The 55,121-nt window shown below is 68.3% G+C and carries 51 protein-coding genes, 1 tRNA gene and 1 pseudogene (1 of these 53 cut by a window edge); 28 read left to right on the top strand and 25 right to left on the bottom strand.

Annotated elements, in window-relative coordinates:
• The first annotated feature begins 84 nt into the window (after positions 1 to 84).
• The 3 genes from BM140_RS15530 (at position 85) to BM140_RS15520 (ending at position 2,681) form a co-directional block, all read left to right on the top strand.
• A protein-coding gene (locus tag BM140_RS15530; RefSeq protein ID WP_091948107.1) for an IS630 family transposase occupies positions 85 to 1,042 on the top strand; the annotation gives its coding sequence in 2 pieces (ribosomal slippage) (positions 85 to 435 and positions 437 to 1,042; 957 coding nt in all).
• Positions 1,043 to 1,216: 174 nt separating this feature from the next.
• Positions 1,217 to 2,074 carry a manganese catalase family protein gene (locus BM140_RS15525; RefSeq protein WP_091948104.1) on the top strand — a complete coding sequence of 286 codons (858 nt, stop codon included), beginning with the start codon at positions 1,217 to 1,219 and terminating at the stop codon, positions 2,072 to 2,074.
• A gap of 97 nt (positions 2,075 to 2,171) precedes the next feature.
• Positions 2,172 to 2,681, top strand: a complete 510-nt coding sequence (locus BM140_RS15520) for a ferritin-like domain-containing protein (protein ID WP_091948101.1) — start codon at positions 2,172 to 2,174, stop codon at positions 2,679 to 2,681.
• Positions 2,682 to 2,780: 99 nt separating this feature from the next.
• On the opposite strand, the gene lpdA is transcribed toward BM140_RS15520, so the two are convergent.
• From lpdA to eno, 9 genes are all read right to left on the bottom strand, one after another.
• A complete protein-coding gene (lpdA, locus tag BM140_RS15515) occupies positions 2,781 to 4,220 on the bottom strand; it encodes a dihydrolipoyl dehydrogenase (protein ID WP_091948098.1) in 1,440 nt (479 codons plus the stop codon).
• 41 nt (positions 4,221 to 4,261) lie between these two features.
• A complete protein-coding gene (locus BM140_RS15510; RefSeq protein WP_091948097.1) occupies positions 4,262 to 4,858 on the bottom strand; it encodes a hypothetical protein in 597 nt (198 codons plus the stop codon).
• Positions 4,859 to 4,867: 9 nt separating this feature from the next.
• Complete coding sequence (locus BM140_RS15505; RefSeq protein ID WP_091948095.1) at positions 4,868 to 6,271, bottom strand: pyruvate dehydrogenase complex dihydrolipoamide acetyltransferase; 1,404 nt, start codon at positions 6,269 to 6,271, stop codon at positions 4,868 to 4,870.
• Positions 6,272 to 6,274: 3 nt separating this feature from the next.
• Positions 6,275 to 6,850, bottom strand: a complete 576-nt coding sequence (locus tag BM140_RS15500; protein WP_091948093.1) for a Uma2 family endonuclease — start codon at positions 6,848 to 6,850, stop codon at positions 6,275 to 6,277.
• Between the two features lie 81 nt (positions 6,851 to 6,931).
• Positions 6,932 to 7,210, bottom strand: a complete 279-nt coding sequence (locus BM140_RS15495) for a DUF5076 domain-containing protein (RefSeq protein WP_091948090.1) — start codon at positions 7,208 to 7,210, stop codon at positions 6,932 to 6,934.
• On the bottom strand, positions 7,211 to 8,659 hold the full coding sequence (locus tag BM140_RS15490; RefSeq protein ID WP_091948087.1) for a pyruvate dehydrogenase complex E1 component subunit beta: 1,449 nt from the start codon (positions 8,657 to 8,659) through the stop codon (positions 7,211 to 7,213). It lies immediately after the preceding gene.
• Positions 8,660 to 8,785: 126 nt separating this feature from the next.
• A complete protein-coding gene (pdhA, locus tag BM140_RS15485) occupies positions 8,786 to 9,835 on the bottom strand; it encodes a pyruvate dehydrogenase (acetyl-transferring) E1 component subunit alpha (RefSeq protein ID WP_091948084.1) in 1,050 nt (349 codons plus the stop codon).
• 479 nt (positions 9,836 to 10,314) lie between these two features.
• Positions 10,315 to 10,626: an FtsB family cell division protein gene (locus tag BM140_RS15480; RefSeq protein ID WP_091948081.1), complete on the bottom strand. Its 312-nt coding sequence runs from the start codon at positions 10,624 to 10,626 to the stop codon at positions 10,315 to 10,317.
• A 119-nt stretch (positions 10,627 to 10,745) separates the two neighbouring features.
• On the bottom strand, positions 10,746 to 12,035 hold the full coding sequence (eno, locus tag BM140_RS15475) for a phosphopyruvate hydratase (protein WP_091948078.1): 1,290 nt from the start codon (positions 12,033 to 12,035) through the stop codon (positions 10,746 to 10,748).
• Between the two features lie 238 nt (positions 12,036 to 12,273).
• On the opposite strand from eno, the gene queF reads away from it, so the two are divergent.
• On the top strand, positions 12,274 to 12,735 hold the full coding sequence (gene queF / locus BM140_RS15470) for a preQ(1) synthase (protein WP_091948075.1): 462 nt from the start codon (positions 12,274 to 12,276) through the stop codon (positions 12,733 to 12,735).
• Between the two features lie 11 nt (positions 12,736 to 12,746).
• Here the strand turns inward: queF and BM140_RS15465 are convergent, their stop codons facing one another.
• From BM140_RS15465 to BM140_RS15445, 5 genes are all read right to left on the bottom strand, one after another.
• On the bottom strand, positions 12,747 to 13,232 hold the full coding sequence (locus BM140_RS15465; RefSeq protein WP_091948073.1) for a hypothetical protein: 486 nt from the start codon (positions 13,230 to 13,232) through the stop codon (positions 12,747 to 12,749).
• A 177-nt stretch (positions 13,233 to 13,409) separates the two neighbouring features.
• Entirely contained in the window at positions 13,410 to 13,736 is a 327-nt protein-coding gene (locus BM140_RS15460; RefSeq protein WP_091948070.1) for a hypothetical protein, read from the bottom strand.
• A 274-nt stretch (positions 13,737 to 14,010) separates the two neighbouring features.
• Positions 14,011 to 14,871, bottom strand: coding sequence for a 3-deoxy-8-phosphooctulonate synthase (gene kdsA, locus BM140_RS15455; RefSeq protein ID WP_091948067.1), 861 nt, complete (start codon positions 14,869 to 14,871; stop codon positions 14,011 to 14,013).
• A 9-nt stretch (positions 14,872 to 14,880) separates the two neighbouring features.
• Positions 14,881 to 15,408, bottom strand: a complete 528-nt coding sequence (locus BM140_RS15450) for a hypothetical protein (RefSeq protein ID WP_091948064.1) — start codon at positions 15,406 to 15,408, stop codon at positions 14,881 to 14,883.
• A 45-nt stretch (positions 15,409 to 15,453) separates the two neighbouring features.
• Positions 15,454 to 17,286, bottom strand: coding sequence for a chloride channel protein (locus BM140_RS15445; RefSeq protein WP_091948061.1), 1,833 nt, complete (start codon positions 17,284 to 17,286; stop codon positions 15,454 to 15,456).
• A gap of 129 nt (positions 17,287 to 17,415) precedes the next feature.
• Here BM140_RS15445 and BM140_RS15440 point away from each other — a divergent pair.
• From BM140_RS15440 to BM140_RS15420, 4 genes and pseudogenes are all read left to right on the top strand, one after another.
• Positions 17,416 to 17,492 (top strand) — tRNA-His (locus BM140_RS15440).
• A gap of 313 nt (positions 17,493 to 17,805) precedes the next feature.
• A pseudogene (locus BM140_RS15435) lies at positions 17,806 to 18,128 on the top strand (transposase); the annotation flags it as partial.
• Positions 18,129 to 18,719: 591 nt separating this feature from the next.
• A complete protein-coding gene (locus tag BM140_RS15425) occupies positions 18,720 to 19,016 on the top strand; it encodes a hypothetical protein (protein ID WP_091948059.1) in 297 nt (98 codons plus the stop codon).
• A gap of 315 nt (positions 19,017 to 19,331) precedes the next feature.
• Positions 19,332 to 20,291 (top strand): glycosyltransferase family 2 protein, encoded by a 960-nt coding sequence (locus tag BM140_RS15420; RefSeq protein WP_165616474.1) that lies wholly within the window; start codon positions 19,332 to 19,334, stop codon positions 20,289 to 20,291.
• A 180-nt stretch (positions 20,292 to 20,471) separates the two neighbouring features.
• Here the strand turns inward: BM140_RS15420 and BM140_RS15415 are convergent, their stop codons facing one another.
• Complete coding sequence (locus BM140_RS15415; protein WP_091948053.1) at positions 20,472 to 21,833, bottom strand: RsmB/NOP family class I SAM-dependent RNA methyltransferase; 1,362 nt, start codon at positions 21,831 to 21,833, stop codon at positions 20,472 to 20,474.
• 95 nt (positions 21,834 to 21,928) lie between these two features.
• Between BM140_RS15415 and BM140_RS15410 the strand changes: the two genes are divergently transcribed.
• The 3 genes from BM140_RS15410 (at position 21,929) to BM140_RS15400 (ending at position 24,923) form a co-directional block, all read left to right on the top strand.
• Positions 21,929 to 22,144 carry a DUF1674 domain-containing protein gene (locus BM140_RS15410; protein WP_091948049.1) on the top strand — a complete coding sequence of 72 codons (216 nt, stop codon included), beginning with the start codon at positions 21,929 to 21,931 and terminating at the stop codon, positions 22,142 to 22,144.
• A 92-nt stretch (positions 22,145 to 22,236) separates the two neighbouring features.
• A complete protein-coding gene (locus BM140_RS15405) occupies positions 22,237 to 23,865 on the top strand; it encodes an inorganic phosphate transporter (RefSeq protein WP_091948046.1) in 1,629 nt (542 codons plus the stop codon).
• 14 nt (positions 23,866 to 23,879) lie between these two features.
• A complete protein-coding gene (locus tag BM140_RS15400; RefSeq protein WP_244535448.1) occupies positions 23,880 to 24,923 on the top strand; it encodes a CorA family divalent cation transporter in 1,044 nt (347 codons plus the stop codon).
• A gap of 173 nt (positions 24,924 to 25,096) precedes the next feature.
• Here BM140_RS15400 and groL read toward each other — a convergent pair whose 3' ends face one another.
• Entirely contained in the window at positions 25,097 to 26,740 is a 1,644-nt protein-coding gene (gene groL, locus BM140_RS15395; RefSeq protein ID WP_091948043.1) for a chaperonin GroEL, read from the bottom strand.
• 81 nt (positions 26,741 to 26,821) lie between these two features.
• Positions 26,822 to 27,112, bottom strand: a complete 291-nt coding sequence (groES, locus tag BM140_RS15390) for a co-chaperone GroES (protein WP_091948041.1) — start codon at positions 27,110 to 27,112, stop codon at positions 26,822 to 26,824.
• Positions 27,113 to 27,324: 212 nt separating this feature from the next.
• Here groES and BM140_RS15385 point away from each other — a divergent pair, with 212 nt between their 5' ends.
• The 9 genes from BM140_RS15385 (at position 27,325) to glpD (ending at position 36,804) form a co-directional block, all read left to right on the top strand.
• Positions 27,325 to 28,329: a magnesium transporter CorA family protein gene (locus BM140_RS15385; RefSeq protein ID WP_091948038.1), complete on the top strand. Its 1,005-nt coding sequence runs from the start codon at positions 27,325 to 27,327 to the stop codon at positions 28,327 to 28,329.
• A gap of 244 nt (positions 28,330 to 28,573) precedes the next feature.
• Positions 28,574 to 29,842 carry a glycosyltransferase family 4 protein gene (locus tag BM140_RS15380; protein ID WP_091948035.1) on the top strand — a complete coding sequence of 423 codons (1,269 nt, stop codon included), beginning with the start codon at positions 28,574 to 28,576 and terminating at the stop codon, positions 29,840 to 29,842.
• 54 nt (positions 29,843 to 29,896) lie between these two features.
• On the top strand, positions 29,897 to 31,333 hold the full coding sequence (locus BM140_RS15375) for a lipopolysaccharide biosynthesis protein (RefSeq protein ID WP_091948032.1): 1,437 nt from the start codon (positions 29,897 to 29,899) through the stop codon (positions 31,331 to 31,333).
• Positions 31,334 to 31,750: 417 nt separating this feature from the next.
• Positions 31,751 to 33,133, top strand: coding sequence for a Hint domain-containing protein (locus BM140_RS15370; RefSeq protein ID WP_091948029.1), 1,383 nt, complete (start codon positions 31,751 to 31,753; stop codon positions 33,131 to 33,133).
• A 103-nt stretch (positions 33,134 to 33,236) separates the two neighbouring features.
• Positions 33,237 to 34,424, top strand: a complete 1,188-nt coding sequence (gene glcE, locus BM140_RS15365) for a glycolate oxidase subunit GlcE (RefSeq protein ID WP_091948125.1) — start codon at positions 33,237 to 33,239, stop codon at positions 34,422 to 34,424.
• Positions 34,425 to 34,439: 15 nt separating this feature from the next.
• A complete protein-coding gene (locus tag BM140_RS15360; RefSeq protein WP_091948025.1) occupies positions 34,440 to 34,667 on the top strand; it encodes a hypothetical protein in 228 nt (75 codons plus the stop codon).
• Positions 34,668 to 34,812: 145 nt separating this feature from the next.
• Positions 34,813 to 34,998 (top strand): hypothetical protein, encoded by a 186-nt coding sequence (locus BM140_RS15355; protein WP_091948022.1) that lies wholly within the window; start codon positions 34,813 to 34,815, stop codon positions 34,996 to 34,998.
• A gap of 8 nt (positions 34,999 to 35,006) precedes the next feature.
• Complete coding sequence (locus tag BM140_RS15350; protein ID WP_091948019.1) at positions 35,007 to 35,303, top strand: hypothetical protein; 297 nt, start codon at positions 35,007 to 35,009, stop codon at positions 35,301 to 35,303.
• Positions 35,304 to 35,307: 4 nt separating this feature from the next.
• Entirely contained in the window at positions 35,308 to 36,804 is a 1,497-nt protein-coding gene (gene glpD / locus BM140_RS15345) for a glycerol-3-phosphate dehydrogenase (RefSeq protein WP_091948016.1), read from the top strand.
• Between the two features lie 3 nt (positions 36,805 to 36,807).
• On the opposite strand, the gene BM140_RS15340 is transcribed toward glpD, so the two are convergent.
• The 3 genes from BM140_RS15340 to BM140_RS15330 all read right to left on the bottom strand — a co-directional run bounded on the left by BM140_RS15340 (position 36,808) and on the right by BM140_RS15330 (position 41,325).
• Positions 36,808 to 38,235, bottom strand: a complete 1,428-nt coding sequence (locus tag BM140_RS15340) for a mannose-1-phosphate guanylyltransferase/mannose-6-phosphate isomerase (protein ID WP_091948013.1) — start codon at positions 38,233 to 38,235, stop codon at positions 36,808 to 36,810.
• Positions 38,236 to 38,586: 351 nt separating this feature from the next.
• Positions 38,587 to 40,752, bottom strand: coding sequence for a methylmalonyl-CoA mutase (gene scpA, locus BM140_RS15335; RefSeq protein ID WP_091948010.1), 2,166 nt, complete (start codon positions 40,750 to 40,752; stop codon positions 38,587 to 38,589).
• A gap of 90 nt (positions 40,753 to 40,842) precedes the next feature.
• A complete protein-coding gene (locus BM140_RS15330) occupies positions 40,843 to 41,325 on the bottom strand; it encodes a hypothetical protein (protein WP_244535447.1) in 483 nt (160 codons plus the stop codon).
• A 143-nt stretch (positions 41,326 to 41,468) separates the two neighbouring features.
• On the opposite strand from BM140_RS15330, the gene BM140_RS15325 reads away from it, so the two are divergent.
• On the top strand, positions 41,469 to 42,392 hold the full coding sequence (locus tag BM140_RS15325) for a DUF817 domain-containing protein (RefSeq protein ID WP_091948119.1): 924 nt from the start codon (positions 41,469 to 41,471) through the stop codon (positions 42,390 to 42,392).
• Here BM140_RS15325 and BM140_RS15320 read toward each other — a convergent pair.
• A complete protein-coding gene (locus BM140_RS15320; RefSeq protein WP_091948007.1) occupies positions 42,385 to 42,600 on the bottom strand; it encodes a hypothetical protein in 216 nt (71 codons plus the stop codon). The genes BM140_RS15325 and BM140_RS15320 overlap by 8 nt on opposite strands.
• Before the next feature lie 447 nt (positions 42,601 to 43,047).
• On the opposite strand from BM140_RS15320, the gene BM140_RS15315 reads away from it, so the two are divergent.
• From BM140_RS15315 to BM140_RS15310, 3 genes are read left to right on the top strand one after another with little or no spacing between them, the layout of a single operon-like run.
• On the top strand, positions 43,048 to 44,217 hold the full coding sequence (locus BM140_RS15315) for a S1C family serine protease (protein ID WP_091948004.1): 1,170 nt from the start codon (positions 43,048 to 43,050) through the stop codon (positions 44,215 to 44,217).
• Positions 44,218 to 44,271: 54 nt separating this feature from the next.
• Positions 44,272 to 44,682, top strand: a complete 411-nt coding sequence (locus BM140_RS25440; protein WP_131803845.1) for a hypothetical protein — start codon at positions 44,272 to 44,274, stop codon at positions 44,680 to 44,682.
• 7 nt (positions 44,683 to 44,689) lie between these two features.
• Positions 44,690 to 45,385 carry a J domain-containing protein gene (locus tag BM140_RS15310; protein WP_091948000.1) on the top strand — a complete coding sequence of 232 codons (696 nt, stop codon included), beginning with the start codon at positions 44,690 to 44,692 and terminating at the stop codon, positions 45,383 to 45,385.
• Between the two features lie 252 nt (positions 45,386 to 45,637).
• On the opposite strand, the gene BM140_RS15305 is transcribed toward BM140_RS15310, so the two are convergent.
• Complete coding sequence (locus tag BM140_RS15305; RefSeq protein ID WP_091947997.1) at positions 45,638 to 47,122, bottom strand: serine hydrolase; 1,485 nt, start codon at positions 47,120 to 47,122, stop codon at positions 45,638 to 45,640.
• Positions 47,123 to 47,657: 535 nt separating this feature from the next.
• Here BM140_RS15305 and clpS point away from each other — a divergent pair.
• The 4 genes from clpS (at position 47,658) to BM140_RS25905 (ending at position 52,808) form a co-directional block, all read left to right on the top strand.
• Complete coding sequence (clpS, locus tag BM140_RS15300) at positions 47,658 to 48,056, top strand: ATP-dependent Clp protease adapter ClpS (protein WP_056249844.1); 399 nt, start codon at positions 47,658 to 47,660, stop codon at positions 48,054 to 48,056.
• Positions 48,057 to 48,078: 22 nt separating this feature from the next.
• Positions 48,079 to 50,586 carry an ATP-dependent Clp protease ATP-binding subunit ClpA gene (gene clpA / locus BM140_RS15295; RefSeq protein WP_091947993.1) on the top strand — a complete coding sequence of 836 codons (2,508 nt, stop codon included), beginning with the start codon at positions 48,079 to 48,081 and terminating at the stop codon, positions 50,584 to 50,586.
• A gap of 181 nt (positions 50,587 to 50,767) precedes the next feature.
• Positions 50,768 to 51,040 (top strand): hypothetical protein, encoded by a 273-nt coding sequence (locus BM140_RS15290; RefSeq protein ID WP_091947989.1) that lies wholly within the window; start codon positions 50,768 to 50,770, stop codon positions 51,038 to 51,040.
• Between the two features lie 463 nt (positions 51,041 to 51,503).
• The gene (locus tag BM140_RS25905; RefSeq protein WP_165616472.1) at positions 51,504 to 52,808 is read left to right on the top strand and encodes a calcium-binding protein; all 1,305 of its coding nucleotides are present in this window, start codon (positions 51,504 to 51,506) and stop codon (positions 52,806 to 52,808) included.
• Between the two features lie 52 nt (positions 52,809 to 52,860).
• Here the strand turns inward: BM140_RS25905 and hemA are convergent, their stop codons facing one another.
• The 3 genes in view from hemA to acsF are tightly spaced (at most 50 nt apart) and all read right to left on the bottom strand, a layout consistent with a single transcriptional unit that may run on beyond the window.
• The gene (gene hemA, locus BM140_RS15280; RefSeq protein WP_091947983.1) at positions 52,861 to 54,078 is read right to left on the bottom strand and encodes a 5-aminolevulinate synthase; all 1,218 of its coding nucleotides are present in this window, start codon (positions 54,076 to 54,078) and stop codon (positions 52,861 to 52,863) included.
• Between the two features lie 50 nt (positions 54,079 to 54,128).
• Positions 54,129 to 54,935 (bottom strand): putative photosynthetic complex assembly protein PuhE, encoded by an 807-nt coding sequence (gene puhE / locus BM140_RS15275; protein ID WP_091947977.1) that lies wholly within the window; start codon positions 54,933 to 54,935, stop codon positions 54,129 to 54,131.
• Between the two features lies 1 nt (position 54,936).
• On the bottom strand, positions 54,937 to 55,121 hold the final stretch of the coding sequence (gene acsF / locus BM140_RS15270; RefSeq protein WP_091947974.1) for a magnesium-protoporphyrin IX monomethyl ester (oxidative) cyclase. The gene runs 904 nt beyond the window's last position; 185 of the gene's 1,089 nt are visible here — the last part of the coding sequence; the start codon falls outside the window, past its right edge; its stop codon occupies positions 54,937 to 54,939.

Here is a 55,121-nt window from a genome sequence, read left to right as displayed (position 1 = left end):
AAACCTAGAGCGTCGTGTCTGAAATTGGAATCGCGGGTTGCAGAGGCGGGCATGGCCTGATTCCCTCCAGCTTGGAGGTGGATCATGGGCGAATGCTACTCGCTGGACCTTCGTGAGCGGATCACCCGATTTGTTGAGGAAGGCCACTCACGGCGCGAGGCAGGGCGCCGGTTTGCCGTCAGCGCCAGTTGCGCGGTCAAGCTGGCGCAGCGCCAAGCGCGAACCGGGTCGGTGGCGCCCGCCCGTCAGGGGCGACCCAAGGGCGGCGGCAAATTAGCTCCGGTGGCCGATTTCCTGATCGCAGCGGTCGAGGCCACGCCCGACATCACCCTGCCGGAACTGGCCGAGACCCTGCGGAGCGAGCGCGGCGTAACGGTCACGCCGGGCGCGCTGTCGCGCTTCCTCTGCCAGCGCGGCTTCACGTATAAAAAAAGCCCTGATGGCCGCCGAGCGCGGACGCGCACCGATCCCTGAGGATCGCCACGAGTGGCGCATCAAGCGCCAGCCGCTGATGCGGGCGGCCTGTCATCGCCTCGTCTTCCTCGACGAGACCGCCGTCACCACCAAGATGACCCGCCTGCGCGGGCGCAGCCGCAAAGGCACCCGGCTGCACGCCAAGGCGCCGTTCGGCCATTGGGGCACGCAGACCTTCATCGCCGGTCTACGCTGCGACCGGCTGAGTGCGCCTTGGGTGATCGACAAGGCGATGAACCGAGCGGCCTTCGAGACCTACGTCGAGACCCAGCTCGCCCCGACCCTGAACAAGGGCGACGTCGTCATCCTTGACAATCTCTCCGTCCACAAGAGCTCCAAGGCTGCCGCCTGTCTGAAGCAGCGCGGCGCCTGGTTCCTGTTCCTGCCGCCCTACTCGCCCGACCTCAATCCGATCGAAGAGGCCTTCGCCAAGCTCAAGGCCCACCTGCGCAAGGCCAAGGCACGCACCTTCGATGCACTCTGGCGTGCCATCGGCGACATCTGCGGCTTGTTCGAGCCCCAGGAGTGCCGCAACTTCCTCAAGGCCAAGGGATATGCGTCCGATTAAAGGTTCGATGCTCTAGGTTAAGGCGTTCGCCATCCAGATAAACATATGTTCTGCGGTCTCGCCGTCATAGGCTTATTCTGAACAATCCGCGATCCGGGTGATTTCCCCGCCATCGAAGACGCCGCCCCGGCCGGCCGCTTCGCATGGTTGACCCGATAAGAGGGATCGCGCCCGATGTATTATCACGACAAGCGTCTGCAATATCCGGTTCGGGTCGATAGCCCGGACCCGATCTACGCCCGCATGCTGCAACAGGCGATCGGCGGGGTCGAAGGCGAGATCCGCGTCTGCATGCAGTACTTCTTCCAGGCCTGGGGCAACCGCGCGCCCAATACCAAGTACCGCGACATGCTCCTCCACACCGCGACGGAGGAGATCGGCCATATCGAGATGCTGGCGACTGCGGTCGCGATGAACCTCGAGAACGCCCCGACCAAGGTGCAGGAAGCCGGCGCGGCGGACGCCATCGTCGGCGCCGTGATGGGCGGCGAGAACCCGCGTCACATCGCGGAAGGCATGCTGCACAAGCACCTGCTCTCGTCCGGGATGGCGGCGTTTCCGGGCAATTCCGACGGCGTGCCGTTCGACATGAACCACATCTATGCCAGCGGCAACATCGCGGCGGACATGTATTGCAACGTCGCCGCCGAGGCGACCGGGCGGACCCTGGCGGTGCGCCTGTCGAACGCCACCAACGATCCCGGCATGAAGGACATGTGGTCCTTCCTCATCGCCCGCGACACCATGCACCAGCAGCAATGGTTGGCCGTGGTCGAGGAACTGGGCGGCACCGAGGGGGCGCTTCCGATCCCCAACAGCTTCCCGCAATCCGAAGAGAACCAGACGTACAATTACAGCTTCTTCGCCACGAGCCGCGACGGCACCCCGCCGCCCGAGGGCCGCTGGACCAAGGGCCGCTCGATCGACGGCAAGGGCGAGTTCAACGTCTACCAGGCCGAGCCGATGGGCCAGGAGCCCGTGCTCGGCCCGGCACGCCCCGATAGCGGCGCCGAGACCCAGCAGATCGCGTAACCGATTTTTCGTGACCATCCGGCCGCTTTCGGGTTCCCGCCCGAGAGCGGCCGGAGGCGTCGCCGCTGCACCACATCGAAGATCCGGAGAAACCGCCATGGCCATCGAAGCCCGCGACATCTACGTCACCGCCCTTAAGAACACCCACGCTCTCGAGATGCAGGCGCTTCAGATCATGGAGCGGCAGGTCGAGCGGCTGAAGAACTATCCGGAGATGGAAGAGGCGCTCCGCCGCCACATCGAGGAGACCCACGGCCAGCGCACCCGCCTGGAGGAGGCGCTGCAATCGCTGGGCGACAGCCCGTCGGCGATCAAGGAGGGCTTTCTGGGCTTCGTCGGCAACATGATGGCGCTGGGCCATACGCCGGCTCAGGACGAGATCCTGAAGAACACCTACGCCAACCACGCCTTCGAGAATTTCGAGATCGCGGCCTACCAGTCGCTGCTGACCATCGGCGACGCCGCCGGCCAGGGCGGGAGCCTCACCGGCTTTCGCCAGTCGTTGCAGGAAGAGGAGGCGATGGCCCAGCGCGTGCGCGCGCTGATCGAGCCGACGAGCCGTCGCTACGTCGAGCTGACGCTGGCCGGCGAGCGCGCCGACCGCTGAACCCGTCTCGATCGTCGCGCGTGAATGGGGAAGGGGGCCGGACGCTCGTCCGGTCTCCTCCCCGATGCGCCGAGGGCGCGGTTCCGGGCTGACCGGCGATCAGGTGTGGATCACCCGGCCATACGCGTCGAGCACGCTCTCGTGCATCATCTCGGAGAGCGTCGGGTGCGGGAAGACCGTGTGCATCAGCTCTTCCTCGGTGGTCTCTAGCGTCATCGCCACGACGTAGCCCTGGATCAGCTCGGTCACCTCGGCGCCGACCATGTGGGCGCCGAGCAGCTGGCCGGTCTTGGCGTCGAAGATCGTCTTGACCAGGCCGTCCGGCTCGCCGAGCGCGATCGCCTTGCCGTTGCCCGCGAAGGGGAAGCGGCCGACCTTGATCTGGAAGCCGAGATCCTTCGCTTTCGCCTCGGTGAGGCCGACGCTGGCGATCTGCGGATGGCAATAGGTGCAGCCGGGGATCTTGCCCTTGTCCATCGGGTGGGTGTGCAGGCCCTTGATGGTCTCGATGCAGATCACGCCCTCGTGCTCGGCCTTGTGCGCCAGCATCGGCGGGCCGGCGACATCGCCGATGGCGTAGACGCCCGGCACGTTGGTGCGCCCGAGCCCGTCGGTGACGACGATGCCGCGCTCGATCTTCACCCCGAGCTTTTCAAGGCCCAGATTCTCGATATTGCCGACGACGCCGACCGCCGAGATCAGCTTGTCCGCCGTCAGCTGTTGCGTCTTGCCCTTGTCGTCCTCGACGGTGGCGGTCACCGAGTTGGCGCCCTTCTCGACCTTCGTCACCTTGGCACCGGTGAGGATCTTGATGCCCTGTTTCTCGAAGCGCTTGCGGGCGAGACCGGCGATCTCGGCATCCTCGACGGGCAGGATCTGCGGCAGCAGCTCGATCACCGTCACCTCGGCGCCCATCGTGCGGTAGAACGAGGCGAATTCGATGCCGATGGCGCCCGACCCCATCACCAAGAGGCTCTTGGGCATGCTCTCGGGCACCATCGCCTCGTAATAGGTCCAGATCAGCTTCTTGTCGGGCTCGATGCCGGGCAGCACGCGCGGCCGCGCCCCGGTGGCCACGATGATGTGCTTCGCCTGATAGCTGCCCGCGCCCTTGGCGCCCTTCGGGGCCTCCGAGCGTCGGGTCTCCTTCACGGCGACGGTGCCGGGCGTGTTGCCCTTCGGCGCGGCCTCGATGGTGCCTTCGCCCCAGATCACGTCGACCTTGTTCTTCTTGAGCAGCATGCCGACGCCGCCGTTGAGCCGGCCCGACACGCCGCGCGAACGCTTGACGATGGCGGCGGCATCGAAGCCGACGTTATCGGCCTTCAGCCCGTAATCGGCGGCGTGCTGCATGTAGTGGTAGATCTCGGCCGAGCGCAGCAGCGCTTTGGTCGGGATGCAGCCCCAGTTGAGGCAGATGCCGCCGAGATGCTCGCGATCGACCACCGCGGTCTTGAAGCCGAGCTGCGCCGCGCGGATCGCGGTGACGTAGCCGCCGGGCCCGGCGCCGATGATGAGGACGTCGTAGGTTTCGGCCATGATGCGCTCCGTCTCACTCGACGCCGCAGCGCCGGTCCATCTCAAAGGGCGCCGGCCCGCTTGCGCAGGTCGGTCAGGGTGGTGCGCTCCGGCGGCAGCACGAAGGGCACCTCGGTTTTGCGGCTGAGGCCGAACACGTCGCCGTCAGCCCTCTCCAGGCTCATGGTCGCGAGCGCCGCACCCGGCACGCATCGCGTTCCGCCGCGCTTCCCGTCGAACGCGTTCACGCTCCCCGGTCCGTAGGTGAAGCAGACGCTGGTTTCGCTGACAGGCCGACCGGCATAGGGGCGATACGCGCCGGTCTCCTCGAACGTCCAAGTCCCGCGCAGCACGACCGGATTGCCTGGAAACCACAAATAGACCGATCCGTCGGCCGCCATGTAGCTGACCTGAACCCCGCGGTCGGCCGCATTGACGAGCCGCGTCTTGCCGACGAACGACGTTTCGGCCTCCGCCCGCGATAGGGGCTTCACCAGCGGCTCGCGCATGCCAGCGGCTTGGCGCGCTTCGGCGACCTTCGCCTCGTTCGTCGCCCGATCCTCCGCCGACATGCAAGCCGACAGGAGGCTGAGCAAAATCACGGCCAGCCCGCGGCACGGAATGGCCGCCGCGGACGCTCTTGCGCGATCGATCGGCATGGCCCGGTACTAGACCAGCATCCCCATCGGGTTCTCGATCAGGCCCTTGAACGCCGAGATCAGTTCGGCGCCCAGCGCGCCGTCGAGGACGCGGTGGTCGCAGGAGAGGGTGCAGGTCATGGCCTGCACCACCGCCGGGGCGCCGTCCTTGACGACGACGCGCTTCTCGCCCGCGCCGACCGCCAGGATGGTCGATTGCGGCGGGTTGATCACCGCGGTGAAGTGCTTGATCCCGAACATGCCGAGGTTCGACACCGAGGTGACGCCGCCCTGGTACTCCTCGGGCTTCAACTTCTTGGCCCGGGCGCGGGCGGCGAAATCCTTCATCTCGCCGGAGATCGCCGAGAGCGTCTTCTGGTCGGCCTTGCGGATGACGGGGGTGAACAGCCCGCCGTCGATGGCCACCGCCACGCCGACCTCGGCGTGCTTGAAGCGCAGGATGCGGTCCTCGGCCCACACGGCGTTGGCCGCCGGCACGCGGGTGAGCGCGACGCCCATCGCCTTGATGACGAAGTCGTTGACCGAGAGCTTGAACAGCGGCTTGCCGTCCTTGTCCTTGCCGGCCGAGGCGTTCAGCGTCTCACGCAGCTTCATCAGCGCGTCGAGTTCGCAATCGACCGTGAGGTAGAAATGCGGGGCCACCTGCATCGCCTCGGTGAGGCGCTTGGCGATGGTCTTGCGCATGCCGTCGAGGGGCACTTCCTCGTAGGCGCCCTTTTCGTAGAAGCCCTTGACCTGCTCGAGGCTGAGACCGGCCGGAGCCCCGCCCGCCTGCGTCGGCTTCGGGGCGGGCGCGGGCGCCTTCACGGCGGGAGCCTCGGCGGCCTTGGCGGGTGCGGCGGCGCCGGCCTTGGCGGTGCCGCCTTCGATGGCCGCCTGCACGTCCTTGGCGATGACCCGGCCGCGCGGACCGGAGCCCGTGATGCCGGCGATGTCGATATCGCCTTGCTTGGCGATGCGGCGGGCGAGCGGCGAGGAGAACACGCGGCTGCCGGCCTCGGCCGGATGCGCCGTGCCGCCGGGCTTGGCGCCCTCCGGGGCGGTGTCGACGCGGGCGTAGGAGGCATGCGCCCCGTCCGGCGCGGCGTTCTCGTCGGGCGTGCCCTTCGGCTCGACCGGGGCGGTCTTCGCGGCCCCGCCGGTGGCGGCCTGGACGCTGCCCGGATCCTCGCCCTCCTCGGCGATGAGCGCGATCAGCTCGTTGACCGGCACGTCGGCCGTGCCTTCGGCGACGAGGATCTTGGCGAGCACGCCCTCATCGACCGCCTCGACCTCCATGGTGGCCTTGTCGGTCTCGATCTCGGCGATCACGTCGCCGGACTTGATCGCGTCGCCCTCCTTCTTCAGCCACTTGGCGAGGTTGCCCTTCTCCATGGTCGGCGAGAGGGCGGGCATCAGGACGTTGATCGGCATGTCTCAGGCCTCGGGCGAAGCGAAGGGGAAAAGGTCGTCGAGCGGGAAGGGAACCGCGTCGAAGGGTGGGGCGGCCACAGACTCGCCGCGCGCCGCCGTGCCGGTCAGGAGCCACTGCCCGGCGGTGAGGGTAAAGCTTTCGAGGACGCCGCCCGCGAGATCGAGCAGCCAGAGATAAGGAATCCCGGCCTCGGCGTAGATCCGACGCTTTGGTCCCCGGTCGAGCCCGGCCGTGGAGGGCGAGAGGATTTCGCAGACCCAATCCGGCGGCGTCTCGATATAGGCGGTCTCCGGCTCGGTCCGCATCCGCTCGATGCGCCAGCCGGCGACGTCTGGCGCCACGACATGGGGACCGAGATGAAGTTCGGGCTCGGTCATGAAAATCCAGCCGCCCGGTCCACCGCGGCCAAGTCCGAACGGGGGCTCCAGTTCACCGGATAGACGCGAGGCCGCCGCCACATGCCTCGGACGCGGCCGCGGATGCGTTTCCAGCACCCCATCCACGATCTCGGCCACGAGATGTTCGGGCACGGCTTCGAGGTCGGCGTAGGTAGCGCGGCGGGGGGCGGCTTCGGCCATGGTCACGGCCTCCGCTGGACCGGCACGAGGGAGGGGCGAATTGAGGCGTCGGGGCGTTCCATCGCGTCGCCGGGCCCGTGGCTAGTTGAGGGTGTTGCCGGGCTCGAGGCTTTCGGCCTCCCAGCCGACGCGGATGCGCTCGAAGGCCTCCTCCTCGGACATCTCCGATTCCAGCGCGTAGGCGCGGGCGGCCTGGCGCGCGAGATCGATGAAGAGGCGGCCCCACGTCTCCGGATCGTCGAAGGCGCGCCGGAGCGCCACGCTCACCGCGCCGTCGACGATGGAGGCCCGCACGATCTCGATCCCGCCCTGTTCCAGGGCGTCGGGCGGGATCTCCAGTTCTTCGAACTTCTCGGACATTTACTTGTAACAGACCGCTTTGGCCGCCTCGATCACCTCGGCGACGTTCGGCAGGGCGAGCTTTTCGAGGTTCGCCGCGTAGGGCATCGGCACGTCCTTGCCGGTGACCCGCAGGACCGGGGCGTCGAGATAGTCGAAGGCATCGACCATCAGGCGCGCGGCGATCTCGGCGCCGACGCCGGATTGCGGGAAGCCCTCCTCGACGGTGACGCAGCGGCCGGTCTTCTTCACCGACTCGACAATCGTTTCGGAATCCATCGGGCGGATGGTGCGAAGGTCGATCACCTCGGCCTCGATGCCCTGCTCGGCCAGCGCCTGCGCGGCCTTGAGGGCGTAGGTCATGCCGATGGAGAAGGAGACGATGGTGACATCCGTGCCGGGGCGGTGGATGCGCGCCTTGCCGATCGGCAGGACGAGATCGTCGATCTTCGGCACCGGGAAGGACTGGCCGTAGAGGATCTCGTTCTCGAGGAAGATCACCGGATTCGGATCGCGGATCGCGGCCTTGAGCAGGCCCTTGGCGTCGGCGGCCGTGTAGGGCGCGATCACCTTGAGGCCGGGCACGTTCGAGTACCACGCGGCATAGTCGTGGCTGTGCTGGGCACCGACGCGGGCGGCGGCGCCGTTGGGGCCGCGGAACACGATCGGGCAGCCGAGCTGGCCGCCGGACATGTAGAGCGTCTTGGCCGCCGAGTTGATGATGTGGTCGATCGCCTGCATGGCGAAGTTGAAGGTCATGAATTCGACGATGGGCTTCAGGCCCATGAACGCCGCGCCGACGCCGATGCCGGCGAAGCCGTGCTCGGTGATCGGGGTGTCGACCACGCGGCGCGCCCCGAATTCCTGCAGCAGGCCCTGCGTGATCTTGTAGGCGCCCTGGTACTCGGCGACCTCCTCGCCCATGACGAACACCTTGTCGTCACGGCGCATCTCTTCGGCCATGGCGTCGCGCAGGGCCTCGCGCACGCTCTGCGTCTCCAGCGGCGAATCCGGCGGGAACTCGTCCATCACGGGCGCGGCGGCCGTGTTCTTGATGATCGCCGGGGCGGCCGGGGCGCGGGGGGCGTCGTCGCCGGTCTTGGCGGTGGGGGCGGACTTGTCCGCCATGCCCTCGGCCTGCATGTCCGGCGTCGGCGCGGGGGCACCGCCCTCGGTTGCGGCGGGCTTGGACTGGCCGCCGCTGGCAGCGGCGGCCGCCACATCCTCGCCCTCGGCGGCGATGATGGCGATGGGGGTGTTGACCGCCACGTTCTCGGTGCCGTCCGGCACGAGGATCTTGGCGAGCACGCCCTCGTCGATCGCCTCGACCTCCATGGTCGCCTTGTCGGTTTCGATCTCGGCGAGCACGTCGCCGGATTTGACCGAATCGCCCTCCTTCTTGAGCCACTTGGCGAGCTTCCCCTCCTCCATGGTCGGAGAGAGGGCGGGCATCAGGATGTCGGTCGCCATTGCGCTGCTCTATCGATCCTTCGTCCGAGACGCAGGAGGCCGGTTTCGCGATGCCGCGGCATACTCACCGCCGGAGCGAAATCGGCCCGTGCGCCCTCAGTGTCCTGCCAGGAGGGTGGTCGCGCCTCAGGCGCGGGCTTCGAGCAAAATGTCGGTCCAGAGCTCGGAAGCGTCGGGCTCGGGATCGTGGGTTGCGAAGTCGGCGGATTCGTTGACGATCTCGCGGACCTTGGCGTCGATGCCCTTGAGGTCGGCCTCCGGCACGCCGTGCGCCTCGATCAGGCGCTTGCGCACCATCTCGATCGGATCGTGCTCGTCGCGCATCTTCGAGACCTCGTCCTTCGACCGATACTTGGCCGGATCGGACATCGAGTGGCCGCGATAGCGGTAGGTCTGCATCTCGAGGATGTAAGGGCCCTGGCCCGAGCGGGCGTGGTTGATGGCGCGGGAGGCCGCCTCGCGGACGGTGCGCACGTCCATGCCGTCCACCTGCTCGCCGGGGATGCCGAAGGAGAGGCCGCGCTTGGAGAAATCGGTCTGCGCCGAGGCGCGGGCGACCGAGGTGCCCATGGCGTAGCGGTTGTTCTCGATCACGTAGACGACCGGCAGCTTCCACAGGGCCGCCATGTTGAAGCTCTCGTAGACCTGCCCCTGGTTGGCCGCGCCGTCGCCCATATAGGTGAAGCTGACCTTGCCGTTCTGCAGGTAGGCGTCGGCGAAGGCGAGGCCCGTGCCCAGCGAGACCTGGGCGCCGACGATGCCGTGGCCGCCGAAGAACTGCTTTTCGCGGCTGAACATGTGCATCGAGCCGCCCTTGCCGCGGGAATAGCCGCCGCGGCGCCCGGTCAGCTCGGCCATCACGCCCTTGGCCTCCATGCCGCAGGCCAGCATGTGGCCGTGGTCGCGGTAGCCGGTGATGTTCTGGTCGCCATCCTCGCCGGCCATCTGCATGCCGACGACGACCGCCTCCTGACCAATGTACAAGTGACAGAAGCCGCCGATCAGGCCCATACCGTAGAGCTGGCCGGCCTTTTCCTCGAAGCGGCGGATGAGGAGCATCTCACGATAGGCGTGAAGATCCTCGTCCTTGGTGAATTGCGGAATATTCGGTGCGGGCCGGTGCTGCGGCGCGTCCGCGCTCGCGGCGGGCTTCCCCGCCTCGTTGCCTGCATCCATCGGCGATCTCCCGAATTCGATCCGTTGGCTCGGGTTCTAGGCCAGCCATTTTCGGAAAGCGAGAGCAGGACTGACAGCGGAAGGGGCTTGTCACCGTGACGCTTGAACCCACGCCGACTAAGCAAGGATAAGATCAGGAAACGTCGTTTTTCGACAAGACAAGATCGGCGGCCCGATCAGGATTTGCCTGTGCCGCTCGCCCACGGCTCTGCCGTGAGCCGATTTCAGGCGTGCGCGGCCGTGCATTCCGGGAAGAACACTTATTCCGGCCGACCGCATTCGAAGCGAGAGCGTCGTCAGGCGTCGCGGTTCGGCGGTCACCCAACCGTCATCGCTGCGGCACGCCCGGATGTTCCCGGCGCGGCGTCCGGAAATCTTAGAGCATCGGCCCGAAAGGTGGGAACCGGCTTTCGGAAAAAAGCCGATGCGGCACAATAACGGAGAGCATTGTCCTGGATCTGATATCCAGGACGATGCTCTTAGGGATCGATGATGACGAGGTCGTTGGCGTGGACGCGGCCGAGTACCACGCGGGCGCGTTCCTCCAGCAGGTCGCGATCGATCTGCTCGCTGCGCAGCAGGGAGACGCGGTGTTCCCAGGTCGCCCGCTCGGCCTTGGCGGCGTTGAGTTCCTGGGTCAGCCCGTAGGCCTCGATCTTGAGGGCCCGCTTGGCTTCCAGGCCGCGGCTACCGCTCTCGGCCTGATGCACGAAGTAGCCCACGACGAGCGCGGAGACCGTCCAGAGGACGGCGGGGACGACGATGGCGCGGACGCGGCGACGGATGACCATGGCGTCGGCAGCTTCACCCGAACACGGTGAAGAAAGCGTTTCCGCCGCCGTCACCGGAGGCTTCGAACACGAACGGCGCGGCGGGCCCCGAACAGGACCCGCCGCGCCGCGAGAAAAGCTCAGCGGCCGGCGAGCTGGCGGATCGCGCCGCGGCCGGCGTAGAGCGCCTGGGCGCCCAGGCCCTCCTCGATGCGGATGAGCTGGTTGTACTTGGCCAGTCTGTCCGAGCGGGCGAGCGAGCCGGTCTTGATCTGCCCGCAATTGGTCGCGACCGCGAGGTCGGCGATGGTCGAATCCTCGGTCTCGCCGGAGCGGTGTGACATCACCGCGGTGTAGCCGGCGCGCTGGGCCATATCGACGGCGGCGAGCGTCTCGGTGAGCGAGCCGATCTGGTTGACCTTGACCAGGATCGAGTTGCCGGTGCCGGTCGAAATACCGCGCGACAGGCGCTCGACGTTGGTGACGAACAGGTCGTCGCCGACGAGCTGGACCCGGTTGCCGATCCGGTCGGTGAGGAGCTTCCAGCCCTCCCAATCGTCCTCGGACATGCCGTCCTCGATCGACAGGATCGGGTAGGCCTCGCTCAGCTTGGCGAGGTAATCGACCTGCTGCTCGATCGAGCGGGTCTGGCCCTCGCCCTCGTAATGGTAGGCGCCGTTCTTGAAGAACTCGGTCGCGGCGCAGTCGAGCGCCAGGACGATGTCGGCGCCGGGCTTGAAGCCGGCGGCCTGGACCGACTCCATCACGAAGTCGAGCGCGGCCTCGGCCGACGGCAGGTTCGGGGCGAAGCCGCCCTCGTCACCCACGTTGGTGTTGTGGCCGGCCTTCTTCAGGGCGCTCTTGAGGGTGTGGAAGATCTCCGCGCCCATCCGCACCGCCTCGGACAGCGAGGAGGCGCCGACCGGCATCACCATGAATTCCTGGAAGTCGATCGGGTTGTCGGCATGGGCGCCGCCATTGACGATGTTCATCATCGGCACGGGCAGGACGCGGCCCTGGACGCCGCCGACGTAGCGGTAGAGCGGCAGGCCCGCGGTCTCGGCCGCGGCCTTGGCGACGGCCAGCGACACGCCGAGGATGGCGTTGGCGCCGAGGCGGGCCTTGTTCGGCGTGCCGTCGAGGGCGATCATCGCCTCGTCGACCGCGACCTGATCCTCGGCATCCATGCCGCCGATGGCGTCGAGGATCTCGGCCTGCACCGCCTCGACCGCCTTGAGCACGCCCTTGCCGTTGTAGCGACCCTTGTCGCCGTCGCGCAGCTCCACCGCCTCGTGCGCGCCGGTCGAGGCGCCCGAGGGCACGGCCGCGCGGCCGAAGGAGCCGTCCTCCAAGAGGACATCGACCTCGACGGTGGGGTTGCCCCGGCTGTCGAGAATCTCGCGGGCGGCGATGTTGGTGATCGCGGTCATGGGCGCTCCTTCGGTTGCGTCGCGGCGCGCCGTCCGCACGGGCTCCCGGCCCGACGCAGCGGCGACGCTCTCCGAGGGCGGCTTATCCGTCAACGCAACGGCGCGGGCAAGCGCCCGCAAGCGGTTAGCCGTGCCATCGCATCGGTTGCAGCCGGCTCCTCGGCCAACAGGATTCCGGGAGGTGGGCATTCACCTCCGGTGCTAGGCAACAGGAGACGCGCGCGCGTATAGCCTCCGCATGACCAACATCGAAGACCACGCCAAGCAGCTCGGCAAGCAGACGCCGCTGCCCGATTCGCCGGACGCGGCACAGCTCGACCGCGTGCCGAACCCGCATGCCGACACCGATTACCTGGCACGCTTCACCGCGCCGGAATTCACCTCGCTCTGCCCGGTGACCGGACAGCCGGACTTCGCCACGCTGGTGATCGACTACGTGCCGGATCGCTGGCTGGTCGAATCGAAGTCGCTGAAGCTCTACCTCGGCGCGTTCCGCAATCACGGCGCTTTCCACGAGGATTGCACCGTCGGCATCGGACGGCGGCTGGTGAGCCTGCTCGAACCGCGCTGGCTACGGATCGGCGGCTACTGGTATCCCCGCGGCGGCATCCCGATCGACGTGTTCTGGCAATCCGGCCCGCCCTTGCCGAACGTCTGGCTGCCGGACCAGGGCGTCGCACCCTATCGCGGCCGGGGCTGAAGCCTCTCGCCTCAATGCTCCTCGGCCAGGACGCGTACGGTCCGGCTGATGAGACGCTGTTGCGCCTCGGTCGGTCCCTGATGGACGAGCGCGACGGTCTCCATCATCCGTTCGAGATCGTTGCGCTCGGAGGCGTCGAGCTTCTCGCGCAGCAGGGGGGCGAGGTGATCGAGCGCCACATCGGCGCTCTCGGCCTGGGCGGCGGCGTGCCGAATGTAGGCGAAGCGCACGGACAGATCCTCGCCGGGCGGGGTGATCTTCCCCATCTCGGCCTCCATGGCGGCTTCCTGCTCCGGTGTCGGCGTGCCGCGTGCCAGGGCCACCAGCCGCATCAGCACGCCCGCGGCATCGGCCGGATCCTTGATGGCGCGCAGGGGCGCCGATCGGAAGCGCGCCTCGCTCTGCGCCCGTAGCCGCGCATTGCGGCGGTCGCTGAGCGTGCGGTCCAGGGCTGCCATGCCGTTGCCGTAAAGAAACCAGTACAGCAAGCCGGTCATGACGGCTCCGACGATGGCTGCGATGACCGGCCTGAGCGCTCCCGTGCTGTTTCGACGGGCCGCAAACTGACGAAACGCCGTACCGAGGGCAACCGCTGTTTGCAGGCCGCCGGCGCGACGCGCACGAAAAAGGGCGGCCGATCGCTCGGCCGCCCTCTCCTTTAGAACGCGTGCGGCTCAGTAGCCGTCGTAGCCATAGGCCGGACGGCCGTAGCCATAGCCGTAGGGACGACGGTAGCCGTCGCGGTAATAGGCGTCACGGGCTGCGCCGGCCGCAATGGCGCCGGCCGCGAGACCAGCGATGCCGAGACCGACGGCCGCGCCGGTGCCGATGCCACGACGGCGACCACCGTAATAGGCGCCACGGCCGTAGCCGCCGCCGTAATAGCCGCCGCCGTGGTGGTGGTGGCCCCAGCCGCGGCCGGGACGCGCGTCGGCCGAAGTCGTCGCCGTCAGCGTGCCGACGGACAGAAGGGCGGCGGTGACGAGTGCGAGCTTGCGCATGGGATCCTTTCGATCTGCGGACGGATTGACCGGCATAACATTCAGCTTGGCTGAAAGTTCCGATTCATCCCGGGGGCCTTCCGGCCTGCCCGGTCCGTCGCTCCGATGAATTGATCTCACGAATCTATCTGGGCGACCTGAACCGAACCTGAAACCGACGATTGTCGGATCGCAGCTTAACGCGCCGAAGACTCGGAGTGCCTCACAAAACGCCCGTTCGCAGCCGGTGTCCTCTTCGGGCGCGACGGCGCGGCGGGCGTTTGATGAGGGACGCTCAGAGCGGATCGCCTGCACCCTTGGCGAGCCGATCGAACGCCATCAAAGTCTCGATCAATTGCGGCAACTGGCGCAGCGGCACCATGTTCGGCCCGTCGGACGGCGCCCGGTCGGGATCGGGATGGGTCTCGATGAACACGCCGGCCACGCCGACCGCCACCGCCGCGCGGGCCAGCACGCTGACGAATTCCCGCTGGCCGCCCGAAGTCGCCCCCTGGCCGCCGGGTTGCTGCACCGAGTGGGTCGCATCGAACACCACGGGGGCGCCGCCCGTCACCTGCGCCATGATCGGCAGCGCCCGCATGTCGGAGACGAGTGTGTTGTAGCCGAAGGAGGCGCCGCGCTCGGTGACGATCACGTTCGGGTTGCCAGCCGCCGTCACCTTGGCGGCGACGTGCTTCATGTCCCAGGGAGCGAGGAACTGCCCCTTCTTGACGTTGACGACCCGTCCCGTCGCGGCGGCGGCGAGCAGCAGGTCGGTCTGGCGGCAGAGAAAGGCCGGGATCTGGAGGATATCGACGGCTTCCGCCGCGCGGGCGCATTGCTCGGCCTCGTGCACGTCGGTGAGCACGGGCAGGCCGAGGCTCTCGCGGATCTCGGCGAAGACCGGCAAGGCCTCGTCGAGGCCGACGCCGCGGGCGGTGGCGCCCGAGGTGCGGTTCGCCTTGTCGAAGGAGGACTTGAACACGAGGCCGATACCGAGGCGCCCGGCCATCTCCTTCAACGCGGCGGCGACCTCGAGGGCATGGCTGCGCCCCTCGAGCTGACAGGGCCCGGCGATCAGCGCCAGCGGCAGGTGATTGGCGAAGGCTACAGAACCGGCGCGGACGACGGGGCCGGTAGAAGCGAGATCGGTCATGGACGCGGTCTAACCCGCGCGAGGGGCGGCGGGAAGGCCGGCCTTGTGGTGCAGGGGGCTGCGGCGAGGCCCGCGCCCCGGTCGGTCGGCGGCGACGCGGCAGAGCGTACCGATCCCGAATCCGTCCGGGCGGTCGCCGGGATCGCAGCGGATCACCGCGCCGCCGACGCGGCCGAGTTGGGCCGATCCGGTGAGCAGGCTGTCTTGGTGCAGTTGTCGGGTCAAGGTCTCGACCGCCGCCGCCGGCGCGCCGGTGAGCGCGTGAGCGGCCTCGCCGATCAGCACGAAATAGGCTCCCTGCGGCTCGCGCCGCTCGGAGCGGAACAGCAGCCGGCGGGGATCTTGGCAGTCGAGGCGGAAGCGCTCGGCGTCGGCGGCGCGGAACACCACGAGCGCGCCGGTGCGGCCGACCAGCGAGGCCCCCGTGGCGCGGATCAGCCGGACGGTCAGGCGATCGCAGGAATCGGCTTGCGCCGGGGCGGCGAGGCAGACGGCAAGGCCAAGGGAAAGGCCGGCGGCGAGGGCACGCAAGGACATAATCTTAGTCCTATCACGGGCGACGAGCCGAATCGAAAACGTAGGTCACGCCGCCTCGCCCAGCACGGCGCGGCGCTGCCGGTCGAGTTCGTCGCTGTAGCGCTTGAGCGTGTAGCGCTCGGTCAGGAGGCCGATCACCCGGCGGCTGTCGGATCCGTCGAGCACCGCCAGCGCCTCGCTCTCGGCCGCATCGAACGCTTCCGCCGCCTGCCTCGCGCTCATGTCGGCGAGCAGGAACGCGTCGGCGTAGCGGGCGATGTCGGCGAGGTGCGCCTCCTTCTCGGCCGCCGCCTGGGCATGGGCCTCGGGCACCAGCACGATGCCGGCATAGCGGTCGGAGCCGTCCACCACCACGACCCGCGAGGGCGAGCCGAGGGGATGGGCCCGCAGGAAGGTCGCCATCGGCGTCTCGAGGGGGACGGGCCGGATGTCCCGGCGCATCATCCGCCCGACCGTGAGGCTGCGGATCCAGCCGATGTCGTGGGCGCTGCGGATCGATTCGCCGCGCAGATGGAAGCGCCAGGTGGCGAAGGAATAGCCGAAGGTCTTTCGCACCGTGAGGGACGAGGCGATCACCGCCACCAGCACCAGGGCGGTCACCGGAAAACTCCCGGTCATTTCCAGCGCCAGGAAGGTCATGGTGAGCGGCCCGCCGACGATGGCGGCGGCAAAGGCGCTCATGCCGACCACCGCGTAACCGACGGGCGCAAGGCCGAAGGCTGAAAAATCCGGCCACAGCATCGGGGCGACCTGCGCGAAGAACCGCCCGACCAGGGCCCCGAGGAACAGCGAGGCGAAGAACAGGCCGCCGCGAAAGCCGGAGCCGATCGACACCGCCGAGGCCACGGCCTTGGCCAGGATCAGGCCGGCCAGCCCCCCCGCGGTCAGGGCCATGTCGGGATCGAGATGGAGATGGAGCGCACCGTGGCCACCCGAGAGCACCTGCGGCGTGGTGGCCAGCGCCAGCCCCCCGACGCAGAGGCCGCCGAACGTCAGGCGCAGCAGCCCCGGGATCCGCGTCGCGCGAAACAGCCGCTCCACCCATGCGACGCCGCGCATGAGGCCGACGGCCAGGCCCGCGCAGACGAGACCGAGCAGAAAGCAGGGCAGCGTGTCCCCCGCGCCCAGCGGGCCGCCCCGGCTCAAGGCCAGAGTGCCGACATCGATCAGGGCCGGCGTCGAGGCCAGCGACCGGGCGACGAGGCTGCCGCACAGGGCCGCGACCACGACGGGGGCGAGCGTCGCGATGGTGTAGGTGCCGATCACCAGTTCGTAGGCGTAGAACGCGCCCGTGAGCGGCGAACCGAAAGCCGCCGCGATCGCCGCGGCCGAGCCGCATCCGACGAGGGTGCGCAGATCCGAGCGGCGCATCTCGAAGGCGATGCCGAGCCGTGAAGCGATGCCGGCGGCGACCTGCGTGTAGCCCGCCTCCAGCCCGACCGAGGCCCCGCTCCCGTTCGAGACGACGTTCTGGACCGCGACCTCGGCGGAATCGCGCAGCGACATCCGCCCGCCATGGAGCGCGTTGGCCTCGATCGGATCGATGGCGGCCCTCCGCTGCCGGCCGCGCCCGAGGACGAGGATCAGCAGCCCGAGCACGAGGCCGCCGAGGGCCGGCCCGAGGAAGGAGAAGCCCAGCAGTCCCTCCGGCGGCAGCGCGGCGAGCCCGCTCAGCCGTTCCCCGGCGGGCAGGCGGTACAGGGTCTCGCGCAGAATCTGCGCGACACCGCTCATCCCGGCCACGGTGAGGCCGCCGACGCAGCCGGTCACGGCGGCGAGCAGGACCAATGCGATCTCGCTGCCCCGCACCCATGCCCGAAGCCGCGCCGGTACCGGCACGCGCCGGCCCGCGCCGGGCGACGGATCCGACAGGCTCATGGGCGGTGGAAGGGGAAGGCTGTCATGCACGGACGGTCTAGCATCCCCGCGAAGTGGGCGCGATCCGTGGAGAAGCGGGGACGAGACGCTTGAAATGCCGCGAGCGTCGCGATAAGTCCCCCCTCGCGTGCCGCCGTAGCTCAGTTGGTTAGAGCACTAGATTGTGGATCTAGGGGTCCCCCGTTCGAGCCGGGGCGGTGGTACCATAAGCTTCAGTGATTTCGCCGGGGTCCAACCGATGGGTTGGACCCCGGTTTTCGTTTTGGTTTCCATCTACTTGTGCAGCGGTGGCCTTCCAGCTTCGAGATGGCGCTGCGCGCGAGCATCCGGGTACGAGCGCGAAACCGGTCGAGAATCTTCTAAGCGTGTGCCTGCGAGTGAACCGCGATGGTCACGATCTCGGCCGTGGTGCGGTCTTCAGTGCGGTGCAAGGCAGTTCGTGGAAATGCAGATCGTTGCTGATTCGCGCCCTGGCGAACGTCCTTAACCTATTGTTAAGAAAATGGCGTTTTGCCCACACCCGGCGTCGAACGCAACGATGATCGACAGGTCGTCTCGGGTATCGTCCTCGTGGTGAAAACGGGCTGCCGCTGGAGCGATTGCCCGCCAGTAAGACGGTCCGCCCACGACGATCTACGACTGCTTCAACCGTTGGTCCCAGCGTGGGTTCTGGAAGGCGATGCTGGACGCGCTCGCCAAGGCCGGCTGAACCGGTGAGGCCAGCGTCATTGACGTCAAGGCGCGAGGTATCGGTCGCTCAGGGGAAGCAGACCACCAAGATCCGTGCGCGCGTCGACGTCGAGAGCCGCCCGCCGGCCCTGCTTCTGACAGCGGGAACGGCATTCTCGTAAACGCATCCCTCCTGATGCGCGAGGCCGGCCTTGTCAGAGCCAGCCATCGGCGTTGCGCTTCGTCATCACGCGCAGGAATCAAAAGGTGCGGCCGGCCGCCCGACCTCGTCGACCGCAACTTCGTGGCCGATTGCGCCGACTAATCTGTCTGATGCTCAGCCGGCGCGGCCCCGACCCTCAATAATAAGGATTATAGTAAGGGCGGGGACGCGCATAGTAGTAAGGACTATAGAAAGGCCGAGGACGGGCATAGTAGTAGGGGGGAGCATAATAGGGCCTCGGCCCGTAGCCATAGAGGGTCCGCCGATCCGGCATACAACCTCCGTAGCCATAGTGACGATGAAAGCCGGGGCCGCATCCGTCGAAGAAGCCTACTTTTTCAATAGCTGCTCCGTCAACAAACTGACCGGCAGCAGCCATGCTAAGAGGCAATGCGTTTACCGACGAAATCGGCCCGCCGACTTCGACAAGACCAATGAATAGGACAAAGAGTGCTGACCGCTTCATGAATTTTATTTCCTGCCAAGCCTGCCTCGTCGAGGCAGGGCGAACGTAGGATCGCAAAGCTGAACTGAAACTGAGGTGGACCAGCTCGAACAAGCAGAACTCATTTTATTCCGCGTCATCGCCTTCACATTTTCGAGAGACGCCGCCTCGTGCCGAGGCACTGGCGCTTACCCGCATCTGCTCTTCGGCTTCCGCCATCAGCCTCTGGCCGTCGACGCTGCCGGGATCGCCGTGGCGCTCATGGCATACGCCACTCGCCGCAGCACGCCTCCGAATGTCCGGGTCGCGATGGTCATTGACGGCGGAGTAATCGGGCTGCTCGTCACGTTTCCGATGCTCTCCGACCGAAGTCAGCACCGAATAGGGGCCTAACGCGAAGCCATGCTCCGTTGGCTCCGGATGCGAGCCGACATCGTCATTGACACCTGCGACCGCCGTCATTTTTCTTAAAGCGAGCGACCGTTTCCGATCTCGCTTGCTGAACATAGCGAACGGGGCGAAATACGCCGGCCCGCCCAGACCTCACCGGCGGCCCGGTTCACAGAAGACGGATAGATCGATAGGATGAAATGGCCTTTCCGCCGTATCGAAAGGTTCCTTCGCAAAGCTTGGTCAAAACGCTTCCCGGCCCATCCGGTCCCGGTCAGTGAGCCGACTAGGCCGCGCGAGCCTGGTCCGACGCGGATCGTGGCCGTCACCCGCGTCCTCGACGAGGCAGACATCATCGAGGCGTTCGTCAGGCACACGGCAGTCTATGCCGGCCATCATGTGATCCTCGACAACGGCAGCCGTGACGGCACGCTGGAGATCCTCCGCTCTCTCAAGACGGAGGGGCTCGGCCTGACGATCCTTCAGAACATCACCGCTTCATTCTATCAGAAGGAGCTGAACACCTATCTCTACCGGTACGCCGCCCGAACCTGCCGAGCCGACTGGGTGCTGTGCTTGGACGCAGACGAGTTCATCGATGATCGCGCGCTCGAAGGGGAACTAACGACGACGCTTGAGCGGCTCGCGGCTGACGGCATCCTCTGCGCCACCGTTCCGCTCACAAATTTCGAACGGGCCGCCGACGACCCGGACGAAGCGATCGTCCCATTGCGGATGCGGCGGCACGGCCCGGTCCTGCCGGTCAAGAAAGTCTTCGTCCAGGGGCGCATCGCCGCCACGACCGATATCGCGAACGGCAACCATTCCGCCACGTATGACGGCGTCCGCCTCGATGAACACCTCATCCCCGGCCTGACGCTTGCGCATTACTCGCACCGTTCGCCGTACCAACGGGTGGTGAAGTGCGTGCGCGGCTGGAGCAAGGTCACGGCAGCAGGCTCCGCCGAGGTCGCCAACAGGACCAGCTACCACTACCGCGGCCTGTTCGAGATCATTCGCGACCGGCCGCAGCATTTCTTCCGGCGGGCCAGGTTCATGAGTCCACCGGCGCACGACGAACTCCCCGTCGATCCGATCCATTACCGGGGCGGCCCGCTGCGCTACAGCACGGCGACCGACGAGCCGATGCGGGCGATCCGCTGCATGGTCGGCCATCTCGAGACCTTGGCTGAGCGCCACGGGAGGCTGCTGGAGGAGATACCGGAGGCCCGCGCCCGCACCCAGGCCTGGAACGACGAGATTCGAGAAATCACTTGACGTCACCTACGCCAGTTTCGAACCATGGACACAACGGCTCATTCGATGGACGCCCGCAGTCACGCAGGCACCCGGACTAATTAGAGCCCGTCCCGAAAGGTGGTTTCCAGCTTTCGGGAAAAAGCCGATGCGGCTCAGTAAACTAAAGAATCGTCCTGGATCTCATATCCAAGCCGATCCTCAGGCGTTCACCCGTCGCAGCAGGCTTGCGAAAAACCCGTCGAGCCCCCCTCCCCGGCCCGATCCGCCGCCGAGATGGCTCGGCAGGGTGCGAAGGTCGCCGTTGCCGTCGATCAGCTCCGCGTGGCCCCCGACCCGCTCGGGGTCGAGCGGCACGCGCTCGAACGCGCCGTTGCGGGCGAGTAAGTCGGCGATCTGGGCCGGGCCTTCCTCCGGCTCCAGCGAGCAGGTGCAGTAGACGAGCCGCCCCCCGGGCGCCGTCAGCCGGGCCGCCTTGTCGAGGAGGCGGCGCTGCAGACCGGCGAGGCGCAGGATGTCGCCCTCGCTCTTGGTCCAGGCGACGTCCGGGTGGCGGCGGATCGTCCCGGTGGCCGAGCACGGCGCGTCGAGGAGCACCGCGTCGAAGGGATTGTCCTCCGGCAGGGCGAGGGCATCGGCGGTGACGACCTCCGCGGACAGCTTCAGCCGCTCCAGGTTGCGCTGCAGCCGCTCCAGCCGGGTGGCAGAGCGGTCGACGGCGGTGACGTGGGCGCCCGCGGCGGCAACCTGAGCGGTCTTCCCGCCCGGCGCGGCGCAGAGGTCGGCGACGCGCTCGCCCGGTCGCGGCGCCAGCAGGCGTACCGGCAGCGCCGCGGCGGCGTCCTGCACCCACCACGCGCCCTCGTCGTAGCCCGGCAGCCCGGACACCGCCTCGCGGCCTTCGAGGCGCAGCGAGCCGAGGGCGAGTCGCCGCCCGCCGAGCTTATCCGCCCAAGCCTCGGCGTCCTCCCGCACCGTCACGTCGAGGGCGGCGCCTTCGAGATGGGCGGCGGCGATGCCTCGGGCGGTCTCCTCGCCGTAGGTGGCGACCCAGCGCCGCGCCAGCCAGTCCGGCGTGTTGCGGCCGAGCGGGTCGTCCTCGCCCGCGCGGATGGCGTCGCGCTCGCGTGCCACCCGGCGCAACACCGCGTTGACCAGGGGTGCGAGGTGCTGGAGCTGGGGGTCGGCCTTGGCGAGGCGCACCGAGAGATCGACGGCGGCGTGGTCCGCCACCGCGAGGTCGAGGATCTGGGCCGAGCCGGTGACCAGAAGGGCCAGAAGATCCGGCTTCTGCGGCAGCCCGTCGCGCAGGCGCTCGGCGAGCGCCGCCGTGAGGAAGCCGAGGCGGCGGAAGCTCGCGGTGGCGATGGCGCGGGCGAGCGCCGCGTCGCCCAGCTCAAGATGAAGGCCGCGGCCGGCCTGGGCCAGCGCATCCTCCAAAGCCAGCCCGCGGGCCGGGCCGAGCAGGGTCGCGACGGCGCTCTGCGCCACGTGCCGCGCCGCGAGGCCGGGAACCGAAGGATCGATCGGGGGCGGGTTGCGATGGGTCGGTCTCGGTGCCACGCTCTCGGCCGTTCTCAATTCAGGAAATGATCGGCGGGGCTCGCCCCGGACCCGACGCACTCCCATCTGAGAGCGACGGATGCAAGGAGCGAGGCATGAGCGACGAGGCGAGCCAGGGCGGCGAGACGCGGGAGACCCGTGAACTCAGCCCGGCGGCACAGCGGGCGCTGGCCGAGGCCGCGGAGCGCCGCGCCGCCATCGACGCCCGCGCCGCCGAGATCGCGAAACGACCGGAGCGGAAGGGCCGCGGCGGCCTGGAGCCCGTGCGCTACACCGATTGGGAGGTGAAGGGCCTCGCCTCCGACTTCTGAACGGTCACGACCGTCATCAGAGTGTCGTAGGGCGCAGGTGAGGCTGCCCACGTGCGGGGATCGACCGTTAATCCGCACGGGGAGAGATCGGCATGGCGGGATCGTCGGTGCAGGGGTTCGGCGTCGCCGCCCCCTCCGCGGAGCGGCGCGGGCGGCCGGACCTCGAAAAGGGCCATCCCCTCCCCCTCCTGATCGCCATCGTCGCGGCCCTGCTCGCCGCCCTCGTCTACGTCGCCCTCAGTATCCACGAGGATGTCGCGGCGACCGGCACCCGCATCACCACCTACCTGCCCTATGCCCTTCTGCTGGTGGCGCTTACCATCGCCCTCGGCTTCGAGTTCGTGAACGGCTTCCACGACACCGCCAACGCCGTGGCCACCGTGATCTACACCCATGCGATGCCGCCGGGCGTCGCCGTGATCTGGTCGGGCTTCTTCAATTTCCTCGGCGTGCTGCTCTCTTCGGGCGCGGTCGCCTTCGGCATCGTCAGCCTTCTACCGGTGGAGTTGATCCTTCAGGTCGGCTCGGGGGCGGGCTTCGCCATGGTGTTCGCGCTGCTGATCGCCGCGATCCTGTGGAACCTCGGCACCTGGGCGCTCGGCCTGCCGGCCTCCTCTTCGCACACGCTGATCGGCTCGATCATCGGGGTCGGCGTCGCCAACGCGCTGATGCACGGCCGCTCCGGCACGTCGGGCGTCGATTGGTCGAAGGCGACCGAGATCGGCTGGTCTCTGCTGCTGTCGCCCCTCGTCGGCTTCGTCGCGGCCGGCGCGCTGCTGCTGACCCTGCGCAAGCTCGTGCGCAACCCCGCCCTCTACGCCGAGCCCGACGCCAAGGCGCCGCCGCCCCTGTGGATCCGCGGCCTGCTGATCGCGACCTGCACCGGCGTGTCCTTCGCCCACGGCTCCAACGACGGGCAGAAGGGCATGGGGCTGATCATGCTCATCCTGATCGGCACGGTGCCGACCGCCTACGCCCTCAACCGGGCGCTGCCGGACTCCTCGGTCGCGCAGTTCCGCCAGACTTCGGACGCCGCGTCCAAGGTGGTGGCCGCCAAGGCCGCGGGCTACGACATCGTCGGCGATCCGCGCCCCGCCGTCACCGCCTACGTCGCGGCCCAGACGGTCGATGCCGGCACCTACCCGTCGCTCTCGGTGCTCATCCGCCGGATCGGCGACTCGGTCGAGCGTTACGGCAGCTTCGCGCAGGTGCCCGCGGAAGCCGTCGGCAACACCCGCAACGACATGTACCTCGCCTCGGAGGCGATCCGCTTCCTGATGAAGGACAAGGCGAGCGAACTGTCGCAGGCGGAAATCGGCACGCTCAAGGCCTACAAGGGCAGCCTCGACGAGGCGACCCGCTTCATCCCGACCTGGGTCAAGGTCGCGGTCGCCGTGGCGCTGGGGCTCGGCACGATGGTCGGCTGGAAGCGCATCGTCGTCACCGTCGGCGAGCGGATCGGCAAGACCCATCTCACCTACGCGCAGGGCGCGTCCGCCGAACTTGTGGCCGCCTCGACCATCGCGGCGGCCGACCTCTACGGCCTGCCGGTCTCGACCACGCACGTCCTGTCCTCCGGCGTGGCCGGCACCATGGCGGCCAACCGCTCAGGGCTTCAACTCGGCACCCTGAGGGCGCTGGCCCTGGCATGGCTGCTGACGCTGCCCGTCGCGATGCTGCTGGCCGGCACTCTCTACGTCCTGTTCTCCAAGCTGTTCTGAGCGCGTTTCAAAACATGCAGGACACACGCGGCATCCTCGCGCCGCTTCTGTGCGAGCCGTCCCTGCCGGGACTGCTCTGGGCGATGCAGTTCGACGCGGCCGGCCGCGGGCGCCCGCTGGCGCCGGGCGAGCCGGTGCCGGAGCGCCCCGTCCACGGCTTCCTCTGGCTCCATCTCAACCTCGTCGATGCGCGCCTTGGCGCCCTCGTCGCGGAGGGCCGGTTCGGGCCGCCGGCGCTGGTGGCGGCGGCCTTCGCCGCCGACCCGCACCAGCGCGTGGCGATCGAGGACGCGCAGGTCGGCGGGGTGGTCGCCGACCTCGTCCGCGCCGGCGCCGAGGACCGGCAGCGGCCCGGCCCCGACGCCGCCGGGCGCCTGCATTTCGTGATGGCCGAAACGCTCATCGTCACGGGTCGCCGCCATCCGATCCAGGGCCCCGACACCGCCCACGACGCGGCGACCGCCGGACGGCTGTTCCCGGCCCCGGCAGCCCTCCTTGAGCACATCGTCGGCGGGGTGGTGGCCGAGGCGGTGCGGAATGTGGCGCTTCGCGGCGACGAACTCGACGAAATCGAGGATCACATCCTCGACGATCAGGTCCGCGACGAGACCCGCCGGCTCGGCCCGATCCGCCGCGAGGCGGTGCGCCTGCGCCGCCATCTGCTGGGCCTGGCTTCCGTGTTCCACCGGCTCGAAGAGGAGGAGGACGAGGGCCTGCCCGAGCCCGTCCTCTCGACGGCGGCGCGGATGGCGCAGCGCGTCGATGCCCTCGACCGCGACATGCAGGCGCTCGCCGAGCGCAGCCGCCTGCTTCAGGACGAGCTGGCGGCCCAGCTCGCCCGCGCCTCGAACCGCCAACTCCACACGCTCTCGATCCTCACCGCCCTGTTCCTGCCGCCGACGCTCGTGACCGGCCTGTTCGGCATGAACACCAAGGGGTTGCCGTTCTCCGAGATGGAGGACGGCTCGACGCTGGCGATGATTCTGGCCGTGGTGTCGGCGGTGGCGGTGTTCTTGTTGATCCGCCGGATGGGGATCGGGCCGTCTCGGGACCGATAGCGCGTTCCGCCACCTCTGGAGTTGCGCCGAGGCGAACGCGCATCCCCTCGCCCCGCACGCAGGGAGAGGGGGAAGCGGCGGCACTCGACAGCCTTGAACGGCACGCTTCAGACAAAAAGAAAAGGGGCCGCCTTTCGGCGACCCCCTTCCCGACTTCTGCGGATGGCGTGGACTTAGAAGTCCATGCCGCCCATGCCGCCGCCGCCCGGCATCGCCGGGGCGCCGCTGTCCTTCTTCGGCGCGTCGGCGACCATGGCTTCCGTGGTCACCAGCAGGCCGGCCACCGAGGCGGCGTCCTGAAGGGCGGTGCGCACGACCTTGGCCGGGTCGACGATGCCGGCCTGGATCATGTCGACGTACTCTTCGGTCTGGGCGTTGAAGCCGAAGGTCTCGGAGTCGGTCTTGTCGGTGATCTTGCCGACCACGATCGAACCCTCGACGCCCGCGTTCTGGGCGATCTGGCGGATCGGGGCCTCAAGCGCCTTGAGGACGATCTTGATGCCGGCCTGGACGTCCGGGATGTCGGACTTCAGCGCGGCGACCGCCTTCTTGGCCCGCAGCAGCGCGGTGCCGCCGCCGGGAACGATGCCCTCTTCCACCGCAGCGCGGGTGGCGTTGAGCGCGTCGTCCACGCGGTCCTTCTTCTCCTTGACCTCGACCTCGGTCGCGCCGCCGACGCGGATCACCGCGACGCCGCCCGCGAGCTTGGCCAGACGCTCCTGGAGCTTCTCACGGTCGTAATCCGAGGTGGTCTCCTCGATCTGCGCCTTGATCTGGCCGACGCGGGCCTCGATGTCGGCCTTCTCGCCGAGACCGTCGATGATCGTGGTGTTCTCCTTCTCGATGCGCACGCGCTTGGCGCGGCCGAGCATGGGGAGCGTCACGTTCTCGAGCTTGATGCCGAGGTCCTCGGCGATCATCTGGCCCTTGGTCAGGATCGCGATGTCCTCGAGCATCGCCTTGCGGCGGTCACCGAAGCCCGGAGCCTTCACGGCCGCGACCTTGAGGCCGCCGCGGAGCTTGTTGACGACGAGGGTGGCGAGCGCCTCGCCCTCGATGTCCTCGGCGATGATGACGAGCGGCTTGCCGGTCTGCACCACGGCCTCGAGCACCGGCAGCATGGCCTGGAGCGACGAGAGCTTCTTCTCGTGGATGAGGATGTAGGGGTCCTCGAGTTCGGCGACCATCTTCTCGGCGTTGGTCACGAAGTACGGCGAGAGGTAGCCGCGGTCGAACTGCATGCCCTCGACGACGTCGAGCTCGGTCTCGGCGGTCTTGGCCTCCTCGACGGTGATGACGCCCTCGTTGCCCACCTTCTGCATGGCGTGGGCGATCATCTCGCCGATCTCCTTGTCGCCGTTGGCGGAGATCGTGCCGACCTGGGCGACCTCGTCGGACGAGGCGACCTTCTTGGCGCGGTTGGTGATGTCCTTCACGGCGGCCTGGGTGGCGAGGTCGATGCCGCGCTTCAGGTCCATCGGGTTGATGCCGGCGGCCACGTACTTGGCGCCCTCGCGGACGATGGCCTGGGCCAGGACGGTCGCAGTGGTGGTGCCGTCACCGGCGATGTCGTTGGTCTTCGAGGCCACTTCGCGCACCATCTGGGCGCCCATGTTCTCGAACTTGTCGGCGAGCTCGATCTCCTTGGCGACGGTGACGCCGTCCTTGGTGATGCGCGGGGCGCCGAAGCTCTTCTCGATCACGACGTTGCGGCCCTTCGGGCCCAGCGTCACCTTCACCGCGTCGGCGAGGATGTCGACGCCGCGCAGCATCTTGTCGCGAGCGTCGGCGGAGAAACGAACGTCTTTCGCTGCCATGTGAGTTGACCTCAGAATTCTGGAAGGGGAGCCCCGAGACCAGCCGCGGCGATCTCGAAGGGCGGTGAAACGGGTCGGGCTTTAGGCAGCCACCACACCCATGATGTCGGATTCCTTCATGATGAGGAGATCCTGGCCGTCGATCTTGACCTCGGTGCCCGACCACTTGCCGAACAGGACGCGGTCGCCGACCTTGACGTCGAGGGCGTTGACACGGCCCTGCTCGTCACGGGCGCCCGAACCGACGGCGACGATCTCGCCCTCCTGCGGCTTCTCCTTGGCGGTATCCGGGATGATGATGCCGCCCTTCGTCTTCTCTTCGCTCTCGATGCGACGGACGACGACGCGGTCGTGCAGCGGACGGAACTTCATGAGCTGCCCTCTTGCTTCGGAATAGCGGTTGGTCTTGATGCGGCCGGTGGCGACCGCGCCTACCCTGGCTGTTAGCACTCTCCGAACGCGAGTGCTAACGACGGTGGCGAGATAGGCGGGCGCCTGTTGCGAGTCAAGACGCCGCATCTCCGCGGCGCGGCCCCCGCACGAGAATTTTCCCCCTCCCTCCCATTTCGCGGACATCCCTTTCGATGATGAGCCTCCACGGGCCGCAAGGGGCGGTCGATGCGGGCAGCGTGCGCGCCGCCGCCGCTCTCCCCGATCACGCCGTCTGGATCGATCTGAACGATCCGACCGCCGAGGAGGCGGCCTGCGTCGAGACGAAGACCGGCATCCGGGTGCCTTCGCGGGCCGCGCTGAGCGAGGTCGAGCTGTCGAGCCGGCTTCGGCGCAACCGCGACGGCCTCTCGCTCTCGACCCCGATGGTGACCTTCGACCGGTCCGACTTCAGTCTGAAGCCGCTCGGCTTCCTCCTGAACAAGACCCACTTGGTCACCGTGCGCTACCACGACATGCGGGCCTTCGCGGCGGTGCGCAAACGGGTCGACGAGGAGGGCGGCGACGGCAGCACCGGCGCCCGGATGTTCCTGCTGGTGGTCGAGGAACTGGTCGACAACCTCGCCGACCTGTTGGAGGAGATGTCGGCGGATCTCGACAACCTCTCGACCCGCATCTTCGACTTCGACGCCAGTGCCCGCCCCGGCGCCCGAAAAGGGGACGCCACCGCCCCGAAGCGTCGAGACCTGGCGCTGCGCCGCCTGCTCCGCACGGTCGGGCGCCACGGCAAGTCGCTGTCCAAGGTCCGCGCCAGCCTGCTGGGACTGGAGCGCATCGTCGCCTTCGCCAAGGGCGAGTGCGGCCAGCACCTCGACGAAGCGGATGCCCCCCGCTTCGAGACGGTGGCCCGCGACATCGCCTCGTTGGACGAGTTCGAGACCCGCCTCTCCGAGACGATTCAATTCCTGCTCGACGCGACGCTGGGGCTCATCAACGTCGAGCAGAACAACGCCTTCCGCATCCTCACCGTCGTCTCGGTGGTGGGCGTGCCGCCGACGCTGGTGGCCTCGATGTACGGCATGAACTTCAAGCACATGCCGGAGCTCGACTGGGTCTACGGCTACCCCTACGGGCTGGCGCTGATCGCCATCTCGGCGATCGTGCCGCTGGTCTATTTCAAGTCCAAGGGGTGGCTGTGATCGGCCGCCCCGGCCCGGCCCGTTTAAGGTCTTGGACAGCATCCGACGCGAGGACGGTGCGCCCGCGCCGGCCCGGCGACCCCGCTTAATCGATTCGAAATCGCCCCCCCGACATCGTCGGGCTCGGCCTGCGCCCTCCCTTCGGACCGCGTGGCACGAGGGGGGTGGCCCGATGAACCGACGCCGTTTCGAGACCGCGCGACCCGCCGCCCTTCCCGCCCCCAAGCGCTGAGGCCGCCCGACCATGCCGATCATCGTCGTGGCGGATCACGCCCATATCAACGGCGGCCAGGCCAAGGTCGCCATCGACAGCGCCCTCGGCCTCGCGGCGCGGGGCCATGCCGTGACCTTCTTCGCCGCCGTCGGCCCGGCCGATCCGCGGCTCGAGGCGGCCGGCATCGAGACGATCCTGCTCGATCAGGTGGACGTGACCACGACGTCCTCGCTCGCCCGGTTCGGCGTGCAGTGGCTGTGGAATCAGAAGGCCGCCGCGGCTCTGGGCGAAGTGCTCGCCCGCCACGATCCGGACGACACGATCGTCCACGTCCATGCCTGGGCCAAGGCGCTCTCGCCCTCGATCGGGCCGGTGCTGGCGGGCAGCCGCGCACCGGTCGTGTTCACGATGCACGAGTATTACCTCGCCTGCCCCAATGGCGGCTTCTACGACTACCCCGTCTCGGCGGCCTGCCAACGGGCCCCGGTCTCGCTAGGCTGCATCGCGCATAACTGCGATTCCCGCGGCTATGCCCGCAAGCTGATGCGGGTGGGCCGCCACGTACTGATGCGCAACACCGGCATGATCGACAACCTCGCCGCCGTCATCACCATCAGCCGGCTTCAGCGCGCGGTGCTCGAACCCCACCTGCCCGCCGACACCCGGTGGTACGATGTCGGCAACCCGATCGACGCCGAGCCCCTCGGTCACAAGGATCAGAACGCCCCCGGCGGCTTCGTGTTCGTCGGCCGGCTCTCGGCCGAGAAGGGCGCCGGTTTGTTCGCCGAGGCGGCAAGGCTTTCGGGCCAGCGGGCGATCTTCGTCGGCGACGGCCCGCAGCGGGCGGAACTGGAAGCTGCCTATCCGGAGGCCGAATTCCTCGGCTGGCACGATCCGGCCGGCGTGAAGCGGCGCCTGCGCGCGGCTCGCACCCTGGTCTTCCCCTCCGTCTGGTACGAGGGCCAGCCCCTGACCGTGCTGGAATCGCTGGCGCTCGGCACCCCGGTGATCGTCAGCGACATCTGCGCCGGCCGCGAGGCGGTCGAGGACGGCGTCAGCGGCCTGTGGTTCCGCTCCGGCGATCCCGCCTCCCTGGCGCAGGCGATGACACGCTTGTCCGACGACGCCACCGCTCAGCGTATGAGCCGGGCCGCCTATGACGGCTTCTGGGCCGATCCGCTGACGCTGGACCGGCATCTCGACCGGCTGGAGCGGATCTACCGCGAGGTGGCGCTGCGCCCGGCGCAGGTGACGGCCGGCCGCCCGGCCGCGTCCTTGCGTAGCGCGCCGCTGACGTAAATCCGTCCCAACCCTCCGGCACACGCAAGCCGCGCTCACGAAACACCGAACGCCATGGCGGTCATCGCAGCCTACATCGTCAACGCGGTCCTGAACCTCGCCCTCGGCCTGCTGCTCGCGCAGATCCTCGGGCCGGCGGATTTCGGCCGCTTCGCCCTCGGCATGGCCGGATCGGTGGTACTCACCACCCTGTTCTTCGAGTGGCTGCGGCTCTCGGCGACGCGCTTTTATTCCGAGCGCGTCCGGGGCGAGGAGCCGTGGATCCGTGCCGTCCTCGACCGGGCCTACGCGACGACGGCGATCTGCCTCGTCGCGGCGGCCCTGCTCTGCCTCGCCGGTCGCCCTCTGGCGGGACCACCCGCGACCCTCGCCGCCGCCGCGGTGGCGAGTTCGGTCGGGATCGGCCTGTTCGACTACCAGACGACGCTGGCCCGGGCCCGCTTCATCGGCGGGCTCTATCTCAAGCTCGTCCTGGTCAAGAGCGGGTTCGCCCTCGTCTTCACCGTCGGCACCGCCTGGGCGACGGGCGACGCCACCGCCGTGATCGCCGCCGCGGGCGCGAGCCAGTTCCTCGCCGCGGTCCTGATCCATCGCGGCCTGACCGATCCGCGCCACCGCCCCGATGCCGCGCGCGGGCGGACGATGCTTCGGATCTTCATCACCTACGGCCTTCCGATCATCGCGGCCAACGTCGTCTACCAGCTCCTTCCGTTCGCCAACCGCAGCGCTATCGCGGCCGTCGGCGGCTTTTCCGAATCGGGATACTTCTCGCTGGCCTCCGATATTGGCACCCGCATCTTCGGCACGCTGGGCGCTGCGCTGGACGTGCTGCTGTTCCAGATCGCGGTGCGCGCCGAGGAAGAGGGCGGGCGCGGCGCGGGCGAAGCCCAGGTGGCGCGCAACTTCGCCGTCGTCGCCGCCCTGATCCTGCCGAGCACGGCGGGCGTCTGGGCCGTGCTGCCGGCGCTGGAAGCCATCGTGGTGCCCGAGGCCTTCCGCGGCCATTTCAGCGCCTATCTGCTGCCGATGCTCCCGGGCCTCGTCGCCTTCGCCGGCATGAACTACGCCCTCAATCCGGTCTTCCAGATCCGCCGCCGCACGATGCCGGTGATCGTCGCTGCCCTGTTCGGTGCGCTCGTCAACGCGCTCGCCCTGCTGGCGCTCGCCGGGCCGTTCGGCGGCACCGGCATCGCCATTGCCCAGACCCTCGGTTTCCTCGCCGCCTTCGGCCTGCTCGCGGGCCTGGCGCTCACGGGCCGCGAGCGCATCGCCCTCCCCTGGCGCGACCTCGCGACGGCGGGCGCCGCCTCGCTGGTGATGGCGGCGGCGGTCTGGCCCCTGCGCGGCCTCTCTCCCTGGCTCGCGCTGCCCGCCTGCATCGGCACGGGCGTGATCGTCTACGGCGCCCTGGTCTGGCTCCTCGACATCGCCGGCCTGCGCAGCGCCGTGATGGAGCGGCGGCAATCGGCGCTGCCGGCTGCGGCGGAGTAGAGTCGCGGCCCTGCCGCCGTGCGGTACGGACGGCGGTCAACTCCCGGAAGTGGTTTTTCGGCCGGCGGACCGAGGGATCATTCGTGCGACCAGAACCTTCGAGACGCGAAGGCAGTTGGATTCCCACAATTTTATTCACGAAAATTTGATTTTTAAGGCTAAGGACTGCCCTCAAGGGCCCACAGTCAAATTTCGGCTTCAATATTACACAACTATAATGTCATTGCTAACGGCAGATCTGAAATATCAGTCGCTGCGTGTTAAATTCGCCACAGCTACGGTCTTGATACGAACAGGCAGGAAATATGCTGCCACATTCTCTTCGGTCAATGTTACGTACGGTATCGCACACGATCTAACGCATCGGCCGCGCTGCCTTCAACAATCCGGGTAGCAAGGTGACCAGAGGTATCCGCGATGCCGACGAATGATGAACTTCGCTGGTTTGATAATATTTACGCCGTTGATATTGATGGCAATCAAAACGCAATCGTTAGAAACCTCGCAACCTCCTCAAACGCGACGACAGACTTCCAGGATACGAGCGATAGCCAATCGGACAACCTCGACCTCCTCGGCGATACACAAAACGACCAATTCAAAGATGCGGCAAATTCGAATGCCATCCTGTATTACTACCGCAAGCTATCCGACGACAGCGGCGTAATCGTTTCCTCGGGATCGAGCGGACAAGGTCCGTATTACTTATATACAAATAACAATTACAATTCGAATACGATTCTTTCAACTTCTTCGGCCGCCTACAATCTCGTCTGCTACGTCGCCGGCACGCGAATTCGGACACGCCGCGGCGACGTGGCCGTCGAGGATCTGAAGGTCGGCGATCTCGCCAAAACCTCGTCCGGCGCGGAACGCCCGATCCATTGGATCGGCCACCGCACGGTTCGGTGCCAAGGACGTCCCGACCACCTGCCCGTGCGCATCGCCGCGCATGCCTTCGGTGAAGGCCGTCCGGACCGCGACTTGCTGGTCTCGCCCGCTCACGCCATCGCCGTCGATGTGCTCGGGGAGGTTCTGATCCCGGCCGGTCGGCTGATCAACGGCACGACCATCACGCAGGCCGAAACCGAACAGGTCACCTACTGGCACGTCGAACTCGCCAGCCACGATATCCTGCTCGCCGAGGGGCTTCCGGCCGAGAGCTACCTCGATTGCGGCAACCGCCACTTCTTCACCAACGCGGAAGCGACCGACCTCCGGGCGGTGCCGGATGCTCGTCCGGATGGCCCCCATCCCTTCTGCCGCCCGTTCCACGAAGCCGGCCCCCTGGTCGATCTCGTGCGGGCGCGCCTGCAGGATCGCGCCGAGGCACTCGGCTGGCGAAAGGTCGAAGAGACCTTCGGCGAGTTGCACTTGGTCGCCGACGGCCATGTGATCCGCCCAGATGTCGAGGGCCTGACCGCTCGCTTCGTCCTCCCGGCCGACGCCCGCGACGTGCGCCTCGTCTCGGCCACCGGCGTTCCGGCCCATCTCCTGACCGGCTCCACCGACGACCGGCGGCTCGGCCTGCCGCTTGCAGCACTGACGATCGACGATGGACTGACGGGTGCCCGCAACGTTCCCCTCGACGATGCGCGCATCGGCGAGGGCTTCCACCCCGTTGAAGGCGGCACGCGCTGGACCGATGGCTCGGCCACGCTGCCCGCCGACCTGTGGGCGGACTGCCGCGGGACACTGTTCCTGCGGGTGTCGCTGTCCGGCCCAGGCCTGCCGCGCTGGATCGCACCCGGCGAGACGGCAAGGGCGACCGATCTGACAAAGCTCGAGCGCACGGCCTGACGGCGGCCGCACCAATCGTGCCACGCTTGCAACCGCCCCCCGATCCGGGTTTTGTCCCCCCGAGGGCCGCCTCATAAGGCCCGGCGGGATGGAAACCGGGATCATGACGACTCACGCGCCGGCGAGCGAGCAGGAAGCGACGGCCATCGTCGCGCAGGCCGCCGGCCGGTCCGAACGGCTTCGGCTCGTCGGCGGCAACACCAAGGCCGCCTTCGGACGCCCGCCGCAGGACGAGGCGACGCTGGCCAGCACGGGGCTGACCGGCATCACCCTCTACGAGCCCGCCGAGATGGTGGTGGGTGCCCGCGCCGGAACGCCGCTGGCCGAGGTCGAGGCGCTTCTGGCCGAGCGCGGCCAGATGCTTCCGTTCGAGCCGATGGACCACCGGCCGCTGCTGGGCTCCAGCGGGGCACCGACCTTCGGCGCGGTGGCGGCGGTCAACAATTCCGGCCCCCGGCGGATCAATGCGGGGGCGGCCCGCGACAGCCTGATCGGCGTGCGCTTCGTCAACGGGCGTGGGCAAGCGATCAAGTCGGGCGGCCGGGTGATGAAGAACGTCACCGGCCTCGATCTCGTGAAGCTGATGGCGGGCTCCTGGGGCACGCTCGGCCTGCTGACCGAGGTCACCTTCAAGGTGCTGCCGGTCCAGGAGCGGGTCGTGACCCTGGTGCTGACCGGCCTCGACGACGCGGCCGCGGTCGAGGCCCTGTCCGCGGCCCTCGGCTCGCCGTTCGAGCTGACTGGGGCCGCCCACCTGCCGGCCGGGATCGGCGGGGCGGAAGCACGCACGCTGATGCGGATCGAGGGGTTTTCGAAGTCGGTGGAGTATCGCCTCGGCGAGCTGCGCCGACTGCTCCGCCGCCGCGGCGAGGCGACGCTCGTCGAAGGCGAGGACAGCGCCGCCCTGTGGCGCGCCGTGCGCGACGCGACCTTCCTCGCAGAGCACCGGGCGGCGGCGGTCTGGCGCATCTCCACGGTGCCAAGCCGCGGACCGGAGGTGACGGCGGCGGTGGCGCGGGCACGCCCCGCCCGCTGGTTCTACGATTGGGGCGGCGGCCTGATCTGGCTCGCCACCGAGGCGGGCGACGATGCCGGCACGGTCCCGGTCCGTGAGGCCGTGCGGGCGGCGGGCGGCCATGCCACTCTGGTGCGTGCCCCCGAGACTGTGCGGGCCGCGGTTCCGGTGTTCGAGCCTCTGCCCGAGCCGCTGATGCGCCTGACCGCCGGCATCAAGGCCGCGCACGATCCCGCCGGCCTGTTCAATCCGAGCCGGATGTATGCGGGGGTCTGATCCCGCGGAGGCTTCATGCTGACGATCCTCCTCGCCATCGCCCTCGCCGTCGTGCTGGCCCTGATCTTCCTGCGGCGGCGAAACCTCGGCTTCCTGATGTCGCTGGGGAGCCTGCTCGCCGCCCTCCTCATGATGATCTGGATGCAGAACATGGGGCTCCTGCCCGGCAGCCAGGGTCCGCTCAGCGATGCGCGGCCGCAAACCCTGCTGGATGGGCCGAAGCGGGCGCCGGAGGCCCCGTAAGCACACCTTGCGAACGATTCGCGACCGTAACGCCAAACGGGGAATGACGGCGACCGGCGTTCCGCGGGAACCTCTTCGACCCGCGGTGCGTCTGCCGCGGTGAGGGCGGCCCGTCATCCCGGCCACCCGGATACGGAGCCGACCCGTGCGCAGCCTTCTCATCCTTCTCGTCCTGATCGCGGGCGGCTTCGTGCTGACCGCGATGTACATCGCCCCCAAGCAGCCGGAGCTGCGCGGCTGGTACGAGACCAATGCCTGCCCGCATCTCGACAAGATCAGCCCGCAGATCTGTGAGCCGATCCGCGCCGCGAAGGCGACGCAGCCGATCTGAGCGAGCGATTGCCGAGCTTTTTCGACTGGGCGTTCCGTGACCGTCGTACCGGCGCGGTGGTGATCGGTCAGTGGCCGAACCCGCCGCTCTGGCTGTTCGTGGCAGCCTCCGCGGCGGAATGGCTGCTGGAGGCCGTGGCGCCCGGCCTGCCGCCCTGGCTCTTCGCGGGGCTGCGGATCACCGCGCTCGTCGCCCTCGCCGTCTGGGCGATCGACGAGATCGTGCGAGGAGTGAATCCGTGGCGGCGCTTTCTCGGGGCTGTCGTCCTGCTCGGCCTCGGGCTCAGCCTCGCGGGCCGGCTGTGAGGTTGTGAGCGGCGTGTACGACCTCCTCGTCATCGGCGGCGGTATCAACGGGGCCGGCATCGCCCGCGACGCCGCCGGACGCGGCCTGTCGGTGCTGCTGTGCGAGCGGGGCGATCTGGCGGAGCACACCTCGTCGGCCTCGACCAAGCTGATTCACGGCGGGCTGCGCTACCTCGAACATTACGAGTTCCGCCTGGTGCGCGAGGCCTTGGCCGAGCGCGAACGGCTGATGCGGCTTGCCCCCCACATCATCTGGCCGCTGCGCTTCGTGCTGCCGCACGATTCGGGGCTGCGCCCGGCCTGGCTGCTGCGGATCGGGCTTTTCCTCTACGATCACCTTTCCCGGCTGCGGGCGCTGCCAGGCTCGCAATCCCTGAAGCTCACCGCGGACGGCGTCGGGGCGCCGCTGCAGCCGCGTCTCTCCCGTGGCTTCGCCTATTCGGATTGCTGGGTCGAGGACAGCCGGCTCGTCGTCCTCAACGCCCTCGACGCCTCAGAGCGCGGCGCCACGATCCGGACCCGCACCAACGTCGAGTCGGCCCGCCGCGAGGACGGCGCCTGGACCGCGACGCTGCACGATGCCGAGACGAGGCGGCGCGAGACCGTGCGGGCCAGGATCGTCGTGAACGCCGCCGGCCCCTGGGTCGGGCAGACGCTGCTGCGCACGCTGTCGGTCGAGGCGCGGCCGAAGGTGCGGCTCGTCAAGGGCAGCCACATCGTCACCCGCAAGCTCTACGAGGGCGACCAGGCCTACATTCTGCAGCAGCCCGACCGGCGCATCGTCTTCGCGATCCCCTACGAGCGCGACTTCACCCTGATCGGCACCACCGACGTGCCCTACGAGGCCGGACCCGGCCGGGTGACGATCTCGCCTGAGGAGACGCGCTACCTCTGCGACTGCGTAAACCGCTCTTTTTCCAGGGAAATCGGGCCGGACGACGTGGTGTGGAGCTATTCGGGCGTGCGCCCGCTCTTCGACGATGCGGCCGAGAACGCTTCCGCGGTCACCCGCGACTACGTGCTGGAACTCGACAGCGACGGCCCTCCGGTGCTCTCGGTGTTCGGGGGCAAGATCACCACCTACCGGCGGCTTGCCGAGCACGCCCTGGCGAAGCTGAACCTGCCCGGCCTGAAGCCCGCCTGGACCGGCAGCGCGCCGCTGCCCGGCGGCGACGTTCCGGGGGGCGATTTCGACGCGTTTCTCGAGAATTTCCGGGCGGCCTACCCGTTCCTGCCCGATGTTTTGTCGCTCAGACTCGCCCGCGCCTACGGCACCCGCGCCGAAGACATCCTCGGCGACGCGCGCACGCTGTCCGATCTCGGCGAAAGCTTCGAGGGCGGTCTCACCGCCCGCGAGGTCGATTACCTCGTGCGCGCGGAATGGGCGCGGGCGCCCGACGACATCCTGTGGCGGCGCACGAAGCTCGGGCTGCGCACCGGCCGGCAGGGCGTGGCGCGGCTCGCCCGGCATCTCGCCGGGCGGACGACCCGCGCGGGTTGAACCTCAGCGCCCGTAGACGTCCTCGACGCGGATGATGTCGTCCTCGCCCGTATAGGAGCCGACTTGGACCTCGATCAGCTCCAGCGGAATCTTGCCGGGATTGGTGAGGCGATGCATCGAGCCGATCGGCAGATAGACCGCCTCGTTCTCGTGGACGAGGATGATCTGCTCGTTGAGCGTGACCTCGGCGGTGCCCTTCACGACAACCCAATGCTCGGCCCGGTGGAAGTGCTTCTGCAGCGAGAGCCGCCCGCCCGGCGTCACCATGATGCGCTTCACCTGGAAGCGCTCGCCGATATCGATGCGCTGGTACCAGCCCCAGGGGCGGTACATCCGGCGATGGGCATCGGCCTCCGGATGGGCCTTCTCGCGCAAGACGCCGACGAGGTCCTTGACCTTGCCCGAGCGCGCCTTGGACGAGACCAGCACGGCGTCGGGGGTCGCCACCACCACCACGTCGTCGAGGCCGACCACGGTGGTCAGGCCCTCGCCCTCGCTGTGGACGAGGCTGCCCGTGGTTTCGACCAACTCGACCCGGCCGCGCACGGCATTGCCCTGCGGGTCGCGGTCCAGCACCTGCCACACCGCGTCCCAGGTGCCGACATCGGACCACGCGAACGACACCTTGAGCACGCCGGCCCGATTGGTGCGCTCCATCACGGCGTAGTCGATCGAGGTTTTCGGCGCCCGCGCGAAGGCGGTGCGGTCGAGGCGCACGAAGTCGAGATCGGTGGTGGCGGCCTCGAGGGCCGCGCGGGCGGCCTCGAGGATGTCGGGGGCGTGGGCTTCGAGTTCGCCGATCATCACGTCGGCGCGGAACAGGAAGTAGCCCGAGTTCCACAGGGCGCCCTCGTCGATCAGGCGCTCGGCCCCGGCCGCGTCGGGCTTCTCGACGAAACGCTCGACCCGGTGGACGCCGGGGGCGCCGGGCACCGCGGCGCCCATGCGGATGTAGCCGTAATCGGTGGCCGGGCGGTGCGGGGCGATGCCGAGCGTCATGATCTGGCCGAGCCGCGCTCCGGCGGCGGCTTGGCGCGCGGCTTCGGCGAAGGCGACGGCATCCTCGATCACGTGGTCGGCGGCCAGGATCAGCACCACCGTCTCCGGCCCCTGCCGCGCGGCGTGGAGGGCGGCGACGGCGACGGCGGCGGCGGAATCGCGCCGATCCGGCTCCAGCACGATGTCGGCGGAGACGCCGGCCTGGGCGAGCTGCTCGGCGACGATGAAGCGGGACTCCGCCGAGGCGATGACGGTGGGCTTGGTGAAGACGGTCTCGTCGGACACGCGCCGCGCGGTGGCCTGGAAGGTCGAGGAATTCGGATCGACGAGCGGCGTGAACTGCTTGGGCATGCTCTCGCGGGACGCCGGCCACAGCCGCGTACCCGAGCCGCCGCACAGGATCACTGGAAGAATCCGGCCCCCATCGGACATCACGCCATCCCTCTCAAATCGTGGCGGCCAATCCCGCGGCGCAACAGACCGGGGCGGCGCATCGCGCCCGTGACCGAAGACTGCCCAAGCTCGCGCAAAGCGAGTGCACGCAAGCGGCAGGCCACCCATTCGGGGTGTCTTAGCCCAACATGCCGCGCTGCACCACGGGATTCGAAACCGGGCGAGCGCCAGGCGGGATGGATCGGTTCGCAGGCGCGAAGGCCGTGACGTTCCGTCCGGAGGCCTCGGGTGCAGCCGGCCCCGGCCGATGCCGGGGCCAATTGCACGGAGCACGCATCGCTCCCGGAATCCGACGGCGGCCTCGCCCTTCGCGCGAGGCCGCCCTACGCCTTACTCCGCCGCCTGACGCTCGCCGTAGCCGAGGCGGTCGTTCAATTCGCCGAGCAGCTTCACCGCGGCTTCGGCGATGACCGTGCCCGGCGGGAAGATCGCCGAGGCGCCCGCGGCGTAGAGGGCGTCGTAATCGCCCGGCGGGATGACGCCGCCGATCACGATCATCACGTCGTCGCGGCCCTCCTCCTTCAGCGCCGTCTTCAGTTCCGGCACCAGCGTGAGGTGGCCCGCCGCCAGCGAGGACACGCCGACGATGTGCACGTCGTTCTCCACCGCCTGCCGCGCGGCTTCCGCCGGCGTGGCGAAGAGCGGCCCGATATCGACGTCGAAGCCGAGATCGGCGAAGGCCGAGGCGATCACCTTCTGGCCGCGGTCGTGCCCGTCCTGGCCCATCTTGGCGACGAGGATACGCGGGCGGCGCCCGTCATTCTCCTCGAAGGCCTCGACGAGGCCGCGCACCTTCTCCACCACCGGCGACATGCCGCCCACCTCCCGCTTGTAGACGCCCGAGATCGAGCGGATCTCGGCGCGGTGACGGCCCCAGGCCTTCTCCAGCGCCTCCGAAATCTCGCCCACCGTGGCCTTGGCCCGCGCCGCGTTGACCGCGAGTTCGAGCAGGTTGTCGCTCGTGTCGACCGCCTTGGTCAGGGCGGCGAGCGCCGCATCGACGTCGGCCTGGTTGCGCTCGGCGCGCAGGCGCTTGAGCTTGTCGATCTGCATCGTGCGGACGTTGTGGTTGTCCACCCGCAGCAGCTCGATCTTCGCCTCGTCGTCGGGCTTGTACTTGTTGATGCCGACGATGGTCTGGCGGCCGGAATCGATCCGGGCCTGGGCGCGGGCCGCCGCCTCCTCGATGCGCAGCTTCGGAATGCCGGCCTCGATGGCTTTCGCCATGCCGCCCAGGCTCTCGACCTCGCGGATATGCTCCCAGGCCCGCGCGGCGATGTCCGCCGTCAGGCGCTCGACATAGTAGGAGCCGCCCCACGGATCGATGATGCGGGTGGTGCCGCTCTCCTGTTGGAGGAACAGCTGCGTGTTTCTCGCGATGCGTGCGGAAAAATCGGTCGGCAGCGCCAGCGCCTCGTCGAGCGCGTTGGTGTGCAGCGACTGCGTCCCGCCTTGGGTCGCGGCCATCGCCTCGATGCAGGTGCGGGTGACGTTGTTGAACACGTCCTGCGCGGTCAGCGACCAGCCCGAGGTCTGCGAGTGAGTGCGCAGCGGCAGCGACTTATCGTTCTTCGGATCGAACTCCTTGACGAGCTTGGCCCAGATCAGGCGCGCGGCCCGCATCTTGGCGATCTCCATGAAGAAGTTCATTCCGATCGCCCAGAAGAACGACAGGCGCGGGGCGAACTGGTCGATGGTCAGGCCCGCGGCCAGACCCGCCTTGATGTATTCGACGCCGTCGGCGAGCGTGTAGGCAAGCTCCAGATCCTGCGTGGCGCCAGCCTCCTGCATGTGGTAGCCGGAAATCGAGATCGAGTTGAACTTAGGCATATTTTTGGAAGTATATCCAAAAATATCCGAGATGATCCGCATCGATCCCTTGGGGGGATAGATGTAGGTGTTGCGGACCATGAATTCTTTCAGGATGTCGTTCTGGATCGTGCCGGCGAGCTTTTCCGGCGGCACGCCCTGCTCCTCGGCCGCGACGATGTAGAGGGCGAGCACCGGCAGCACCGCGCCGTTCATCGTCATCGACACGGTCATCTCGTCGAGCGGGATGCCGGAGAACAGGGTCCGCATATCGTAGATCGAATCGATCGCGACGCCCGCCATGCCGACATCGCCCGAGACGCGGGGATGGTCCGAATCGTAGCCGCGGTGGGTGGCCAGATCGAAGGCGACCGAGAGGCCCTTCTGACCGGCGGCGAGGTTGCGGCGGTAGAACGCGTTCGAATCCTCGGCCGTGGAGAAGCCGGCATACTGCCGGATCGTCCAGGGCTGGGTGACGTACATCGCCGGATAGGGGCCGCGCAGATAGGGCGGCAGGCCGGGGAACGAGCCGATCCCCTCCAGCCCCTCGCGATCCTGCGGGCCGTAGAAGCCCTTCACCGGGATGCCCTCGGGCGTCATCCACGGCTCGCCCACCGGCGGGGGCGGCGCCTGGAACGACTGGCCCGAAAGGCTGAGCGAGGCGAAATCGGGGATCCGGGAAGGCATGCGGCGGTCTCGGCGGGGTCGGAGGACGACAAATTTTCTTGCGCATTATAGGCAAGCCACCAAACGCGGCTACTGTCCAGAAGGCGGGTCTCAGGCTCGCCGCTTGTCTGCGAGGAAGCGCCTACCGGACTCGCGGCGGATGCTCGGCGCCGGCCCCGTGGGCGCCGCGAGCCAAGCCCGGCGCAGCGCGATCAGGTGCTTGAGCCGCTTCATCCGCTCGCGCTTGCAGCCGCAATCCCAGGAGCAGTCGAAGTCGCTGCCGCTCACCCCGCCCTCCCCCATGAGGGCGCCGAGGATCGTCACGACGAAGCCGGCGATGACCACGAAGGCGAGCACGGCGATCGGCCACGCCAATCCGAGCCCGACGAGAGCGGCGAGAATCAGCTTCAGCCCGAGCGAGGCCGCGACCTTGGCCTTGAGCAACACCAGCAACGTCGCCCCAGCACCGAGCCCGCCGCGAAGCCCCCGGAACAGCCGCCGCCTCAGCCGCGCCCGTGCGATCAGCCCGTCGAGCCGGGCGAGTTCGCGCTCCACGCGCCGCATCGTTCCGTGCCGCTCCGCGATGGCCTGCACGCGCCCTCCCCTGGCATCACAAGTCCACGATCCCGCTCGCGACGCGGGGGACAGCCAACGCCAAACCGCCGCTTTCGTCCATTCCGGTGGGACTCGAAGCGTGACGGCACGCACCGGAGGAAGCGATGCAGAGGTCGGAATCGATGCGGCGCCCGAGTGCCGCGCGCAACTGGCCGTTCCTCGCCGGCTTCGTCGCCGCCGAGCGCCGGCTCGGCGAGCGGGCGCAGAGGGCGAAGCGGGTCGCGGCCTTCGCCTACGAGTTCCTGCGGTTCGGGGTGAAGCAGGGCTGGGCCTGCCTGTTCGCCGGGCTGATCTGCGCGCTCCTGATCGGCACGTACCTGTTCTATCCGGCGGACGCCGCGCTGACCCGCTACGACTTCCTGACGCTCGCAGCCCTCGCGATCCAGATCGCGCTTTTGGCGCTCGGCATGGAGACCTGGGAGGAGGCGAAGGTGATCGCGCTCTACCACCTCGTCGGGACGGCGATGGAGCTGTTCAAGACATCGGCCGGCTCGTGGATCTATCCGGAGCCGAGTTTTTTGCGGATCGCGGGCGTGCCGCTCTTCACCGGCTTCATGTATGCGAGCGTCGGCTCGTACATCGCCCGCGTCTGGCGGCTGTTCGACTTCCGCTTCACCCGGCATCCGCCGCTGGTGCTGACGCTGCCGCTGGCCGGCGCGATCTATCTCAACTTCTTCAGCCACCATTACGTGGCCGACCTGCGCGTGGTCTTGTTTGCCGCCACCGCCCTGCTGTTCGGGCGAACGGTCGTGCACTTCAAGGTCTGGCACGTGCACCGCTCGATGCCGCTCGTCGTCGGCTTCGGGCTGGTCTCGCTGTTCATCTGGCTCGCCGAGAACATCGGCACGGGCGCCCGCGTCTGGCTCTATCCGAGCCAGGCGGCCGGCTGGTCACCGGTCTCGGCGGCCAAGCTCGGCTCGTGGTTCCTCTTGATGATCGTGTCCTATGTGCTGGTCACGCTGGTGAACCGGCCGGAGCCGATGCCGGAGGTCGCTCCCCCGGCATCCGAGGCCGATCCCCGGCACTTCAGCGGATCGATCAGTTGAGGTAGGTGCGGATCCAGTTCGGGGAGAGGATTTCGCCCTCCTCGGTGATGATCCAGGGCTGCTGGGCCGGGTCGCCGAGCGCACCCTTCGCGGCGGCGAGGGCCTCGCGCAGGGTGTCGTAGCGCGCGGGCTGGGCCAGCGGCGAGGAAGCCGGCAGGGTGCGCCAGATGGTGAGGTCTGCAGGTCGTTCGAGAGCTTCGGTTTCCATCTCTTGTTCTTCCTTCCGAACCGTGTTCGTCCGCAGAGGACCGTCGCGACGATCCGTGTCATCGCGCCGACCTGCGAAGAGCTTCCAGGGTGATCCAAGCATCTCTGGGGCGGCTTTGCGATCAATTCGGGTGCTCGTCATCCGAGCGGCCACCGTTTCGTCGCAGTTCCTCGCGCCGACCTTGCCTTGATTTGGTCAAGGATTGGTCCGCGCCCGCCCACCGATGCTTTTTCATCAGTGTTTCGACACTGCGTGGGAAACAGTGACCAAGTGGTTACTCCCGATGCCTGAGCGTGGCCGTGCGCTGCCACACCCTCCCGACGGCCTCGGGAAAACGGGGATTCGTTGAAAGCCGGCCACACCCGACACAGCTAAGCCCAAGTCTTGTGTCGAGCGCTCGGTGCCGAGCCGGCCCGACCTCCTCCTGGGTCTCGAGAGAACCGTCCGGTGCCTGACCGTTTCGTGCGCATCGCCCTCGGGGTGACGCTGGGCCTGCTCGTCGCCTTCGTGGCGCAGCCCTACATACTGGCCTTCCTCTATTCGGCCGACAGCCCCCGCGCGGTGACGGCGCGGGGCGACCTCTCGGCGCTGGAAAGAAGCACCGTCGATCTGTTCGCCCGCGCCTCCCCGTCGGTGGTCCACGTCTTCGCCCAGGCCGCCGCCCGCGAGCAGTCCCTGATGGAGCCGGACGACGAGTTCGGGCAGTTCGGCCAGGGAGACGAGGGCGGCAGCCGGCAGCAAGGCGGCAGCGGCACGCAGACCGGCACCGGCTTCGTCTGGGACGCGGCCGGCCACGTCGTCACCAACAACCACGTGGTCGAGGGCGCGACCAAGGGCGGCGGCTCGATCTCCGTGCGGCTCGCCTCCGGCGAGGTGGTGAGCGCCCGCCTCGTCGGCACCGCCAAGAGCTACGACCTCGCCGTGCTCCAGCTCGGGCGCGTCGCCAAGATGCCGCCCCCCTTGGCGCTCGGCACCTCCGCCGACCTGAAGGTCGGGCAATCGGCCTTCGCCATCGGCAACCCGTTCGGTCTCGACCACACCCTGACGACCGGCGTCATCAGCGCGCTCCAGCGCCGGCTGCCGACCCAGGAGGGGCGGGAACTCGCCGGCGTCATCCAGACGGATGCGGCGATCAACCCCGGCAATTCCGGCGGGCCGCTGCTCGATTCCGCAGGGCGCCTCATCGGCGTCAACACCGCGATCTACTCGCCCTCGGGGGCGAGCGCGGGCATCGGCTTCGCGGTGCCGGTCGACGTGGTCAACCGCGTGGTGCCCGACCTCATCAAGAACGGGCGCGTGCGCAATCCCGGCATCGGGATCATCGCCGGCCAGGAGGCGGCGGCGGCGCGCCTCGGCATCGACGGCGTGGTGGTGGTGCAGGTGCTGCCGGGCTCGCCCGCCGCGCAGGCGGGCCTCACCGGCATCGACCGCCGCACCGGCGAGATCGGCGACGTCATCGTCGGCGCCAACGGCCGCCCGGTCCATCGCTTGGCCGACCTCACCGCAGTGGTGGAGGATGCCGGGCTCGACAAGCCGGTCAACCTGCTGGTGGAGCGCGACGGGCGGGTGCGGACCGTGCGGGTGACGACCGCGGATGTGACGCAGTCGCGGTTGTGAGGATTCGAGAGGAGTTGCCACGACCATCGACCTTGATCGAGCTGGAGTCCTGCGTTGGACTTTTCCGATCTCCCATCATTCATCAATGTGATGTGCCATCCTGGATTTAATCTCGTGCTGTTTGCTGTCAGCACGCTCATTCTGGCGTTTGCACTGACCGGCTCCGCGATCCGGCAAATGGAATCTCGCATTCCTAATCTGGATCGATACAGCGCAGGCAAATTGCTCGCCCTCCTCTCGCAGAGCGGCCATCGCGTCGCTTGTGCGAGCGAGGACAGGCCGATCTTCGACGAAATCCGCAGAGAGGGGACGATCCGCATGGCGGTCATGTTCCTCTTGCTCGGATTTTTCTTCATGGGATTTCTGCCCAGGGCGACCGGCTGCCTTCCGGCACCAACGACCACGAAAGAGCGTGGCGGAAGCGGCCTCATGCCAGCTTTACCTGGCCCCCAAACCGGCCGATGACGCAAAAATGCTCATCGCCCTCGGCCTCTTGGCGCTCGTCGGGTTCTGGTGGCTCGGCCGAAGTGGCGGGCGCCTTCCATTCGGGCTCACCCCGCGCCGGCTCGCCGGCTACGCCGCGTTCGCCGCGGCCTTCCTGCTGTCGCTGCGCGGCAGCCTCGTGCTCGCGGGCGTGATCGGCCTCGCGGGGGTGTGGCTGCACGAGGGGCGCAACGGCGTCTTTCGCCGCATTCCGGGCCTGCGCGGCGCGCCGCAGCCGCAGCGACGGCGCACCGCCTCGGTCGAACTCGACCTCGCACCCGACGGCGCGCCGCTCGACGGCCACGTCTTCGTCGGCCCCTATGCGGGCCGCCGCTTCTCGGAGGTGCCGCCCGCCGATCTGGCCGAGCTGTCGCTGCTGCTGGCCGGCAACGACCCGGAGGGGGCGCGGCTGCTACAGGCGTATCTCGACCGCCGGCATCCCGGCTGGCGTGTAGACGCTGATGGCGACCTTGACCCGCGGCCGGGCCGCCCGGCGAAGCCAGGGACGATGTCGGAGCAGGAGGCCTATCAGGTCCTGGGGCTTGAGCGCGGGGCGACCCTGGAGCAGGTCCGGGCGGCCCATAGGGCGCTGATGAAGAGCGCCCACCCCGACCAGGGCGGCAGCGTCGAGCGGGCGGCGCGCGTCAACGCGGCGCGGGACAGGCTGTTGGACCGACATCGCTGATACTCCACGCGCGTTGTCAGATTCTTTCTCGGTATTCAGGCGCAGTCGAACGGACGGCACCTCTCCCCTCCCCCTGTGGGGGGGGGTAGGGGCGGGGGTCGCGCAGGAGGCACCGTGCCGGTCCCTTCTGAACCACCCCCACCTCCTCCCTCCTCCCCACAAGGGGGAGGAGAGCGCCCACCTGAAGCGGTGAGGAAGCGGAAGACAAAAGGACTGGCCCTGAACGAGGGTCGGCCCCTTGCTTTCAAAAACTCAGCTCCGGGTCGCGAAGCAGGTAAAACCGTTCTTCTTCAGCGTGGCGCAGGCGTCCTGGGCGGCGCTCTGCTCGGTGAAGCCCGAGAAGCGGGCGCGGTAGAGCGTGGTGCCGCCGTGCGTCACGCGGACGGTGTAGGGGGCGGCCTTGGCGAGCGCGCCGGTGCGGCTGCGAGCGTCGGAGAGGATCGACTTGGCCTTGTCCTCGTCGTCCATGGCGCCGAGCTGGATCACCCACGGGGTCGGCGTGACCGGGCGGAAGGCCTCGGAGCGGGCGTCCTTCGGCGGGGCTTCCGTGCGGGAGGCCACGCCCTCGACGGCGGGAAGCCGCGCGGTGGTCTTGCCGCCCGCGGTCGGGAACGGGGCCTGACCCGCCGGTCCCGCATAGGCCTGGGCGGCGCCGGGCAGAGCCTGGAGCCCGGGGCGGCGCATGCCGGGGGTGGTGGTGCCGACGGAGGCCGGCGGGGAGATGCTGGTGGAGCTCGTGGTCTCGACCTCGTCGTCCTCTTCGGCCGAGGCGACCTCAGTGCGGGTGCGCGAGCCGGCATCCGCGATGACCGCTGGGCGGCCGCGCTCGGCGACTTCGGTGACCGGGTTCGTCTGACGGGCGCCGGCATAGGCGCGGGGCAGGCTGGAGCGGACGAGGTCGGCCATGATCCGGTCGCGGCTCGCGCCCGACTTGCCGCCGAGCACGATGGCGACGATCTGCCGGTCGCCGAGCTTGGCGGCGGTCATCAGGTTGAAGCCGGAATCGCGGGTGTAGCCGGTCTTGATGCCGTCCACGCCCTCGACGGTGCCGAGCAGGCGGTTGTGATTGCCGATGACCCGGCCGCGGAAGGCGAAGGAGCGGGTCTGGAAGTAGCGGTAGTAGCGCGGGAAGCGGTCCTGGATGGCGCGCGCCAGGATCGTCAGGTCGCGCGCCGTGGTGATCTGGTCCGGATCGGGCAGGCCCGAGGCGTTGGAATAGTTGGTGCGGCTCATGCCGAGCGACTTCGCCTTGCGGGTCATCATCTCGGCAAACCGCGGCTCGGAGCCGGCGATGTTCTCGCCGATGGCGCAGGCCACGTCGTTGGCCGACTTGGTGACCAGCGCCTTGATCGCCTCCTCGACCGTGATGGTCGAGCCGGGGCGAAGACCCAGCTTCGACGGCGCCTGGGCGGCGGCGTTGGCGGTGATGGTGAGGTCGGAATCGAGCTCGTAGCGGCCCTTCTCCAGCTGCTCGAACAGCATGTAGAGAGTCATCACCTTGGTGATCGAGGCCGGGTGGCGCAGCGCGTCCTCGTTGACCGCGTGCAGCGTCTTCCCGGATTTCACGTCCACCACCATGGCGGCATAGGGGGGGCTATAGCCGCCGCCCGCCGGGCGGTGATGGCCGCCGCGCTTCCTCGCTTCGGCGGGCGCCACCGCCGCGGTGAGGATGCCCGCCGCCAGGAGCACGACGGCGGCAGCGCGGGACCCCATGGTCCGGCCTTCTACGCGACGCATCTCGAAACCTTCGCCTCGACCGCCGGGGCTCGGGCCCGGCTCGCACCAGTCGTCCGCGGATGGCCGGCTGGCCGAATTCCGCAATGTCTGGAAGCCACGGTAGGCGCGACGCGGTTACGCGGGCGTTAATGCTGTGCACCATGGAAGCGAGATCGTCGTTTCGCCTCAGGGGTTAAGCGGGTGTGAAGGAATTCGGGGCGCCCGTCTCGATGCGAACATCGGGGCGAGGCGATCGCGCCGGGACCGTCCGCCCGGGCGGCCGAGGTTGCGGCGGCGCCAGGTCTCGCCCACTCGCTTAGGTGTCTCTCCGGAACTCTCGCTGCGCCGTCGCGCCCGGAGAGGACACCGGCTTTGAACGGGAGTTTTGTGAGGCACCCTAAAATCACGCGCGGCTCCATCGTCCATCCCAGGCGAGGGACAGTTTCACGCACCTCACTGGCGCACTCGATTTTCGGCCTATAGATTGCCTCTCAAGGGCACCGCTCCCGCCGGGGGCGGGCAACCCAAGACCGCCAAAAAGGTCGCTGACATTCCGATGACTCTTACGTCGATCCAGGAGGGCGCGGCATCGCGGGCGGAGCGGGGGCTCCGGCCCGTCGTCGCGGCCTCGACCCCGCGGGGCCCGGGCGACGACGACCGGTCCGGCACCGCCATCATCACCCGCACCAAGCCGCGGGCGAAACGGCCGAGCCTGTACCGCGTTCTCCTTCTGAACGACGACTACACCCCGATGGAGTTCGTCGTTCACGTGGTCGAGCGGTTCTTCAACAAGAGCCACGACGACGCCTACCAGATCATGATGCACGTCCACCAGAACGGTGTGGGGGAGTGCGGCGTGTTCACCTACGAAGTGGCGGAGACGAAGGTGACGCAGGTGATGGATTTCGCCCGCAAGCACCAACACCCGCTTCAGTGCGTTATGGAAAAGAAATAGGCATCCAGCGAAGGCCAGAGCATTGCCCAGCTTCTCACGCAGCCTCGAGCAAGCCCTCCACCGCGCCCTGGCCTTGGCCGGTGAGCGTCGCCACGAATACGCCACCCTCGAACATCTCCTGCTCGCCCTCGTGGACGATCAGGACGCCGCGGCGGTGATGCGGGCCTGCAACGTCGAACTCGACGTGCTGCGCCGCAACCTCGTCGAGTATGTCGACACCGAACTCTCGAACCTCACCGGCGACGGCCGCCAGGACGCCAAGCCCACGGCCGGCTTCCAGCGGGTGATCCAGCGCGCGGTGATCCACGTGCAGTCCTCCGGCCGCGAGGAGGTGACCGGCGCCAACGTGCTGGTCGCGATCTTCGCCGAGCGCGAGAGCCACGCCGCGTACTTCCTGCAGGAGCAGGACATGACGCGCTACGACGCCGTGAACTACATCAGCCACGGCATCGCCAAGCGCCCCGGCGCCTCCGAGGCCAAGCCCGTGCGCGGGGCCGAGGACGAGGGCCCGTCCGAGCGCCCGAGCGGCGGCGGCGAGGACGGCGAGGCGCGCCCGAAGAAGAAGGGCGACGCGCTGGAGGCCTACTGCGTCAACCTCAACAAGAAGGCAAAGGACGGCAAGATCGACCCGTTGATCGGCCGCCACTCGGAGGTCGAGCGCACGATCCAGGTGCTGTGCCGCCGCCAGAAGAACAACCCGCTGCTGGTGGGCGACCCCGGCGTCGGCAAGACCGCCATCGCCGAAGGCTTGGCGCGAAAGATCATCCAGAACGAGGTGCCCGAAGTCCTGGCGGACGCGACCGTGTTCTCCCTCGACATGGGCACCCTGCTCGCCGGCACCCGCTACCGCGGCGACTTCGAGGAGCGCCTCAAGCAGGTGATGAAGGAGATCGAGGCGCACCCCAACGCCATCATGTTCATCGACGAGATCCACACCGTGATCGGTGCGGGTGCGACCTCGGGCGGTGCGATGGATGCGTCGAACCTCTTGAAGCCCGCGTTGGCCTCCGGCTCGCTCCGCTGCATCGGCTCGACCACCTACAAGGAGTACCGCCAGTACTTCGAGAAGGACCGCGCCCTGGTGCGCCGGTTCCAGAAGATCGACGTCAACGAGCCGTCGGTGCCGGACACCATCGAGATCCTGAAGGGCCTGAAGCCGTACTTCGAGGAATTCCACAAGCTCAAGTACACCACCGATGCCGTGAAGGCCGCGGTGGAGCTGTCGGCGCGCTACATCAACGACCGCAAGCTGCCGGACAAGGCCATCGACGTGATCGACGAGACCGGCGCCTCGCAGATGCTGGTGCCTGAGGCGCGCCGCAAGCGCACCATCGGCGTCAAGGAGATCGAGGCGACCATCGCGACGATGGCCCGCATCCCCCCGAAGACCGTGTCGAAGGACGACGCGGTGGTGCTCAAGAACCTGACCGAGAACCTCAAGCGGGTCGTCTACGGCCAGACCAACGCCATCGAGGCGCTGACCTCGGCGATCAAGCTGGCACGAGCCGGCCTGCGTGATCCCGACAAGCCGATCGGCGCCTACCTGTTCGCGGGCCCGACCGGCGTCGGCAAGACGGAAGCGGCCAAGCAGCTTGCGTCGAGCCTCGGCGTCGAGATGCTGCGGTTCGACATGTCGGAATACATGGAGCGCCACACCGTCTCGCGGCTGATCGGCGCGCCCCCCGGCTATGTCGGCTTCGACCAGGGCGGCCTCTTGACCGACGGGATCGACCAGCATCCCCATTGCGTGCTCCTGCTCGACGAGATCGAGAAGGCGCATCCGGACCTGTTCAACATCCTCTTGCAGGTGATGGACCACGGGAAGCTGACCGACCACAACGGCAAGCAGGTCGATTTCCGCAACGTCATCATCATCATGACGTCGAATGCGGGCGCCTCGGACCTCGCCCGCTCGGCCTACGGCTTCACCCAGACCAAGCGGTCGGGCGACGACGTGGAGGCGATCAACCGGCTGTTCGCGCCGGAATTCCGCAACCGCCTCGACGCGATCATCTCGTTCGGCCACCTGCCGAAGGAGGTCGTCGCCAAGGTCGTGGACAAGTTCGTCCTGCAACTCGAGGCGCAGCTCGCCGACCGCAACGTCACGATCGAGCTCTCCGACGAGGCCCGCGACTGGCTGGTGGAGAACGGCTACGACGACGCGATGGGCGCTCGCCCCATGGCTCGCCTGATCCAGTCCACCATCAAGACGCCGCTGGCCGACGAGGTGCTGTTCGGCAAGCTGAAGGACGGCGGCGCCGTGCGCGTCGTGCTCCAGCGGCCCGAGGGCGAAGAGACCGGCGTGCCGGCCAAGGGCAAGGGCAGCCTCGGCTTCGAGTTCCCGGCGGGGCCCGTGACCCCGAAGCCCGAGAAGGACGTGACCAACGCCGCCAAGCGCCACAAGCGCGCCAAGCCCCGCTCCGCGCCGCGCAAGAAGGCGGCGAAGGGCGACGGCGGCAAGGGCGGCCCGGCGGGCGGTTCGTCCGGCGGCGGCGTCCGCACCGTGCCGAAGGTGCCCCTGAAGGTGTAAGAGTGCCTCACAAAACTCCCGTTCACGGCCGGTGTCCGCTCCGGGCGCGCCGGTGCAGCGAGAGTTTTGTGAGAGACACCAAGGCACGAGGCGGCACGGGTTGCGTTCCCGTGCCGCCTTGCGGATATGAGCGGCATCGCGGGCATTCTGGCGCCGCGCGGCCGAGCAGGATGGGGGATCGATGACGAGCGACGCGCAGGAGGAGCCCCTCAGGCCGGTCGCGACGCCGCCCGCCCCTCCGCCGAAGCCCAAGCTCTCTGCCCGCGAGCAGCGCCGCCGCCGGCGCCGGGCCCGCCACCGCGGCGAGGAGATTCTGGGCTGGATCCTCGTGCCGGTGATCCTGTTCGGGATCTACTGGGGCATCACCGCCGGCCTCGAATTCATGGGCACCAGCCCCGGCGTGGTCTGGGACCAGCTGATGCAGGTGAAGGCGGCGCTCGAAAAGAAGATGTGATCCGCTCCCTCCTCGCCACCGCGCGGGGAGGGGAAGCGTTCATGGCCTGCGGTGGAGGCCGCCGGCCGGGTCGGCATAGCTCGAAGCCCTGGCGCGCCGTCGCGACGAGCGCGCTTTACAAGGTCGATTGACTGATCCGCGCACGCCAAAATCTTGGCTCGATCGCGCTTGGCCGGCCTTCGTCTTGATCGCCCTGTCGGTGTTAGTTATAAAATCTACTGCTCTACCTGATCTGCTCTTTATAATCTACGATCGTATCGATCAAAAATCTCATCGCATAATCGGTAATCAATTCAGTTTTCAGCCCTTTGCGACTCATTAGGACATCTTTATAAGTGAACGGCTTGCGCCGTTTCTCATCGGGACATGCCGTCCTCAGAAGAAGCGCAGAGCGCAATCTTCGATTGGGGGCGCGGAAACCATGGCAACCTTCACGGCTACCCTTGCAGCCGACTTCAGGGACTTGGATATCTACAAGACTATCCGCTCGTCCATCTTCATTCCGGACGCGGCGAATGGCGGGGCCGGTGGCTTCAAGGCGCAATTCGCGCTGACGTCCTGGGTCCAGATCAAGGGCTTCGGCTTCGCCTATGCGACCACGCCGTTCGGAACCGTGCCCTATCTCGGCACCACGACATCGACCGAGACCTACATCAACGGCAAGCTGGCCTACACGGTAACCGGTCTTTCGATCACGCAGCAGCAAGCCGGCGTATACATCAACCTGTCGGCGGCCAAGGTCCGCGACGCCGTGTTCGGCGGCGCCGACACACTCATAGGCTCGAAGTTCGACGACATCCTCGACGGGTTCGGCGGCGGCGACACCATGAAGGGCGGCGCAGGCAACGATACCTACTTCGTCGATTCGAGCGCCGACACGGTGATCGAAATCGTGGGCGGCGGCACGCTGGACACCGTCAAGGCGCGGGTCAGCTACACCCTGCAGGCCAAGCAGGAGATCGAGGCGCTGTCGGCCGCGGACGCGAAGGGCACGGCCAAACTTGCGCTCACCGGCAACGAATTCGCCAACACCATCACGGGCAATGCCGGCGACAACCGGATCGACGGCCGTGCGGGCGCGGACGTGATGAAGGGGCTCGCGGGCAGCGACACCTATTTCGTCGACAACGCGCTCGATCAGGTGATCGAGTCGGCCAAGGATCGCGGCACGGATACGGTCGTCACCACGGTGAGCTACAAGCTCGGGGCCGGACAGGCGATCGAGCAGCTCTCGGCGGACGTCTCGACCAAGCTCACGAACAGCGCCAAGATCGATCTGACCGGCAACGCGTTCGCCAACACGATCAAGGGCAATGCCGCGGCCAACGTGATCAACGGCGGCGGGGCGAGCAAGACGGGCGCGGGGGCCGACACACTGTTCGGCCTCGGCGGGAAGGACACCTTCGTGTTCGACTCGGCGATCCTGACGACCAAGGGCGCGGTGATCGCCGACAACGTCGCGCATCTGGCCGACTTCAGCGTGATCGACGATACCATCACACTGGCGAAGAGCGTATTCGCCGGCCTCACCGCCGACACCAAGGGCGTGCTCGTCGCCGATCAGTTCAAGGATATCGGCAAGCCCGGCGCCAAGGTCGATGCCAGCGACCGCGTGCTCTACGACAGCAAGTCCGGCGCCCTGTTCTACGACAAGGACGGCAGCGGCGCGGCGGCAGCGATCAAGTTCGCCACCATCGACACCTTCAAGACCCAGGTCGACAGCCACGGCGTCTCGACGGTCTCGCACCTCGACTTCCTGATCGGCTGAGGCGACCGGCGTAGCGAGGGGCGGGGCGCATCACGCGCCCCGCCCCTCGCGTTTACTCGGCCGCCTGCCGGCTCAGGCCGATGCGGCTCCAGATCGTGCTCAGGGCATCGACGAGGTGGTCGATGTCGGCATTGGAATGCAACGGCGAGGGCGTGATGCGCAGGCGCTCGGTGCCGCGCGGCACGGTCGGGTAGTTGATCGGCTGGACGTAGATGCCGAACTCGTCGAGCAGGCTGTCGCTGATCGCCTTGCAGAGCACGGGATCGCCGACCATCACCGGAACGATGTGGCTGCGGTTGGCCAGCACCGGGATGCCGGCCGCGTCCAGCGCTTGGCGCACTTTCGCGACCCGCTCCTGATGCCGGGCCCGCTCGACGCCGCTGCCCTTGAGATGGCGGATGCTCGCCGCCGCGCCCGCCGCGACCGCCGGGGGCAGCGAGGTGGTGAAGATGAAGCCGGAGGCGAAGCTGCGTACGAAATCGCACAGGCGGTTCGAGCCGGTGATGTAGCCGCCATGCACGGCGAAGGCCTTGCCCAGGGTGCCCTCGATCACGTCGAGCCGGTGGGCCAGCCCCATCCGCTCGGAGATGCCACCGCCCCGCGCCCCGTAGAGGCCGACCGCGTGGACCTCGTCGAGATAGGTCAGCGCGCCGTGGGCCTCGGCGACATCGCAGATCTCGTCGATCGGGGCGATGTCGCCGTCCATGGAATAGACCGACTCGAAGGCCACGAGCTTGGCCCGGCCGGGCTCGATCAGCGAGAGCTTTCGGTTGAGATCCTCCGGGTCGTTGTGACGGAAGATCTGGCGCTCGGCGCGGCTGGAGCGGATGCCCTCGATCATCGAGGCGTGGTTGCCCTCGTCCGAGAAGATCACGCATCCGGGCAGCTTCGAGCCGAGCGTGCCGAGCGCCGCCCAATTCGAGACGTAGCCCGAGGAGAAGATCAGCGCCGCCTCCTTGCCGTGCAGGTCGGCCAGCTCCTGCTCGAGCAGCACGTGATAGTGGTTGGTGCCGGAGATGTTGCGGGTGCCGCCCGCGCCCGCGCCGCAGCGCTCGATCGCCTCGTGCATGGCGCCGACCACAGCCGGGTGCTGGCCCATGCCGAGATAGTCGTTGGAGCACCACACCGTCACCTCGCGCTCGCCCGCGGGGCTGTGATGGGTGGCGTAGGGGTAGCGCCCGGCCTGCCGCTCCAGATCGGTGAAGACCCGGTAGCGGCCCTCCCGGTGCAGACCGGCGATCTCGCTGTCGAAGAAGGCTTCGTAGTCCATGGCCGTCCTCCCGTGCCCGCGGCTCTCGCGTCCGCCTGAGGTCTGAATCGTCAATCGTGGGGCGTGGCGCCGCCCTCCGGCGCGTCGGCGGCGGGCGCGGCCCGCCCCGGCAGGCTCCAGTTCCACAGGGCCGCTGAGGGCAGCGGCAGCATCAGGAACCAGTGCTCCAGGGTGGCGAGCGCGGCGAGCGTCGCCAGAAGGGTGAGGCCGGTGGCGGTGCCCGCGCCGATGTCGGGCGCCAGCGCGCCTTGAATCAGCAGGGCGGTGATCGCGGTGCCGAGCGTCACCGAGACCGGGAACAGCGGGTTCATCGGCCGCCGCGACAGGTAGCAGGCAAGGTAGCCGAGATGGGCCGGCAGGAACTCGGCATGGAGGTTGCGCACGCCGAGGAACAGGTTGAGCCGGGCCGAGGCGTTCATCAGCGTCAGCAGCCCGTAGGTCCACAGCGCGATGCGGTTCTCCTGCCCCCAGGTGAGGCAGAGGATGGCGAGGCCCCCGCCGAGAATCGCGAATTCATGCCACAGGCTGGTGGCCAGCGCGGCGAAAAACCGGTCGAGCCCCCGCACCGACGGTGCGCAGGCGGCCGGCCGCGGGCCAGAGACGAAGCCCATGTAGTAGCTCATCTCCTGCCAGCCCCAGACCGCGATGGCGGCGCTGAAGCCGAGATAGGCGCCCGTCTCCGTGGAATCGCCCGCGCTCGCGCGGATCGCCCAGAAGGCGCCCGCCAACCCGACGCTCGCCGCCAGCATCAGCCGGGCATGGTGCGGCCGCGGCCGGTGCTGGAGCACCAGCACCAGCCCGGTGGCGGCCCACCACAGCAGGACGGCATAGAGCGCCGGGGCGGCGAGGTCGCCCATGCTACCAGACCGGCTGGAGGCGGATGTCGGCGGGCATCGCGTGCTGCTTGACCGGCAGCAGGTAGAGCCGAACGAAGGTGCCGGCCGCACGCAGCGTCTGGATGCCCTGCTTCAGCTTGCCCGCGACGCCGCCTTCCGCCTTCGCCTCCGAGATCTTCCGGGCACAGTCGAGCAGCCGGTCGAGCC

This window comes from Methylorubrum salsuginis (assembly GCF_900114375.1).
Taxonomy (GTDB): domain Bacteria; phylum Pseudomonadota; class Alphaproteobacteria; order Rhizobiales; family Beijerinckiaceae; genus Methylobacterium; species Methylobacterium salsuginis.
Note: the sequence above shows the minus strand (reverse complement) of the source record. Positions and strands in the feature narration are given on the sequence as shown.

Bases quoted from the DNA above. Each gene is read 5' to 3' on its own strand.
- BM140_RS15525 (WP_091948104.1), top strand. From the start codon at position 1,217: ATGTATTATCACGACAAGCGTCTGCAATATCCGGTTCGGGTCGATAGC.
- BM140_RS15520 (WP_091948101.1), top strand. From the start codon at position 2,172: ATGGCCATCGAAGCCCGCGACATCTACGTCACCGCCCTTAAGAACACC.
- lpdA (WP_091948098.1), bottom strand. From the start codon at position 4,220: ATGGCCGAAACCTACGACGTCCTCATCATCGGCGCCGGGCCCGGCGGC.
- BM140_RS15510 (WP_091948097.1), bottom strand. From the start codon at position 4,858: ATGCCGATCGATCGCGCAAGAGCGTCCGCGGCGGCCATTCCGTGCCGC.
- BM140_RS15505 (WP_091948095.1), bottom strand. From the start codon at position 6,271: ATGCCGATCAACGTCCTGATGCCCGCCCTCTCGCCGACCATGGAGAAG.
- BM140_RS15500 (WP_091948093.1), bottom strand. From the start codon at position 6,850: ATGGCCGAAGCCGCCCCCCGCCGCGCTACCTACGCCGACCTCGAAGCC.
- BM140_RS15495 (WP_091948090.1), bottom strand. From the start codon at position 7,210: ATGTCCGAGAAGTTCGAAGAACTGGAGATCCCGCCCGACGCCCTGGAA.
- BM140_RS15490 (WP_091948087.1), bottom strand. From the start codon at position 8,659: ATGGCGACCGACATCCTGATGCCCGCCCTCTCTCCGACCATGGAGGAG.
- pdhA (WP_091948084.1), bottom strand. From the start codon at position 9,835: ATGGATGCAGGCAACGAGGCGGGGAAGCCCGCCGCGAGCGCGGACGCG.
- BM140_RS15480 (WP_091948081.1), bottom strand. From the start codon at position 10,626: ATGGTCATCCGTCGCCGCGTCCGCGCCATCGTCGTCCCCGCCGTCCTC.
- eno (WP_091948078.1), bottom strand. From the start codon at position 12,035: ATGACCGCGATCACCAACATCGCCGCCCGCGAGATTCTCGACAGCCGG.
- queF (WP_091948075.1), top strand. From the start codon at position 12,274: ATGACCAACATCGAAGACCACGCCAAGCAGCTCGGCAAGCAGACGCCG.
- BM140_RS15465 (WP_091948073.1), bottom strand. From the start codon at position 13,232: ATGACCGGCTTGCTGTACTGGTTTCTTTACGGCAACGGCATGGCAGCC.
- BM140_RS15460 (WP_091948070.1), bottom strand. From the start codon at position 13,736: ATGCGCAAGCTCGCACTCGTCACCGCCGCCCTTCTGTCCGTCGGCACG.
- kdsA (WP_091948067.1), bottom strand. From the start codon at position 14,871: ATGACCGATCTCGCTTCTACCGGCCCCGTCGTCCGCGCCGGTTCTGTA.
- BM140_RS15450 (WP_091948064.1), bottom strand. From the start codon at position 15,408: ATGTCCTTGCGTGCCCTCGCCGCCGGCCTTTCCCTTGGCCTTGCCGTC.
- BM140_RS15445 (WP_091948061.1), bottom strand. From the start codon at position 17,286: ATGAGCCTGTCGGATCCGTCGCCCGGCGCGGGCCGGCGCGTGCCGGTA.
- BM140_RS15410 (WP_091948049.1), top strand. From the start codon at position 21,929: ATGAGCGACGAGGCGAGCCAGGGCGGCGAGACGCGGGAGACCCGTGAA.
- BM140_RS15405 (WP_091948046.1), top strand. From the start codon at position 22,237: ATGGCGGGATCGTCGGTGCAGGGGTTCGGCGTCGCCGCCCCCTCCGCG.
- BM140_RS15400 (WP_244535448.1), top strand. From the start codon at position 23,880: ATGCAGGACACACGCGGCATCCTCGCGCCGCTTCTGTGCGAGCCGTCC.
- groL (WP_091948043.1), bottom strand. From the start codon at position 26,740: ATGGCAGCGAAAGACGTTCGTTTCTCCGCCGACGCTCGCGACAAGATG.
- groES (WP_091948041.1), bottom strand. From the start codon at position 27,112: ATGAAGTTCCGTCCGCTGCACGACCGCGTCGTCGTCCGTCGCATCGAG.
- BM140_RS15385 (WP_091948038.1), top strand. From the start codon at position 27,325: ATGATGAGCCTCCACGGGCCGCAAGGGGCGGTCGATGCGGGCAGCGTG.
- BM140_RS15380 (WP_091948035.1), top strand. From the start codon at position 28,574: ATGCCGATCATCGTCGTGGCGGATCACGCCCATATCAACGGCGGCCAG.
- BM140_RS15375 (WP_091948032.1), top strand. From the start codon at position 29,897: ATGGCGGTCATCGCAGCCTACATCGTCAACGCGGTCCTGAACCTCGCC.
- BM140_RS15370 (WP_091948029.1), top strand. From the start codon at position 31,751: ATGCCGACGAATGATGAACTTCGCTGGTTTGATAATATTTACGCCGTT.
- glcE (WP_091948125.1), top strand. From the start codon at position 33,237: ATGACGACTCACGCGCCGGCGAGCGAGCAGGAAGCGACGGCCATCGTC.
- BM140_RS15360 (WP_091948025.1), top strand. From the start codon at position 34,440: ATGCTGACGATCCTCCTCGCCATCGCCCTCGCCGTCGTGCTGGCCCTG.
- BM140_RS15340 (WP_091948013.1), bottom strand. From the start codon at position 38,235: ATGTCCGATGGGGGCCGGATTCTTCCAGTGATCCTGTGCGGCGGCTCG.
- scpA (WP_091948010.1), bottom strand. From the start codon at position 40,752: ATGCCTTCCCGGATCCCCGATTTCGCCTCGCTCAGCCTTTCGGGCCAG.
- BM140_RS15325 (WP_091948119.1), top strand. From the start codon at position 41,469: ATGCGGCGCCCGAGTGCCGCGCGCAACTGGCCGTTCCTCGCCGGCTTC.
- BM140_RS15320 (WP_091948007.1), bottom strand. From the start codon at position 42,600: ATGGAAACCGAAGCTCTCGAACGACCTGCAGACCTCACCATCTGGCGC.
- BM140_RS15310 (WP_091948000.1), top strand. From the start codon at position 44,690: ATGCTCATCGCCCTCGGCCTCTTGGCGCTCGTCGGGTTCTGGTGGCTC.
- BM140_RS15305 (WP_091947997.1), bottom strand. From the start codon at position 47,122: ATGCGTCGCGTAGAAGGCCGGACCATGGGGTCCCGCGCTGCCGCCGTC.
- clpS (WP_056249844.1), top strand. From the start codon at position 47,658: ATGACTCTTACGTCGATCCAGGAGGGCGCGGCATCGCGGGCGGAGCGG.
- BM140_RS15290 (WP_091947989.1), top strand. From the start codon at position 50,768: ATGACGAGCGACGCGCAGGAGGAGCCCCTCAGGCCGGTCGCGACGCCG.
- hemA (WP_091947983.1), bottom strand. From the start codon at position 54,078: ATGGACTACGAAGCCTTCTTCGACAGCGAGATCGCCGGTCTGCACCGG.
- puhE (WP_091947977.1), bottom strand. From the start codon at position 54,935: ATGGGCGACCTCGCCGCCCCGGCGCTCTATGCCGTCCTGCTGTGGTGG.